At 63.0% G+C, this 56,205-nt stretch carries 58 protein-coding genes (2 of these 58 running past the window's edge); 29 read left to right on the top strand and 29 right to left on the bottom strand.

Annotated elements, in window-relative coordinates; genetic code table 11:
- The 3 genes from glgA to QCE79_RS28525 form a co-directional block, all read left to right on the top strand.
- Positions 1–132 carry the 3' portion of a glycogen synthase GlgA gene (glgA, locus tag QCE79_RS28535; protein WP_250509959.1) on the top strand. Its footprint begins 1,332 nt before the window's first position, so the window shows 132 of its 1,464 coding nt (coding positions 1,333–1,464); its start codon lies beyond the left edge, outside the window; it ends in the stop codon at positions 130–132.
- A 58-nt stretch (positions 133–190) separates the two neighbouring features.
- Positions 191–991, top strand: coding sequence for an SDR family oxidoreductase (locus QCE79_RS28530; protein WP_244828381.1), 801 nt, complete (start codon positions 191–193; stop codon positions 989–991).
- A 64-nt stretch (positions 992–1,055) separates the two neighbouring features.
- Entirely contained in the window at positions 1,056–2,492 is a 1,437-nt protein-coding gene (locus QCE79_RS28525) for a dihydrolipoyl dehydrogenase (RefSeq protein WP_309849627.1), read from the top strand.
- Positions 2,493–2,562: 70 nt separating this feature from the next.
- On the opposite strand, the gene QCE79_RS28520 is transcribed toward QCE79_RS28525, so the two are convergent.
- The 3 genes from QCE79_RS28520 to QCE79_RS28510 form a co-directional block, all read right to left on the bottom strand.
- Positions 2,563–2,895: a hypothetical protein gene (locus QCE79_RS28520; RefSeq protein WP_309849624.1), complete on the bottom strand. Its 333-nt coding sequence runs from the start codon at positions 2,893–2,895 to the stop codon at positions 2,563–2,565.
- Between the two features lie 290 nt (positions 2,896–3,185).
- Entirely contained in the window at positions 3,186–4,079 is an 894-nt protein-coding gene (gene mmsB, locus QCE79_RS28515) for a 3-hydroxyisobutyrate dehydrogenase (RefSeq protein ID WP_309849621.1), read from the bottom strand.
- A gap of 13 nt (positions 4,080–4,092) precedes the next feature.
- Complete coding sequence (locus tag QCE79_RS28510) at positions 4,093–5,640, bottom strand: CoA-acylating methylmalonate-semialdehyde dehydrogenase (protein ID WP_309849619.1); 1,548 nt, start codon at positions 5,638–5,640, stop codon at positions 4,093–4,095.
- Between the two features lie 192 nt (positions 5,641–5,832).
- On the opposite strand from QCE79_RS28510, the gene QCE79_RS28505 reads away from it, so the two are divergent.
- The 6 genes from QCE79_RS28505 (at position 5,833) to infA (ending at position 10,794) form a co-directional block, all read left to right on the top strand.
- On the top strand, positions 5,833–6,795 hold the full coding sequence (locus QCE79_RS28505) for a LysR family transcriptional regulator (protein ID WP_309849616.1): 963 nt from the start codon (positions 5,833–5,835) through the stop codon (positions 6,793–6,795).
- A gap of 207 nt (positions 6,796–7,002) precedes the next feature.
- Positions 7,003–7,986, top strand: a complete 984-nt coding sequence (locus QCE79_RS28500) for a M23 family metallopeptidase (protein ID WP_309849614.1) — start codon at positions 7,003–7,005, stop codon at positions 7,984–7,986.
- Positions 7,973–8,329, top strand: a complete 357-nt coding sequence (locus tag QCE79_RS28495; RefSeq protein ID WP_244828388.1) for a hypothetical protein — start codon at positions 7,973–7,975, stop codon at positions 8,327–8,329. The genes QCE79_RS28500 and QCE79_RS28495 overlap by 14 nt, the downstream gene beginning before the upstream one ends.
- A 63-nt stretch (positions 8,330–8,392) precedes the next feature.
- Complete coding sequence (locus QCE79_RS28490) at positions 8,393–8,833, top strand: polymer-forming cytoskeletal protein (RefSeq protein ID WP_309849611.1); 441 nt, start codon at positions 8,393–8,395, stop codon at positions 8,831–8,833.
- Between the two features lie 174 nt (positions 8,834–9,007).
- On the top strand, positions 9,008–9,985 hold the full coding sequence (gene corA / locus QCE79_RS28485; protein ID WP_244829707.1) for a magnesium/cobalt transporter CorA: 978 nt from the start codon (positions 9,008–9,010) through the stop codon (positions 9,983–9,985).
- 542 nt (positions 9,986–10,527) lie between these two features.
- Positions 10,528–10,794 (top strand): translation initiation factor IF-1, encoded by a 267-nt coding sequence (gene infA / locus QCE79_RS28480; RefSeq protein WP_244828391.1) that lies wholly within the window; start codon positions 10,528–10,530, stop codon positions 10,792–10,794.
- 180 nt (positions 10,795–10,974) lie between these two features.
- On the opposite strand, the gene QCE79_RS28475 is transcribed toward infA, so the two are convergent.
- From QCE79_RS28475 to zwf, 3 genes are read right to left on the bottom strand one after another with little or no spacing between them, the layout of a single operon-like run.
- Positions 10,975–11,862 carry an HAD family hydrolase gene (locus tag QCE79_RS28475; RefSeq protein ID WP_309849607.1) on the bottom strand — a complete coding sequence of 296 codons (888 nt, stop codon included), beginning with the start codon at positions 11,860–11,862 and terminating at the stop codon, positions 10,975–10,977.
- On the bottom strand, positions 11,859–12,704 hold the full coding sequence (locus QCE79_RS28470) for an ROK family protein (RefSeq protein ID WP_250526624.1): 846 nt from the start codon (positions 12,702–12,704) through the stop codon (positions 11,859–11,861). Before QCE79_RS28470 ends, QCE79_RS28475 begins: the two co-directional genes overlap by 4 nt.
- A gap of 17 nt (positions 12,705–12,721) precedes the next feature.
- Positions 12,722–14,302, bottom strand: coding sequence for a glucose-6-phosphate dehydrogenase (gene zwf / locus QCE79_RS28465; protein WP_309849604.1), 1,581 nt, complete (start codon positions 14,300–14,302; stop codon positions 12,722–12,724).
- Positions 14,303–14,523: 221 nt separating this feature from the next.
- On the opposite strand from zwf, the gene QCE79_RS28460 reads away from it, so the two are divergent.
- The 6 genes from QCE79_RS28460 to QCE79_RS28435 all read left to right on the top strand — a co-directional run bounded on the left by QCE79_RS28460 (position 14,524) and on the right by QCE79_RS28435 (position 18,972).
- Positions 14,524–15,366 carry an arylamine N-acetyltransferase gene (locus tag QCE79_RS28460; RefSeq protein WP_250466790.1) on the top strand — a complete coding sequence of 281 codons (843 nt, stop codon included), beginning with the start codon at positions 14,524–14,526 and terminating at the stop codon, positions 15,364–15,366.
- 50 nt (positions 15,367–15,416) lie between these two features.
- Positions 15,417–17,120: a penicillin-binding protein 2 gene (locus tag QCE79_RS28455; RefSeq protein ID WP_250466788.1), complete on the top strand. Its 1,704-nt coding sequence runs from the start codon at positions 15,417–15,419 to the stop codon at positions 17,118–17,120.
- Between the two features lie 124 nt (positions 17,121–17,244).
- A complete protein-coding gene (locus QCE79_RS28450) occupies positions 17,245–17,577 on the top strand; it encodes a hypothetical protein (RefSeq protein ID WP_250493267.1) in 333 nt (110 codons plus the stop codon).
- Between the two features lie 6 nt (positions 17,578–17,583).
- Positions 17,584–17,853, top strand: coding sequence for a hypothetical protein (locus QCE79_RS28445; RefSeq protein ID WP_309849596.1), 270 nt, complete (start codon positions 17,584–17,586; stop codon positions 17,851–17,853).
- 336 nt (positions 17,854–18,189) lie between these two features.
- Complete coding sequence (locus QCE79_RS28440; RefSeq protein ID WP_244828399.1) at positions 18,190–18,498, top strand: hypothetical protein; 309 nt, start codon at positions 18,190–18,192, stop codon at positions 18,496–18,498.
- Between the two features lie 162 nt (positions 18,499–18,660).
- Positions 18,661–18,972 carry a beta-xylosidase gene (locus tag QCE79_RS28435; protein WP_309849593.1) on the top strand — a complete coding sequence of 104 codons (312 nt, stop codon included), beginning with the start codon at positions 18,661–18,663 and terminating at the stop codon, positions 18,970–18,972.
- 62 nt (positions 18,973–19,034) lie between these two features.
- Here the strand turns inward: QCE79_RS28435 and QCE79_RS28430 are convergent, their stop codons facing one another.
- Together QCE79_RS28430 and QCE79_RS28425 are read right to left on the bottom strand one after the other, a co-directional pair.
- A complete protein-coding gene (locus QCE79_RS28430; protein ID WP_309849590.1) occupies positions 19,035–19,943 on the bottom strand; it encodes a formate/nitrite transporter family protein in 909 nt (302 codons plus the stop codon).
- A 98-nt stretch (positions 19,944–20,041) separates the two neighbouring features.
- Positions 20,042–21,073 carry a HoxN/HupN/NixA family nickel/cobalt transporter gene (locus QCE79_RS28425; RefSeq protein WP_309850643.1) on the bottom strand — a complete coding sequence of 344 codons (1,032 nt, stop codon included), beginning with the start codon at positions 21,071–21,073 and terminating at the stop codon, positions 20,042–20,044.
- A gap of 303 nt (positions 21,074–21,376) precedes the next feature.
- On the opposite strand from QCE79_RS28425, the gene QCE79_RS28420 reads away from it, so the two are divergent.
- The 7 genes from QCE79_RS28420 (at position 21,377) to QCE79_RS28390 (ending at position 27,360) form a co-directional block, all read left to right on the top strand.
- Positions 21,377–22,471, top strand: a complete 1,095-nt coding sequence (locus QCE79_RS28420; protein ID WP_309849587.1) for a fatty acid desaturase — start codon at positions 21,377–21,379, stop codon at positions 22,469–22,471.
- 62 nt (positions 22,472–22,533) lie between these two features.
- On the top strand, positions 22,534–23,349 hold the full coding sequence (locus tag QCE79_RS28415) for a PhnD/SsuA/transferrin family substrate-binding protein (RefSeq protein ID WP_309849585.1): 816 nt from the start codon (positions 22,534–22,536) through the stop codon (positions 23,347–23,349).
- 134 nt (positions 23,350–23,483) lie between these two features.
- Positions 23,484–24,479, top strand: a complete 996-nt coding sequence (locus QCE79_RS28410) for a luciferase-like monooxygenase (RefSeq protein ID WP_250493262.1) — start codon at positions 23,484–23,486, stop codon at positions 24,477–24,479.
- Positions 24,480–24,691: 212 nt separating this feature from the next.
- Complete coding sequence (locus QCE79_RS28405; RefSeq protein WP_370652151.1) at positions 24,692–24,943, top strand: hypothetical protein; 252 nt, start codon at positions 24,692–24,694, stop codon at positions 24,941–24,943.
- A gap of 401 nt (positions 24,944–25,344) precedes the next feature.
- Positions 25,345–25,674 carry an H-NS family nucleoid-associated regulatory protein gene (locus QCE79_RS28400; RefSeq protein WP_309849582.1) on the top strand — a complete coding sequence of 110 codons (330 nt, stop codon included), beginning with the start codon at positions 25,345–25,347 and terminating at the stop codon, positions 25,672–25,674.
- A gap of 647 nt (positions 25,675–26,321) precedes the next feature.
- A complete protein-coding gene (locus QCE79_RS28395; protein ID WP_244828407.1) occupies positions 26,322–26,726 on the top strand; it encodes a helix-turn-helix domain-containing protein in 405 nt (134 codons plus the stop codon).
- Positions 26,727–26,760: 34 nt separating this feature from the next.
- The gene (locus QCE79_RS28390) at positions 26,761–27,360 is read left to right on the top strand and encodes a hypothetical protein (RefSeq protein WP_309849579.1); all 600 of its coding nucleotides are present in this window, start codon (positions 26,761–26,763) and stop codon (positions 27,358–27,360) included.
- A 191-nt stretch (positions 27,361–27,551) separates the two neighbouring features.
- Here QCE79_RS28390 and rhaS read toward each other — a convergent pair whose 3' ends face one another.
- The 6 genes from rhaS to QCE79_RS28360 all read right to left on the bottom strand — a co-directional run bounded on the left by rhaS (position 27,552) and on the right by QCE79_RS28360 (position 33,611).
- Entirely contained in the window at positions 27,552–28,565 is a 1,014-nt protein-coding gene (gene rhaS / locus QCE79_RS28385) for a rhamnose ABC transporter substrate-binding protein (protein ID WP_244828410.1), read from the bottom strand.
- Positions 28,566–28,662: 97 nt separating this feature from the next.
- Positions 28,663–29,667, bottom strand: a complete 1,005-nt coding sequence (locus QCE79_RS28380; protein WP_309849576.1) for an ABC transporter permease — start codon at positions 29,665–29,667, stop codon at positions 28,663–28,665.
- A complete protein-coding gene (locus QCE79_RS28375; protein ID WP_404989444.1) occupies positions 29,660–30,700 on the bottom strand; it encodes an ABC transporter permease in 1,041 nt (346 codons plus the stop codon). Before QCE79_RS28375 ends, QCE79_RS28380 begins: the two co-directional genes overlap by 8 nt.
- On the bottom strand, positions 30,700–32,223 hold the full coding sequence (locus QCE79_RS28370; protein WP_309849574.1) for a sugar ABC transporter ATP-binding protein: 1,524 nt from the start codon (positions 32,221–32,223) through the stop codon (positions 30,700–30,702). Before QCE79_RS28370 ends, QCE79_RS28375 begins: the two co-directional genes overlap by 1 nt.
- A 149-nt stretch (positions 32,224–32,372) precedes the next feature.
- Complete coding sequence (locus QCE79_RS28365; RefSeq protein ID WP_309849572.1) at positions 32,373–33,263, bottom strand: amidohydrolase family protein; 891 nt, start codon at positions 33,261–33,263, stop codon at positions 32,373–32,375.
- A gap of 33 nt (positions 33,264–33,296) precedes the next feature.
- A complete protein-coding gene (locus QCE79_RS28360; RefSeq protein WP_250466771.1) occupies positions 33,297–33,611 on the bottom strand; it encodes an L-rhamnose mutarotase in 315 nt (104 codons plus the stop codon).
- A gap of 161 nt (positions 33,612–33,772) precedes the next feature.
- Between QCE79_RS28360 and QCE79_RS28355 the strand changes: the two genes are divergently transcribed.
- Positions 33,773–34,729, top strand: coding sequence for a LysR family transcriptional regulator (locus tag QCE79_RS28355; protein ID WP_250509943.1), 957 nt, complete (start codon positions 33,773–33,775; stop codon positions 34,727–34,729).
- Here QCE79_RS28355 and QCE79_RS28350 read toward each other — a convergent pair.
- Genes QCE79_RS28350 through QCE79_RS28335 form a run of 4 tightly spaced genes read right to left on the bottom strand, consistent with a single transcriptional unit; the run spans position 34,716 to position 38,865 of the window.
- Positions 34,716–35,498, bottom strand: a complete 783-nt coding sequence (locus QCE79_RS28350) for an SDR family NAD(P)-dependent oxidoreductase (protein ID WP_244828419.1) — start codon at positions 35,496–35,498, stop codon at positions 34,716–34,718. The two genes, QCE79_RS28355 and QCE79_RS28350, sit on opposite strands and share 14 nt — an antisense overlap.
- Positions 35,499–35,509: 11 nt before the next feature.
- A complete protein-coding gene (gene rhmD / locus QCE79_RS28345; RefSeq protein ID WP_250466768.1) occupies positions 35,510–36,688 on the bottom strand; it encodes an L-rhamnonate dehydratase in 1,179 nt (392 codons plus the stop codon).
- 32 nt (positions 36,689–36,720) lie between these two features.
- Entirely contained in the window at positions 36,721–38,046 is a 1,326-nt protein-coding gene (locus QCE79_RS28340) for an MFS transporter (protein ID WP_250466766.1), read from the bottom strand.
- 57 nt (positions 38,047–38,103) lie between these two features.
- Positions 38,104–38,865, bottom strand: coding sequence for an SDR family NAD(P)-dependent oxidoreductase (locus tag QCE79_RS28335; RefSeq protein WP_244828423.1), 762 nt, complete (start codon positions 38,863–38,865; stop codon positions 38,104–38,106).
- Between the two features lie 548 nt (positions 38,866–39,413).
- Here QCE79_RS28335 and QCE79_RS28330 point away from each other — a divergent pair.
- The gene (locus tag QCE79_RS28330) at positions 39,414–39,683 is read left to right on the top strand and encodes a hypothetical protein (protein ID WP_244828424.1); all 270 of its coding nucleotides are present in this window, start codon (positions 39,414–39,416) and stop codon (positions 39,681–39,683) included.
- Positions 39,684–39,975: 292 nt separating this feature from the next.
- Positions 39,976–40,830, top strand: coding sequence for a helix-turn-helix domain-containing protein (locus tag QCE79_RS28325; protein WP_244828425.1), 855 nt, complete (start codon positions 39,976–39,978; stop codon positions 40,828–40,830).
- Positions 40,831–40,836: 6 nt separating this feature from the next.
- Here QCE79_RS28325 and QCE79_RS28320 read toward each other — a convergent pair whose 3' ends face one another.
- From QCE79_RS28320 to QCE79_RS28310, 3 genes are all read right to left on the bottom strand, one after another.
- Positions 40,837–42,681, bottom strand: a complete 1,845-nt coding sequence (locus tag QCE79_RS28320; protein ID WP_309849560.1) for an ATP-binding protein — start codon at positions 42,679–42,681, stop codon at positions 40,837–40,839.
- A 4-nt stretch (positions 42,682–42,685) separates the two neighbouring features.
- Positions 42,686–44,323, bottom strand: a complete 1,638-nt coding sequence (locus tag QCE79_RS28315; protein WP_309849558.1) for an ATP-binding domain-containing protein — start codon at positions 44,321–44,323, stop codon at positions 42,686–42,688.
- Between the two features lie 89 nt (positions 44,324–44,412).
- Positions 44,413–45,084: a glutathione S-transferase gene (locus QCE79_RS28310; RefSeq protein WP_250466759.1), complete on the bottom strand. Its 672-nt coding sequence runs from the start codon at positions 45,082–45,084 to the stop codon at positions 44,413–44,415.
- A 139-nt stretch (positions 45,085–45,223) separates the two neighbouring features.
- Between QCE79_RS28310 and QCE79_RS28305 the strand changes: the two genes are divergently transcribed.
- Positions 45,224–45,394 carry a hypothetical protein gene (locus tag QCE79_RS28305; protein WP_244828429.1) on the top strand — a complete coding sequence of 57 codons (171 nt, stop codon included), beginning with the start codon at positions 45,224–45,226 and terminating at the stop codon, positions 45,392–45,394.
- 72 nt (positions 45,395–45,466) lie between these two features.
- Here QCE79_RS28305 and QCE79_RS28300 read toward each other — a convergent pair whose 3' ends face one another.
- The 7 genes from QCE79_RS28300 to QCE79_RS28270 all read right to left on the bottom strand — a co-directional run bounded on the left by QCE79_RS28300 (position 45,467) and on the right by QCE79_RS28270 (position 51,092).
- Positions 45,467–45,877: a response regulator gene (locus QCE79_RS28300; RefSeq protein WP_244828431.1), complete on the bottom strand. Its 411-nt coding sequence runs from the start codon at positions 45,875–45,877 to the stop codon at positions 45,467–45,469.
- Positions 45,878–46,254: 377 nt separating this feature from the next.
- Complete coding sequence (locus QCE79_RS28295; RefSeq protein ID WP_250493253.1) at positions 46,255–47,094, bottom strand: AraC family transcriptional regulator; 840 nt, start codon at positions 47,092–47,094, stop codon at positions 46,255–46,257.
- A gap of 40 nt (positions 47,095–47,134) precedes the next feature.
- Entirely contained in the window at positions 47,135–47,338 is a 204-nt protein-coding gene (locus QCE79_RS28290; protein WP_309849551.1) for a hypothetical protein, read from the bottom strand.
- Between the two features lie 4 nt (positions 47,339–47,342).
- On the bottom strand, positions 47,343–48,605 hold the full coding sequence (locus QCE79_RS28285) for an FAD/NAD(P)-binding oxidoreductase (protein WP_309849549.1): 1,263 nt from the start codon (positions 48,603–48,605) through the stop codon (positions 47,343–47,345).
- On the bottom strand, positions 48,602–48,859 hold the full coding sequence (locus tag QCE79_RS28280) for a 2Fe-2S iron-sulfur cluster-binding protein (RefSeq protein WP_309850637.1): 258 nt from the start codon (positions 48,857–48,859) through the stop codon (positions 48,602–48,604). The genes QCE79_RS28285 and QCE79_RS28280 overlap by 4 nt, the downstream gene beginning before the upstream one ends.
- 137 nt (positions 48,860–48,996) lie before the next feature.
- Entirely contained in the window at positions 48,997–50,136 is a 1,140-nt protein-coding gene (locus tag QCE79_RS28275; protein WP_309850635.1) for an FAD-dependent oxidoreductase, read from the bottom strand.
- A 5-nt stretch (positions 50,137–50,141) separates the two neighbouring features.
- Positions 50,142–51,092, bottom strand: coding sequence for a 4-hydroxyproline epimerase (locus tag QCE79_RS28270; protein WP_404989426.1), 951 nt, complete (start codon positions 51,090–51,092; stop codon positions 50,142–50,144).
- A 213-nt stretch (positions 51,093–51,305) separates the two neighbouring features.
- Here QCE79_RS28270 and QCE79_RS28265 point away from each other — a divergent pair, with 213 nt between their 5' ends.
- A complete protein-coding gene (locus QCE79_RS28265) occupies positions 51,306–52,211 on the top strand; it encodes a dihydrodipicolinate synthase family protein (RefSeq protein WP_309849546.1) in 906 nt (301 codons plus the stop codon).
- Positions 52,212–52,324: 113 nt separating this feature from the next.
- On the opposite strand, the gene QCE79_RS28260 is transcribed toward QCE79_RS28265, so the two are convergent.
- Positions 52,325–53,068: a response regulator transcription factor gene (locus QCE79_RS28260; protein ID WP_250466750.1), complete on the bottom strand. Its 744-nt coding sequence runs from the start codon at positions 53,066–53,068 to the stop codon at positions 52,325–52,327.
- 501 nt (positions 53,069–53,569) lie between these two features.
- Here QCE79_RS28260 and QCE79_RS28255 point away from each other — a divergent pair.
- Positions 53,570–54,880 carry an MFS transporter gene (locus QCE79_RS28255; protein ID WP_309849544.1) on the top strand — a complete coding sequence of 437 codons (1,311 nt, stop codon included), beginning with the start codon at positions 53,570–53,572 and terminating at the stop codon, positions 54,878–54,880.
- 122 nt (positions 54,881–55,002) lie between these two features.
- Positions 55,003–56,205: the 5' portion of an MFS transporter gene (locus QCE79_RS28250; protein WP_309849542.1), read on the top strand. 255 nt of this gene lie beyond the right edge of the window; the window shows 1,203 of its 1,458 coding nt (coding positions 1–1,203); its start codon is at positions 55,003–55,005; its stop codon lies beyond the right edge, outside the window.

Raw genomic sequence — 56,205 nt, 5'->3', positions numbered from 1 at the left:
CGCGCGTTCGCGTTGAAAGCGCGTCGCACGGAGTGGAAGACCGTCGTCAAACGCGCAATGACGCAGAACTTCGGCTGGGAGACGGCGGCATTGCGCTACGCGGAGGTCTATCAGGGCGTGCTCGGCGCGTGAACGTGCCGGGCGCGCACCTTGCTTGCCGCCACGTGACGCAAATCACACGGAAACGCTCATGCAACGATCCCTCGAAGGCCAGATCGCGCTCGTCACGGGCGCGAGTTCCGGCATCGGCGCGGGTGTCGCCCAGTCGCTCGCCGATGCCGGCGCGAAAGTCGCCATCAACTATCACTCGCACGCGGAACCCGCCGAAAAGCTCGCCGCCGAGATTACGGCGAATGGCGGCGATGCCTTCGCCGTCGCCGCCGACGTCTCCGACGAACACGAAACCGACGCCATGTTCGATGCCGTCGTCAAGCGCTATGGCACGGTGGATATCGTCGTGGCGAACTCCGGCCTGCAAAAGGACGCGAGGTTCACCGAACTCACGCTCGACGACTGGCGCCGGGTTATCGACACGAACCTGACCGGGCAATTTCTCACCGCGCAGCGCGCGGTACGCGAGTTTCAGCGGCGCGGGCCGCGGCCGGTGTCGAAGGCGCTCGGCAAGATCATTTGCATGAGTTCGGTTCACGAGATCATTCCGTGGGCAGGGCACGTGAACTACGCATCGTCGAAAGGCGGCATTCAGATGATGATGAAGTCGCTCGCGCAGGAAGTCGCGCCGCTGCGCATCCGCGTCAATTCCATCGCGCCCGGTGCCATCCGCACGCCGATCAACAAGGACGCGTGGGACACGCAGGAAGCGCTCGACCGGCTGCTCACGCTCGTGCCTTATGGGCGCGTCGGCGAAGTGGAAGACATCGGGCGCGCGGCGGTCTGGCTCGCCTCCGACGACAGCGATTACGTCATCGGCACGACGCTCTTCGTCGACGGCGGCATGACGCTTTACCCCGGTTTCGCCGACAACGGATGATCTGTTCGTCCCGACAACAAACGAAGGCCAGCGGGCCGCAACCACATAACCAACGGGACATACGATGAAGACAATCACAGTAGACGTCGCCGTGATCGGGGCGGGCACGGCCGGTCTCGCCGCGTTTCGCGCGGCAAGCGAGGCTGGCGCGAAGGCCGTCGCGATCGAAAGCGGCGAACTGGGAACGACGTGCGCGCGCATCGGCTGCATGCCGTCGAAGCTCTTGCTCGCCGCCGCGAATGGCCTGCACGACGCGCACGCGCTGGCTCCGCGCGGTATCGAAGGCACGCATGCGCTCGATGCCAATTTCGCGCACGTGCTCGACTATGTGCGGCACGAGCGCGATCACTTCGTGAATAGCGTGATCGAGGAAACGAAGCCGTTTCCCGACGGGTCGATCCTGCGCGGCCACGCCCGCTTCGACGGGCCGACGACGCTCGTCGTCAGCGACGAGACGCGCATCGAGGCGAAAACTATCGTGATCGCGACGGGCGCGGCGCCCGTGATTCCCGACGAGTTGAAAGTTTTCGAGGACAAACTCATCACGAGCGACGATCTGTTCGAACTGCACACGTTCCCAAAGCGCATGGCCATCTTCGGCGCGGGACCTATCGCGCTGGAACTCGGACAGGCGCTGTCGCGGCTGGGCGTCGAAATATTCATGTTCGCGAAAGGCGGCGGCGTCGGCGCGATCAGCGACACGCCCGTGCGCGATGCGCTCGCCGCCGCGCTCGCCGACGAGTTCTATCTGGATGCGGATGCGAAGATCGACGAAATGTCGCTCATGGACGGGCAACCGACGCTGCGCTTCAAGACGCCCCAAGGCGACGAGCGCATCGAGCGCTTCGATCTCGTGCTCGCCGCGACCGGACGCGCGCCGAATCTGCAGCCGCTCGACCTCGGCAAAACGGGCATCGAGCTGAACGACAAGGGCGCTCCGCTCTTCGACGAAAACACCATGCAATGCGGCAAGAGCGCGATTTTCATTGCAGGCGATTGCGACGGCACCCGTCCCTGGCTACAGGATGCCGCCGACGAAGGCAAGCTCGCAGGCGACAATGCCGCGCGCTTCCCGGACGTGAAGCCGGTCAAGCGCAAGGTGCCCTTTTCCATCGTGTTCTGCGAGCCGCAGGTGGCGATCGTCGGCGCAGCCTACGACGATCTCGACAAGCAGATGACGGTGACGGGCGAAGTATCGTTCGAGACGCAAGGACGCAGTCGGGTAATGCGGCAGAATCGCGGCCTTCTCCATATTTACGCCGATGCCAAAACCGGCAAGCTGCGCGGCGCGCAAGGCTGCGGCCCGGCGATGGAACATCTCGGGCATTTACTCGCCTGGGCAATGCAACTCGACTTGACGCTGGACGAAACGCTGAAGCTGCCTTTCTATCACCCGGTTGTCGAAGAAGGATTGCGCACCGCGTTAAAAGATGCGAATAGAAAGTGCTATGAAGAACGCTCGGAGACGCCACCGGGATTGCCCAGCGCCGCAGGTTATTGAACGCCTGAAACGAGAAAGGCCGGCTGCAAAAGCAGCCGGCCCTTTTTTACTTAGAGCAAGAATGCGTGATTTAGCTTTGGCTCAAGCCATATTGCAGTGCAAGGTCAAAACCGAGCACGACGAGCGAACAAAACAGCCCCAGCGACAAATTCGCAAGGCGATGCCCCACGTCCTTATGCTTCGTCAACACCGCGCCCGCCAGGAAAGCAATTTCAACGATGACCTGCATGGCGAACACGGCGACCATCAGCGCGAACTCATAACCCATCGCGTTGAAGTTCATGAAATTAAAGCCGTTGACCGCAACGTAAGACCCTACTCGCCAGATTTCGTATGCCAATAATAGCAACGGGAAAAAGTAGCTGGCTACATAAGTCGGCAGCGTGGCGTGCCGCAGTTCCATGTTTAAGTGTCGTGTTACTTGCATCGCGTACTCCTCGTCTGAGCGCCCGACAGGCCGGGCTAATCGCCTGCATCCAGTAACGCCATTGCAGCCGTGTTTTAACAGTACAAGGGCGTCGTGCTTTCAGAATAGGACAATTTTCGAGAAAGCGAATCATCGTTATCCCGATGATTCCACCCAGTAAGGGGTTTAAAGCGACATGGTGCAGTGCAGCTTAATAAAGCGATTATTACGTTAAGACGAATTAGGCACGCACGTGCGTGCCTAATTAACCTATTGCTTAATCTGCGTTACCGCTCTTGGGTTTTTCCGTATAACTTGATAATGCCCGAAAAGTCGAGTCCGCCTAACCCCTGCTGGCTCATCGACTGATACAACTGTTGTGCCAGAGCGCCCATGAAGACGGGCTGTCTCGCGCCGCGCGCGGCATCGACTGCAAGGCCGAGATCTTTGAGCATGAGATCCGCGCCGAAGCCGCCGCTATATCCGCGCGAAGCCGGCGCGGTTTCGACAATACCCGGATAGGGATTACACGTATCCGAACTCCAGCAACGCCCCGTCGATGTATTGACGATACTCGCCAGTTTCGAAGGATCGATACCGAGCGTTTCTCCGAGTTTCATTGCTTCGGCTACGCCGATCATCGAAATACCAAGCAGCAGGTTATTGCAGATCTTCGCAATCTGGCCCGTTCCGGTTTCGCCGCAACGCACAATGTTTTTACCCATGCCCGCCAACACGGGACACAAGGTTTCGAAAAGCGCTTCTTCCGCGCCGACCATGAAGGTGAGCGTGCCAGCCTGCGCGCCGACCACGCCGCCCGACACCGGCGCGTCCGCGAACGGATTGCCGTGCTCCGCCGCCGCCGCGCCGATGAACTTCGCGGTCGCCGGGTCGATCGTGCTGCTGTCCACGAGCGGAACGCCTGCCTTGACGCCCGCGAGCACGCCGTCATCGCCGAGATAGACCGCCTTCACGTGCGCGGCGGCGGGCAGCATGGTGATGACCACTTCCGCGTCCCGCACCGCGTCGCTCGGGCGCGCGGCGAGCGTCGCGCCTGCCGCTTTCGCCGCATCGAGCGCGGGCGCGGAAAGATCGAACGCCGTCACCGCGTGACCGGCCTTGAGGAGATTCGCCGCCATCGGGCCACCCATGTGCCCGAGTCCGATAAAGCCGATATGCATCGCTGTCTCCTGTTTAACGCAACGCGATGGTCGTGTTGACGCCGTCGTTGACGGTGGCGTCGTCGAACCAGCGCGCGGTCACGGTTTTAGTCTGCGTATAGAACTGCACGACCTGCTTGCCGTACGGACCGAGATCGCCGAGCTTCGAGCCGCGCGATCCCGTGAAGCTGAACGCGGGCACCGGCACCGGAATCGGAATGTTGATGCCGACTTGACCGATATCGATCTCGCTCTGGAACTTGCGCGCCGCCGCGCCGCTTTGCGTGAAGAGGCCGACGCCGTTGCCCATCGGATTGCGGTTCACGAGTTCGATCGCGTCTTCGAGCGTCGCCGCTTCCAGCACGCATAGCACCGGCCCGAATATCTCCTGCTTATAGATGGTCATCTCGGTGGTGACGCCCGTGAAAATAGTCGGCGCGATGAAGTTACCGCTCTCGTAGCCTTCGACCGACACGTCGCGTCCGTCGAGCGCGAGCGTCGCGCCCTCTTCCACGCCTTGGCCGATCAGCCCGAGAATGCGTTCCTTCGCTGCCTTCGATACAACCGGCCCGACATCCGTATTCGGCTCCGTCCCGCCGTTGACTTTGAGCGAGCGCGCGCGTTCGACGAGTTCCGGCACCCAGTCCTTGGCCGCGCCCACGAACACCGCGACCGATGTCGCCATGCAGCGTTGTCCCGCCGCGCCGAAGCCCGCGCCCGCGAGCGCGTTGAGCGTCTGCTCCTTGTTGGCGTCGGGCAGGACGACGGCGTGATTCTTGGCGCCCATCATCGACTGGACGCGCTTGCCGTGCTGGCTTGCGAGGTTGTACACGTGCGTGCCGACCGCCGTCGAGCCGACGAAGGAAATCGCGCGGATCAGCGGATGCGTGCAGATGGCATCCACCACTTCCTTGCCGCCGTGCACGACGTTGAGCACGCCCGCCGGAATGCCCGCTTCGACCGCGAGTTCGACCAGTTCCATGGTCGAAAGCGGATCTTGTTCCGATGGCTTCAGCACGAAAGTGTTGCCGCAGACGATCGCCATCGGGAACATCCAGAGCGGGATCATGGCCGGGAAGTTGAAAGGCGTGATGCCCGCGCAGACGCCAATCGGCTGGCGCAGCGTGTAGGTATCCACGCCGCCCGCGACGTTCTCCGAAAACTCGCCCTGTTGCAGCGTGCTGATGGAACACGCATGTTCGACGACTTCGAGGCCGCGGAAGATATCGCCTTCGGCATCGGCCAGCGTCTTGCCTTGCTCGGCGGTCAGCGTCTGCGCCACGCGTTTCAGGTTCTGCCGCACCAAATCCTGAAAGCGCAGCATGAGGCGCATGCGCACGCCGAGCGGTGTGGTGCGCCAAGTCTGAAACGCCTTGTGCGCGGCAGTGACGGCGGCATCGACTTCTTCCTTGGTTGCGAACGGCACGCGGCCGACGACTTCCTGCGTCGCCGGATTGACGATATCGCGCCAATCCGCAGTCTTCGAGTCGATGAATTTGCCGTCGATCAGCAATTTGGCCGTGCGAGTCGACGTGTCTGCGCGAGCCGCGCCTTGAGCCGGATGTTCAGCAGCAATATTCACGAATGTCTCCTTGTTGGAATGTCATGCAGAAAGGACGAACGGAAGCGACGGGACGCGCCAGAAGGCCAGCGGCAAGGGAATGAGCATGTCGTCTCCGGAATCGTTATCGGCGCGCCGTCATGCAGCGCAGTCATACCCTTGAGTATAGTTATGCAAAAGTCCATCGACGCGCCATAAAAACACCCGATCGATATGCAAAAACACACGAACTTCGATCTAAGCAAACTCAACTGGGACGACCTGCGCTATTTCCTCGAAGTTGCCCGCACGCAGCGCGCGAGCCACGCCGCCAAGCGGCTGGGCGTGGATTACACGACGGTCGCGCGGCGCATTCGCGTGCTGGAAGACGCACTCGGCGCGCTGCTCTTCGATAAATCTCGCAGTGGCGGTTTCGTCCTCACGGCGGAGGGACAACATCTGCTCGGTTTCGTCGATTCGATCGAGACCACGGTACAGTCCGCCACCGAGCAGATCGCCAACACGGGCCACGCGCTGTCCGGCCACGTGCGTGTCGGCTCGACGGAAGGTTTCGGCTGCTTCTTTCTCGCGCCGCAACTCGCGCGCTTTCAAGATGCGCATCCGAACATCTCCATCGATCTGCTGCCCGTGCCGCATTTCGTGAGTCTCTCGAAACGCGAAGCGGATATCGCCGTCACGCTCGAACGCCCGGAGCAAGGCCAGTACGTCTACACGAAGCTCTGCGATTACCGGCTCAAGCTCTACGCCACCGCCGAATATCTCGACGCGCATCCGCGCATCCAGACGAAGGACGATCTGCCGCGTCATCGTTTCGCGAGTTATATCGACGATCTCGCCTTCAGCTACGAGCTGCTCTATCTGGAGCGCGCGGTGCCGGGCGCGGTTTCGCGCTTTCGCAGCACGAGCGTGATCGGGCAGTACTTCGCCGCGTTGCAGGGCCGCGCGCTCGCCATTCTGCCGTGCTTCATGGCCGCGCCGGATGCGCGACTCGTGGCGGTGTTGCCGGAGCAAGTCGAAGTGACGCGGGCGTTCTATCTTTCTTGCCGCGAGGACTTGCGCAAGCTCAGACGCATCACGACAGTGTGGGATTACTTGCGCGAAGCAGCGGACGCCAATCGCGCGTTTCTCATGGGCAGCGACTCGAACATGACGTGGGTCGACGTCAAGACATCCTGATTAATTCCGAGAGAAATAAGGCAAAATACGGAATTCGTAGCATTTTGATTCGAGACCTCAAATACGCGCATTCGTGCGGCATAATCGCCGGCCGGTTTCCATGTTCGATCCGCGCCGCGATCCTCCTATCCTCATGCTTTCGCCTAGTTTCATCCTGCTTCAATCCGCACGGGCTCACGACGCCCGTTCTGCTCGCGCGTCTCGCTAATGGCTTTCGTCATCTGGTCACGGCGATCGGTATCGAGCAAGCGCATTCGCTTCGTCGAAGCGCGTACCGCGCGTGCAATCGCCGTCGTCGCGCTGATCGCGCTGCTCATCGCGGCGTTCGCGCTCGGCATTGCCATCGGCACGATCTTCGGGCGCAGTCATCTCGGCGAGGAACACGCGCTCGTCTCGCGCAATTCCTACGAGATCGAACAACTCGGCCGTCTCAATGCCTCGCTGATCGAACTCGCGCCGCGCGTGGAAAGTCTTGCCGCGCAAGTCGGCGAACTGCACGATTTCGACGCTCACCTCAAGGCCGCGAACGGCGGCGAGGGCGGAGCACCCGGTGTCCACGACGTCCCGCCGCTGCCCGATAGCGACGAAGGCGGCCCCGCACTCGATGGCGCGGGCGGCCCTGAATTGCCGCCGCATCTTTGCGATACGAACAGCAGCGCGACCGGCTCGCCCCGGCAGCGCATGAAGCGCGCCGAGCAGATCATCGACTGTATCGGCGACAAACTCTCGCTGCTCCAGGACAAGACCTTTGCACACTACGCCGCCTACATGGCCTACCCCGGCCGCGATCCCGCGCCGGGCTCGCACTTCGGCTCGCCTTACGGCAATCGCTTCGACCCGTTCACCGGCAGGCTCAGTTTCCATCCCGGCATGGATCTGGTCGCGCCCACGGGCACACCCATTCTCGCGAGTGCGGGCGGTCGCGTGGTCCAGGCCGGCGAGCATTCCGGCTATGGCAATGCGGTGGATATCCGTCACAGCAACGGCGTCGTCACGCGTTACGGCCATGCATCGAAACTGCTCGTGCATCAGGGCGAGTACGTGATGCCGGGACAAGAGATCGCCGAAGTCGGTTCCACGGGGCGTTCGACCGGACCGCATCTGCACTTCGAGGTGATCCTCGATGGCGCGCAGATCAATCCGAAGCCCTATCTCATGCTTTTCAGGGGCATCGCTCATGCGCAAGGCTGATTCCAAACGGGCGTCGATGCAACTCGCGCGCCACACCTACTCGCTCACGCCCAAGCGCAGTCTCGCGTTCGTACCGGGCGTCATCGCCGCGGTCTGCGCCATCGCCGCGCTCGGCGCTGCCGGCTATTCGCTCAAGACTTCGCACGAACAGGCGCGCAAGCTCGACGTGCTGTGCGCGCCGCCCGCCCCCGAACAGACGTTGCGCGATCAACTTCAGCATGCGCAATTCGCGCTCGAACAGGAAGCCGCAACGCGCACGGCGCTCGAACAACGCGCGGCGCAGGCCACCGCGCAGATCGAGAAATTACAGACCGATCTCGCCTTCCTCAAGAAACAGCGTTGATGCGCTTCTCGCAGCGCCGCCGGCGTCGCTCGTCACATCCAAACAGCATTGCAAGGACTCGATATGTTTTCATCGAAGAAAGACACTCAAGGCGTGAAGCAAGCCAAGCTCGCCACGCTCATCGCGCATAACGTTCATATCTCGGGCGACCTCGAATTCAGCGAGGGCCTGCGTATGGACGGTCAGGTCACTGGCAACGTGACGGGCCGCATGGGCGACGAGTCGCTGCTCGTCGTGAGCGATCAGGGCGCGATTCACGGCAACGTCGTCGCGCACGATGTGATCATCAACGGACGCGTGGTCGGCGACGTCACCGTCGCGAATTTCGTCGAGCTTCAGTCCAACGCTCACGTGCACGGCAACATCTACTATCAAAAGTTGCGCATGGATGTCGGCGCGACCGTAGAAGGCAAGCTGACTCGGCTCGATTCGATGCAAGGCGGCCTCGTCCCCACGCTGCCCGCGCCCGAACCCATTCCCGTACTCGATTACTCGGCGAAATAAGGCGTCGCGTTCTTGCAGCAAGGGAAACAGCGAGCATGCAAGGCGAGGCATTTCCGCTAAGATTCGAGAGATGAAGAGGCCACGCGCTCGCGCCCTCGCATGTCGCTCGTACATGACGCGGCCCGAGCGCCCATCGACGCGTGGCCCGTGACATCGACACAACAAGGGCGCCCCATGCTGGTCAATTGCGCGGCTTATCAAAACGGCCGGAAGCTCGCGGACGTGCATATCGACGATATCAACGCTTATCGCGATCTGCCCGATTCTTTCATCTGGGTTGCATTGAAGGAACCTGGTCCCGGCGAACTCGCCCACATGACGCATCAGTTCGGCTTGCACGAACTCGCGGTTGAAGACGCGCAAAACGGCCATCAACGTCCGAAGATCGAGGAATACGGCGATTCGCTATTCGCCGTGTTCCACACTGTCGAGTTCGATGAAGAAGGCGAAGTGCTCGTTGGCGAGATGAACGTATTCGTCGGCAAGAACTATGTGCTCTCGGTGCGTAACCGGACAACGCAAGGCTTTCAGGAAGTCAGAAAGCGCTGCGAGCGCGAGCCGCATTTGCTCAAGCACGGTCCGGCGTTCGTGATGTACGCGCTGCTCGACGCGGTGGTCGATCGTTACTTTCCCGTGCTGGAATCGCTCGGCTCGGAACTCGATGAAGTCGAGGAGCGCATCTTCGAACAGAACGGCTCGACGGCTTCGCGCGAGATCATCGAAGATCTCTATTCGCTCAAGCGCCGCATGACGATCTTGCAACATCACACGGCGCCGTTGCTCGAAGCAGTCAGCAAACTGTATGGCGGACGCTCTCCGGGGGTGTGCGCGGGCATGCAGGAATATTTCCGCGATGTGTACGATCACTTGTTGCGAATCGTGAAGACCATCGAAGGACGTCGCGAAATGATCGTCACCGCGATACAGGTGAATCTCGGCCTGATCGCGCTCTCGGAAAGCGAAGTAACCAAGCGTCTCGGTTCGTTCGCCGCGCTCTTTGCCGTACCGACCATGATCGCCGGCATCTACGGGATGAACTTCCATCGCATACCCGAGCTGGACTGGGCTTACGGCTATCCTGCGTGTCTTGCTGTCATGCTAGCGGTGGATTTAGTACTATATTGGCGCTTCAAGAAGGCAGGTTGGCTATAATGCTGTCTTGCAGAGCTCGCGCCTGGCGCCAAAACGGAACCAAAGCGCGATTTCATTTGTCTAACAGAACATGTCGGCGCGAGGCGCTCCAGGGTCTGTCGGCAGGCTCACCGGTTCTGAGCTGGTAGCTTGAATTGACGCGAAACGGCCTCATATTTCCTCCAGACTGTTGCCAGCGCGCATTCGACACGTTCACTCTAAGCTTCACCTGTACCGCACCAACCGCACGTCGGCAAATTTCAAGGTCCTGCACGGCCTTGGCCACGCCGATGTCGCCGTCCCGGTCATGCCGGCCAGGCGCTCACTTCCGAGCCGCCATGTCGTTCCGGCCTCTGTCCGTCAAGCTCTCGGGCCTGAATTGAGACGCGGCGCGCTCATCGTCAGGGGCGCGTCGGGCACCGCTTTCGCGCTTTGTTTGCGATGCACGCCGCCCTGCAGCGACCACGCCCGTGCAGCGCCGCCCGCCTTTTTGGCGACTTCCGCGGCGAGGCACTGTGGCAATGGCGCGGCACCCATGATTACTACTTCAACAGGAGCTCCATATGGCGAAAGAAGAACTACTCGAACTCGACGGTATCGTTGATGAAGTGCTTCCCGACAGTCGCTACCGCGTGACGCTGGACAATGGCGTCGTCGTGGGCGCATACGCCTCGGGCCGCATGCGCAAAAACCACATTCGTATTCTCGCGGGCGACCGCGTGACGCTGGAATTGTCGGTGTACGACCTGACCAAGGGCCGTATCAACTTCCGGCACAAGGACGAACGCGCAGGCAGCGGCGGCCCGCGTGCGCCGATGCGCCGTCGTTAAGCAGGAACGTCGTACATGCGGTAACGGTTTGATCAGGAACGCGCCCGCCCGATCCGCGGCAAACGCGTGCATTACCTTGAGCGGATCTTCACAACTTCGACGCGGCCGCTAGCCAGCCCGGTCGGGCAAACCGCCACGGCTGCGCCACGCGTCGATGTCTGTACATTTCGCTTAATCGAGCTATCGAGCGGCCCGCATCGCCAATATGGCGTCGAGGCCGATAGCGAAACCGTCTTCGTCATTGCTTGCCGAAACCAGGCTCGCGCGCCGTTGCACGGCCTCCGACGCTTGCCCCATGGCAATCGACACACCCGCGATCTCGAACATGGCGACATCGTTGCCCATGTCGCCGAGCACGGCCACACGATCCAGCGGCACATTCGCGCGCTTCGCCAGCTCGCGCACGGCGTCGCCCTTATTAGCTTCGAGGCTCGTGACATCGAGGTAATAGGTTTGCGAACGCGCCGCGTGTGCGCGATCCTTCAGCCGCTCCTCCAACCGTTTCTCGACCTGTTCGATCAGCGTCGCATTCGAAGTCGAACCGACGATCTTGTCCACCGCCGACAGATCGAGTTCGTCGAAGCGCTGTACGCGCACGCCTTCGTAGCCCACGGTGCGCGTTTCGAGCGGCACGTATTCGCCATCGGGATTGGTCAAGTACCAGTTATCGTCGATGAACACCCAGGCATCCACGCCCGTTTCGGCAAGCGTGTCCAGCGCGGTCTGCACGGCATCGCGCGGCAGTTTGTGCGCGGCGAACGTTTCCCACGTTCCCGGCTGAACCAGACTGCCGCCGTTGTAGGACCCAAACGGCAAATCCACGCCGAGCGTCTTCACGATATGACGCATGCCCTTGCCCGGCCGGCTGCTCGCCACCGTGAACTGCACGCCCGCTTCGCGCAGGCGCCGCACGGCGTCGACGGCTTTGTCGCCGAGCGTCTTGTCGGTGTAGAGCAGCGTGCCGTCGCAATCGGTGACGACGAGTTCGACCTTCGCGAGCGCCTCGAACGCGGCGGCGCCGTCGCCGGTTGCGCTATGGAGGCCGTAGCGGATATCGGCGGCGCTCATGCTTGCGCTCCCTTTTCCTTGTCCGCGTGCTGCGCATTGAAATGCGGCAACTGACGCGTTTCCCGCACGGAACGCGGATGCCAGAGCTTCGCGCCGCCTTCGATGCCCGCCGCGTTCGACACCACCGCCACGTTCGGCGGTAACTCGAACTTCAGATTCGCGGCATTGCCGCCGCCGATCCACAGCTTGTCGTAATTCACGAGCGACGACAGAATGCCGATGACCTTCTGAACGCGCTTGTTCCAGCGTTTATTGCCCGCCTTCTCGCGCGCCGCCGCGCCGATGTATTGGTCATACGCGTCGCCCTTCTTCGACACTGGATGATGCGCGAGTTCCAGATGCGGCATGAGTTCGCCGTCGCGAAAGAGCGCGGTGCCGGCGCCGGTGCCAAGCGTCAGCACGAACTCCAGGCCGCGCCCTTCGATAGCCGCGAGCCCCTGCATTTCGGCATCGTTGATCATGCGCACGGGCACGCCGCCGACGCGCTGCGAGATCAAATCCGCGAGCGGGATGCCGTTCCAGTATTCGTTGCCGAGATTGGGCGCGGTCAGGACGACGTTGTTGCGCACCACGCCCGGAAAGCCGATGGAAATATGCGTCGGCGGTTCGGCAACGAGCGGCTCGACCAGCTTGATGAGCGTATCGACGAGCACTTCGGGCGTCGCCGGATGCGGCGTGGCCACGCGCAGGCGATCGCTCTTCATTTCGCCTTCTTCCGAGATGATTGCGGCTTTCAAGCCCGTGCCGCCCACGTCGATGGCGAGAATGCGCTCGGCGCGCGCGGCGCCTTTGTCGATGGTCGTGCGGCTCTTGGTTTTTTTCGCTACGGATGTCGTGCTCACGCTTTTCGTCCCCTTGATCAGTCGGTTTTCTTGATGGTGTCGGTAAGCGAGCGCCACGCGCGGCCATCGGCTGCGAGCAGCTTGTCGGATGCCTCGGGCCCCGCGCTACCGGCCGGATACCCGTGCACCTCGACCTCGCCGTCATGCGGATGCAGTACGTCGTCCACCGCGGCCCATGCCGTCTCGATGCTGTCCGCGCGCTGAAACAGCGTCTCGTCGCCGAGCATGCAGTCGTAGAGCAGCGTTTCGTAACCGACGTTGGCGCGCTCCGCGAAGAAATCGCCGTAATTGAACGCCGAGCGCACCGCGCCGATCTGCATGATCGGTCCCGGCACCTTCACGTTGAAGTCGAAACTCGTGCCGTGCGCCGGATCGATACGCAGCGTGAAGACGTTGGGCGTGAGTTCATCGACGGGCGTGTCGCGGAACAGGCGAAACGGCACGGCCTTGAGATAGATCGAAATCTCCGTGCGGCGCTCGGTCAAACGCTTGCCAGTGCGCAAGTAAAACGGCACGCCCGCCCAGCGCCAGTTGTCCACATAGACGCGCGCCGCGGCATAGGTTTCGGTGCGGCTGTCTTTCGCGACGCCGTCTTCTTCCTTGTAACCCTTGCCCGCTGGACCGGCCTCGTACTGGCCGAATACGACGTCTTTAGGATGCAGCGGCACGATTGCATCGAACACCTCGGCTTTCTTGTCGCGCACGGTTTCGGCGTCGAAGGAATTGGGCGGCTCCATCGCCACCATGCCGAGCAACTGGAACAGATGGTTCGGCAGCATGTCGCGAAATGCGCCGGTCTGTTCGTAGAAGCTGCCGCGCCCTTCCACGCCGATGGTTTCCGCCGCCGTGATCTGCACGTGATCGATGTACTCGCGCCGCCACATCGGCTCGAACATGGCGTTGGCGAAGCGCACGGCGAGAATGCTCTGCACCGTGTCCTTGCCGAGAAAATGGTCGATGCGATAAACCTGCGACTCCGACGCATACGAAAGAATGCAGCGATTGAGCTCCTGCGCCGTGGCCAGGTCGGTACCGAACGGCTTCTCGATGACGAGGCGGCGGAAGCTGCCGTCCTTCTCTTCCAGCAGGCCCGCGCTGCCGAGATGCTCGACGATAGGCCCGAAGAACCGCGAGCTCACCGCCAGATAGAACACGACGTTGCCGCCCTTGGCCTTTGCGAGCCGGCTTTTGAGGCGCTCGAAGGTTTCGTCTTCGGTGAATTCGCCCGCGAAGTATTCGAGCCGCTCGGTGACCCAGCTCCACGCTTTTTCGTTGAGTTGCGACGTGTGGAACGTGCTCGCTTTGTCGGCGGCGAACTTGCGTAGCGACTGCGTCAGCTCATCGCGCCAGTCGGCGGTTTCGCGCTCGCCATGATTGACGCCGATGATCTGCATGCCGTCGTCGAGCAAGCCATCCGATGCGAGGTTGTAGAGCGCGGGCATCAGGAGCCGCTTGGTGAGATCGCCGCCCGCGCCGAAGATGACCAGCGTGCAAGGCGGCGCGGGATGCTTGCCGGCAAGCGGCGTGGCCTGTTCCGGCTTTTGCCCGCTCAATTGCGTTGGATTCGATTGCTGTGCTTCGTTGTTCTCGTTCGGCATGACTCGTTCGCCCCTTGATCGTTTTGTGCAGTACTCAGGACAGACCCCGAGCGACGCGGCACAGTTCAAAAGCTTGCAGTGCTTTGCGGTAGAAGCAATAAAAACGTATGGTTTTTGTAATTCGCAACCTTACGTGTCGTAAAATATGCGCGCCAGCGGCGTGGGTACGGGCGGTGCGGGGCATGCGTCATCATCAACCATCAATACGACACGGACCTCACATGAATGCCGACGATACCAAGATCGACCTGCCCGCCTATTACAAACGCATCGGCTACGAACAAACGCAGCATACGGCGGCCACGCTCGAAACACTGCGCGCCTTGCATGCGCTGCACCCGCAAGCCATCCCGTTCGAAAATCTCGATGTCCTGCTCGGCCGTCCCGTTCGCCTAGATCTTGCCTCGGTTCAGCGCAAGCTCGTGACCAATGCGCGCGGCGGCTATTGCTACGAACACAATCTGCTGTTCCGCAGGGTACTAGAAGCGCTCGGTTTTCGCGCGCGAGGTTACGCGGGACGTGTGCTGTGGGGCCGCGACGATCCCGCCATGCCGCCGCGTGCCCACATGCTGCTGATCGTCGATCTCGACGAAGGTCCCTTCCTCACGGATGTCGGTTTCGGCGGCATGACGCTCTCCGCGCCGCTCGCGCTCAAGTCCGGGCTTGAACAGATCACGCCGCATGGCGCGTTCCGGCTCGACGGCATCGAAACCGGAACCATGCTGCCGGGCTACATTTTGAACGCCTATATCGACGGCGACTGGAAGCCGGTCTATCGCTTCGACCTCGATCCGCAATATGACGTCGACTACGAGATGTCGAACCATTTCGTGTCGACTTACCCGAGTTCCGTCTTCGTGAACAACCTGCTCGCGGCACGTCTTGCGCCCGGCAAGCGTTACGGGCTTTTCAACCGGCGCCTGAGCGTGCACGACGACCGCGAAGGCACGAGTCATCGCGAACTGAAGACGATAGAAGAACTAAGGCGTGTGCTGTCGGACGAGTTCGCCATTCGTCTGCCGGACGCCGCCGATCTCGATGGCGCGCTCGCGCGGCTTCCGTAACGCATCGAGCGCAACGCCGATCCCACTCCCAGCACACGCACGAGACCACGATGCTCAAGAAAAAGACGCGCGGCGGCAGCGATTTTCAGACTCATCATCGCAGTACGATGCTCGCGCGGCAGTTGCCCGCGTGGCGTTCGCAACTCGTGGTGATCGGCCTTGCCGCGGCTTTTTTCGCGCTCGCCGGACGAGCGGCGTGGGTGCAGGTGGTCGACCGCGAGTTCTATATCGGCGAAGGTCAGAAGCGCTATCAGCGCACGCTCTCCTTGCAGGCGACGCGCGGAAAGATAGTGGACCGTCACGGCGCCATGCTCGCCGTCAGCCTGTCGACGTATGAAGTCTGGGCAAGCCCGAAACTCTTCGACGGCACGCGCGGCGACGACATTGCCCAACTGCTCGGCATGCCCGCGCGCGATTTGCAAAGACGCGTCGAAACCGGCCGCAGCTTTGTATTGCTCAGGCGGCAAGTGGAGGCCGAGACAGCGGAGAAGATCGCGCAGATTGGGCGCGCGGGCATCACGCTCGTGCCGGACACCAAGCGCTTTTATCCGGAAGGCGAATCGGCGGCGCATATCGTCGGCTTCACCGACAACGAGGACAACGGTCAGGAAGGCGTCGAACTCGCGGCGAACGCGCGTCTGACAGGCGAAGCGGGTCAGCGCGAAGTGATTCGCGACCGGCTCGGGCGCGTGATCTCGCAGATCGGCGAGCCCGACTTGCCGCAAAACGGCGAGACCATTGCGCTCACCATCGACCGGCGCATTCAGCAGCTTGCGCATACGCATCTGAAGGCGGCGATTGCGAAGCATCGGGCACGCGCGGGCAGTGTCGTCGTGCTCGACGCCAAGACCGGCGAAGTGCTCGCGCTCGCCAACTATCCGACCTTCGACCCGAACGACCGCAGCCATTTGACCGGAGAGCAACTGCGCAATCGCGCGCTCACCGATACCTTCGAGCCCGGCTCCACCATCAAGCCGCTGGTCGCCGCGTTGTCCATCGACCTCGGCAAGACGCGGCCGGAGACGCGCATCGATACGTCGCCCGGCACGCTCAAGATCGGCCCGAACGTGATCCACGATACGTCGAATCACGGCGTCATCACCGTGTCGGAGGCGGTGCAGATGTCGAGCAACGTCGCGCTCACGAAGCTCGCGCTGCAGATTCCCGCGCAGACCATCTGGGACAAGTACCGCGATTACGGCATCGGCCGCGCGCCGGAGCTGACTTTTCCGGGCGCGGCGGTCGGCAGGTTGCGCGCGCCCGAGCGCTGGAAGCCGATCGAGCAGGCGACCATGGCTTATGGCTACGGCATGTCGCTGTCGCTCGTGCAGATTGCGCAGATCTATACGGCCTATGCTGGCGACGGGCGCTTTCACGCAGCCACGCTGATTCAGGGCGAAACGCGCCGCGACCCGTTGCAGGTCACGAAGCCCGCCACCGCGAAGGCCGTGCGCAACATGCTGGAAATGGCGATGGGCCCGAACGGCACCGGCCGCGCCGCCGCGGTCGAAGGCTATCGCGTGGGCGGCAAGACCGGCACGGCGAGGAAGCAGATCGGGCGGTCGTATGCGGCGAACAAGTATCGCGCGTCGTTCGTCGGCATCGCGCCGATGAGCGATCCACGCGTGATCGTCGCGGTAATGATCGACGAGCCGTCGGGCACGACGTATTACGGCGGGACAGTGGCGGGGCCGGTGTTCTCTGGCATCGTCGGCGCGACGTTGCCATTGCTGGGCGTGCCGCCGGATGCTTGAGCGGGCGCGCACTTTGCTGCCAAATCATCGAGCGCGAACCTTGCCGCATGTCCGCCTTATCGAACTGTAAAGGCCCTGTGCTCTAATGCGGGTTCGCAGAGAACAACGGTCATTCGGGAGACTCATGAAGAAATATGTCGCGGCGCTAGCGCTGCCTTTGCTCATTACCGCGTGCGGCCGTTTCCATAATGCCGATGCCGGGCAACCCGAAGTCGAAGCCGCATCCACGGATAACCGGGTCGGCGAAATCGTCCAGTGCATCACCGACGAAGCAAAGAAGCACGACACCAAATACAAGTCGACGCCAATCCCGCAGGGCACCATGCTCGAATTCGGTGATTCTAACGTCGTCAAGGTCCGCTACGACAACGGCGAAACCACGTACCGCTTTTATCCCGGCGAGCGCCACGCATCGAATCTTTGGATCGAAGGCGCTGGCAAGAAGTGCGCGCCCTGAATTCAAATGCGCTCGACCAAAGCCATCAACGCCGTCGAACGGCTTAAAACGCGTAGCGGCAACGTGCACTATGCGGCCGTCTCCATGCCCGGCGGCTACTTCTATCTAATCGAACGATCGGCGGAAGGCTCGCGCAAGATCTCCGAGCCAATGCCAATGGACGATTTCGTCACCTTCGTCAACGCGCGCGAGCCCGGCAAGCCGCGCAAGGTCAGCAAGCTCGACGAGGCGCTCGAAGCGCAGATCAGCCGCAGCGGCAAGCGCGCGTCCGAGTAGCAGTTTCGTCTTCGCGGGTAGTCCCGCATCCTTCCGAATCTCATCAGCCCTTTGCGCGGCGCAGCGCACATAGCGCCGCACCGCGCCTGCTTGAATGTGCGATGCCAGACGGAGCGCCGCCTCGCCGTTTGCGACTATTTTTTCAACGATTCGCAAGGCGTTGACATGGGGATGTCGTCGCCGCGCGAGTCGTGAAAACAAAGACGAGTAAGGGGCGCTCACGACGGTTCGACCAGAGCCGGCGTGGGTGATCGGGGTACGGGGTGAAGCGGCTACGGCGTAGCGCGACGATGAGCGATTTCATCGCGCGCTTGCCTGCCGAGAGGAAGACCACAAATGAAAAAAAAGAAAAGTGAGACCAAGGGCAGTCTCTTGCCCTCGGCCATGGCGGATCTCGAACTTCAGCATATCGAGCGCGCAGTCGCGCAGCTTCGCACGATGAACAACCAGTCTTCCGGCACGCTCAACGTCGACTATTGGCGCGAGCGGCTTGCGGCGGTATCGGCGGGATTCGCGCTCGTGCCGGCGCAGAAGCAGCGCATCGAAGCGCTTTCGACGGCGCTCGATTCCGTGAGCAGCAAAGGGCCGAGCGGCCCGGGAAGCCGCAAGAAATCCACGAACAGGCTGTGGGCGAAAGCGGCCTAAAAACCGCTTTCGCCACTCGCGCCGGGCGGCGCGAAATTCCGCGCTGCGGCGCGCGCTATTGTCATATCCGTTCACGCGAAAGCTGCGCGAGGGGTTTCCGGTGCTCACTGCCGGGCATCGTTCCTGCTCGATGAAAGGTCATCGATTCATACAGGGAACGCCATGTCCATCACATCACACCGCACCTCGAAGAAGGTCGCTGCTATTGTTGCCATCGGCACGACGGTGTTCAGCACTTACGGCTTTGCGCAGATCGTCCAGGGCTCCGGCTCCGACTCGCAAGACAGTCGCGCCTCGGATTCGACTTCGCGTGCGAATCCGGCGGGCGTGACGGTGCATGAGTCGCAAAAGCCGCAATCGAAGGATGCGGCGGGCGCGGCGCGAGGCCCCAGCGCCGGCAAGGATCACAAGACCGATGGCGCGGGCGGGTTCAACAACGGTCTATACGGCACGGGAGCTGGCAACAATAAATAAGGCGTGTGGTCGGATAGCGACCAGGGCGTTGCCGGTACCCGACGCCCTGCGACGCCTATCCGCTACTTCTCGCCTTGCGGCGTTCCCTCGATTTCCGGCGCAATGGCCGCGTGATTCACGATCGCCACGAGCGATATCCCGCCGAGCATATTGCCGATCACGGTCGGAATCATAAAGACCAGAAAGTAATCGCCGATACTCGCCGCGCCGATCATCACCGCATAGGCCGCTTCCACCGATCCCGCGATCACGTGCGTCAGCTTGCTCACGGCAACCGTATAAGTCACGATCAAAATGGTCAGCAGCCGCGCCGAGCGCGCGCTCGGCAGCAGCCAGACCATCAACGCGATCAGCCAACCTGAAAACACACCACGCACGAGCGTCACGCCGAAGTCGGCGGAAAACGGCATCTCGGCGACGTGGGCAAGCGCTTCGGTGACTTCCGGCGAGAAGACGCCCTTGATCTGCAGAATGCCCGCGAAAATTGCCGTGCCGACAAGGTTGAAGACGAGCACGATCGCCCAAAGCCGCAGTGTCTTGAACAGCGTCTTCATATCGCGGCGCGTGAGCACCGGCAACACAGCGGTCAGCGTGCTCTCGGTGAACAACTGCTGGCGTCCGAGCACGACGAACACGAAACCGATCGTATAGCCGAAGCTCGATATGAGCGAACGCCAATTCGTCTCCGGTAAAGAGCTTTCGAGAATTGCCTGGACGAGAAACGAGAAACCCATCGAAAGGCCAGCGGCAAGCGCCGACCACATCAGCGCGCCGAAGGTCCGCTCCATCGCCGCCTCGCCTTCTTCGCGGACGATTTCATGGACGACGAGCGCGTGCGGCGTCGAATGCTCGGCCGCCTGTTCACGCTCGGCGTTATCGAGGTTGGGCGACTGTGCGCCAGCGGAACTTTCCTTGGGAGAAGCTTCGGTGGATGTTTCTTCTTGCTGCGCGCCGGGTTGCGGCTGTGACATGTTTTTCTCCCTGAAAGCCGCTCGATGCAGGGATCGGATGAGCGGCGGCGAAGCTTTCAAGCAGAAAGAATGCCCGACGAGTCAGTTTGAAGACATTTCTAGCGGACGATGCCGCCATCGAGCGAATCATAGCCGCGCCACTTGTAGATCAGCGCTGAGATAAGCCAGCACGCGGCGAAGAGACCGACGATTGCATAACCGAGCGCGCCGAAGTGTTCGGAAAGCACGGCGACCGCGTCCCACAGTCCGCCCTTCAGTTGCAACCGGTCCGCGATCAACCCGAGCGCTTCGATGCCGCCTATCAGCACCGCGATCAGCACCGAGACCAGCGTGACCGTGAGGTTGTAGTAGAGCTTGCGGATCGGCTTCATGAAAGCCCAGCCATAGGCGCCGACCATGAGCATGCTGTCGGCGGTATCGATGAGCGACATGCCCGCGGTGAAAAGCACCGGAAACACGAGGATCGACCACACCGGCATGCCGCGCGCGGCTTCCGCGGCGGCGATACCCATGAGGCCGATCTCGGTCGCCGTATCGAAACCGAGTCCGAAGAGAAAGCCGAGCGGATACATATGCCAGCTTCGGCTGATGAGGCGGAAAAGCGGCCGGGCGATGCGCGCGATCGGTCCGCCGCCCGCCATCAGCAGATCGGCGTCGTCGTCGCGCCATGCTTCGCCGCGACGCACGCGCCTGAATGCGCGCCAGACGCCGCGCAGCACGAACAGATTCATCGCCGCGATGGCGAAGAGAAAAAGCGCGGAGACGGACGTCCCGATCACCGCGCCGATCTCACGATACTGCGCAAAGCGGCCCTGCACGGCGAACGCGGTCGCGGCAATGAGCGCGCTCGCCACCACGACGACCGTCGAATGGCCGAGCGAGAAGAAGATGCCGACGCCAAGCGGACGCTTACCCTGCTGCATCATCTTGCGCGTGACGTTATCGATAGCGGCGATGTGATCGGCATCCACGGCATGGCGCAGTCCGAGCGAATACGCCAGCAGCGACGTGCCGAGCAGCACCGGATAGTGCCGGAACGCGACGAGCGCCCAGAGCCACGCGAGCACATTGAAGACGATGAGCCCGGCAAACATGCGCGTCGACTTGCGTCGCAGACTGAAAGCGCCCATTCGCCCGGCAGTCTCGATGACCGCGCCGTAGCTCGGGTTGGCGTCTCTGTCGTGAAATCGGGACATGTCGGTGGATTTGGGGCCACAAAGGGTCAAAGGATACCGCGCTTCGATGGGCGGCCAATAATCGGCGCGGCCACTCCCGCGCGTTCGGCGCGTTCACCGGGCAATCACGTGACCTGCCGCATATATGACTTTTTGCCTATTCCTATTCGCTGAGCGGGGAAAACATAGGCGGATTCATTGGTTGGGCGCATCGAAGCGCGCAGCTAGGATGGCACTTCGCTTATCCCGACTTTCGCCATGCCCCGCTATCTCGACGACGTGCAACGCGAGCAACTCCAGGAACAACGCGCGACGTGGCGCTGGCGCAGCGCGTGGCCGACGTGGCTCGTGATCGTCGCGGTGTACAGCGGCTGGTTCGGCGTGGCGCTCCATGCGCGCACGCTCGGCTTGCCGGTCACGCTCACGCTGCTCGCGGTGCTCTCGTGCTGGTACATGTCGCTGCAGCACGAACTGCTGCATGGACATCCCACGCGCTGGCCGCTCGTCAACATGCTTTTCGGCCTGGCGCCGCTCGCCGTGTGGTTTCCGTATGCGGTGTATCGCGACTCGCATCTGCGTCATCACGACGACGCGCATCTGACCGAGCCCGGCCGCGACCCGGAAAGCTATTACGTCACGCCGGAGCAGTGGGCCAATGCGGGCGTCGTATTGCGCGCGGCTCTCGCTGCCCGCAATACGTTCTTGGGCCGCGTGCTGATCGGTCCATGGTTCTCGATCGCCGCCTCGTGGCGCGAAGCCGCGCAGGCGGTCGCGCTGGGTCAATGGCGGATCGTCGCGAGCTGGCTCGTGCACGCAGCGTCGCTTGCCGCGCTTGCATGGTGGCTCGATGCCCGTTGCGGCATTCCGTGGCGCGCGTTTCTGTTCGGCGTCGGCTATGCATCGCTGGCGCTGGCTTCGGTGCGATCGTTTCAGGAGCATCGGGCGGAAGGCGATGCCCGCGAACGCACCGTTCTGAACGAGGCCGCGTGGCCCTGGCGACTGCTGTTTCTGAACAACAATTATCATTCGGTGCATCACGACTTGCCCGGCGTGCCGTGGTTTGCGCTGGGCGCGGTGTATCGGCAGCGGCGCGAAGCATACGGCGCGAGCAATGGCGGATTTGTCGTGCGCGGGTACGGCGAGTGGATCAAAAAGCATGCGTTCGCGCGCGCGGTTTCACCGGTGCATCCGTTCGCGGGCGGGACGCGCGCGCCGGTGGAATGGATCGCCGATACCGCCGTCACGACGCGCACGAACGCGATGCAACGCGGCGCGGCCAAGCGCTTCGGGCAGCCGGTGCTCGTCAGGGCTGCGGCGTCCACGCGTGATTCGCGCTCGGCGAAGGTTTCGTAGATCGGCTTGCGGCCGAGCCGCCCTGTACGATAGAGCGCTCTCGCTTCTCGCAAAGCTCGCCCATGCAATGGATCACCGCCCTTCCGATGTACAACGTCACGCCCGCGCTGGCTGCCGACTGGCGCGCGCTGCTGACGGACGTGAAAGCGCGGGTGACAGACTGGCTGGACGAACGCGCTGATACGCTCGACATCGTCGATCCGGGCGCGGATCTCACCACTTTCTGGCAACGCGACGATCTGCTCTTGTCGCAAACCTGCGGTTATCCGCTCGTTCACGCGCTCGAAGGCCGCGTGCAACTCGTCGCCACGCCCAATTTCGATGTCCCCGGCTGCGCGAACGGCAGCTATCGCAGCGTGATCGTCGCCGGAAAGCACACGCAGGCGACGACGCTCGCCGACTGTCGCGGTCTCAGAGCCATCTACAACAGCGACGACTCCAACAGCGGCATGAACTTACTGCGTCACGCGGTCGCGCCGCTGGCCCGCGAAGGCCGCTTCTTCGCATCGGTCGAGCGAAGTGGTGGGCATCTGGCTTCGCTTCAAGCGCTCGCGACGGACCGAAGCGCGGATGTCGCCGCCATCGACTGCGTGACCTTTGCTTACGTGCGCGAACATGTGCCGGAACTAGCCGAAGGCGTCAGGGAAATCGGCGTGACGGCGAGTTCGCCCGCGCTGCCTTTCATCGCCTCGAAGCGGGTTCCGCAAGACGGCATCGAGCGGCTCGCCGCCGCGCTCGCGGATTCCGTACGCGACCATCCCGCGCGTGCGCAACGGCTGCGGCTCGACGGCTTCGTGCGCCCCACGCGCGCCGACTACGCGCCGATTCTCGACCTCGAACGCGATGCCATCGCGCAAGGCTATCCGCGGCTCGCCTGATCGCTTCGGCAAGAATCCCGCACATTCGGCACAATCGACTTTTAAACGCGAGGCACCGGCGCGGCTTGTCCGCCAGCCGGGCCTGAACGCTGGCGGCCACGCTTCTCGCCGTCCCACGCATCCGGAACGTCGCAATGATCCCCTTCTCGCTTCTCGACCTCTCACCGATTCCGCTCGGCTCGACCGCCTCCGACGCCTTCGCGCATTCGCTCGACCTCGCCCGTCACGCGGAAAGCTGGGGCTATAACCGCTACTGGCTCGCCGAGCATCACAACATGACGGGCATTGCCAGCGCGGCGACGGCGGTCGTGATCGGCCATATCGCGGCGGGCACCAAGACCATTCGCGTCGGCTCGGGCGGCATCATGCTGCCGAATCACGCGCCGCTCGTCATCGCCGAACAGTTCGGCACGCTCGCGTCGCTGTTTCCGGGACGTATCGACTTGGGCCTCGGACGCGCGCCCGGCACCGACCAGACCACGGCTCGCGCGCTGCGTCGCGACTTGCAAGGCAGCGCCGATTCCTTCCCTGACGATGTCGTCGAACTGCAGCGTTTTTTCGCCGATCCCGTCGAGGGACAACGCGTGCGCGCAGTGCCCGGCGCCGGTCTTCATGTGCCCATCTGGCTGCTCGGCTCGTCGCTCTTCAGCGCGCAACTGGCGGCGGCGCTCGGGCTGCCGTTCGCGTTCGCGTCGCATTTCGCGCCGGATTATCTGCTGACCGCGCTGGAGGTGTATCGCACGCAGTTCCGGCCATCGGCGACGCTCAAGAAGCCTCACGCGATGGTCGGCGTGAACGTCTTCGCCGCCGATACCGTCGATGAAGCCCTCTTTCTATTTACCTCGCTGCAGCAGCAGTTCATCAATTTGCGGCGCGGCACGCCCGGCCAATTGCCGCCGCCCGTCGACCAGATCGCGTGGAGCGAGGGCGAGCGCGCAGGCGTCGAGCGGTCGCTCGCGTGTTCGGTGGTCGGCGCGCGCGCGGATGTCGAAGCGGGTTTGCGCTCGGTGATCGAGCAGACTCAGGCCGACGAGTTGATCGTCACGGCGCAGATCTTCGATCATCGGGCGCGTCTGCGCTCGTTCGAGATCACGGCGGAAGTACGCGATTCGATTGCCGCCGGCGGTTAAATCGGCGCAACGACGAAGGCCGCACGACATTCGGGAAAGCCCCTACGCTTTACGCGCGCGCTTTTGACAGGCAATAATGAGACAGGCGGGGCGCGTGCGCGCTTTGCATCTGCTTATCCGCCGTGTCTGCCTTCGTCGTGCGCCCGAAATTCGTGCATGCGAGAGGAGGCGCGGCAAGACAACAACAAATACGTCGCAAGACGGGAGGAAGAATGTCGATGCCGAAAAGCGCCGCCACGGGCGCCATGACGCTCCTGACGGAATACGATGAATCGAGCGGCCAGGAAGTGCGTTCGCTGCGGCTCGAACCCGCATCCGACGGCAAGGCTGTTCTGTTGATCGAGATCGACGAGCGCAAGCCGGGTATTCATCGTGAAGTTCGTTATGAAATTACGCCCGCCGAACTGATTGCGGCAATTCGCGCGCACGGTGCGGAATTGCCGGGTGAACAACATAGTCGTTAAAACAATTTAATAGTTGGCGCAAGCAGCATACAATAGCGTTCAGGCGACGCATCAGCCGTTCGGGAAACCGGGCGGTTCGAGTGTCGCTTTCCCGCAGTTCGTAGCCTCCCGACGTGACCTCCCGCGCGCACTATAGTCGTGCGTCCGTCATGGCGATTCCCGCACGAGCCAATGTCCGAAGCCGGTATTACTGTTATATAGCCGACACAGCGGGGACATTAATCGGTGTGGGCGGCGCGTGTGATGGGATAAGCGCGGTCTGCGGTAAATACACTAATTGACGCACGTTTCACTGTGCGTCACGCTGGATAAAACATATCAAACCTAGTCATCGAGCCGCCCCGGTCCGCGCGGGGCATCGGTTCGTCTTTCGCAAATCAAAAAGCTGAATCAGGAAAGCCGTGGACGAAAGAAAGCGAGACAGCATCATCGCGTATTTACGCAGCCGGATGGTCGAGTTCGGCATTACGGAAGGCGCGCTGGCCGAAGCATTGGCCGACGCGCCAGCGGCCGAACCGCCGCCTACCTTTACCAGGACCAACGGCGCCAACGGTACGGCGAAGCCAGCTCGGGCCATGCCGCAATTGCCGTCACTGCCGCAATCCGGAGACGGCGCAGCGCCGATTTTCCGTAACGCCAGCGGCGATACGTGGGACGGCCTGGGCGACATGCCCGAATGGCTGAAGCGCGCCGTGCATGCCGGTCAGGATATCGAGTTTTATCGCGTGTAACGCCCTTCCTCGTTTCCCCGCCTTTCGGATACGCATGCACGGTGGCCAATAAACGCCATCATTATGCGTAGTCATTAAGCGCGATTCGTAAGGCATGGGCGTTTCGCCTTCGTCATTCTCACCTCAGGCCATGCAAGCGGAATGCTCCGCGTGCTTCTGCGCGCGCCGGTTTTTCGCAAAGACGGCGTGGTTAATCGCGCCCGCATTTGCCGACCGGCCGTGCACATTCGAAACGCACACGCATGCAATTGCGCGGCTCGGCGCGTGCGAAGCCTCGCGCATAGGCAATTCATCGCGAATAATCAAGCCTAAAAAATTTCGACGATGGTTCCCTTTCGCGGCGGAAAACGTTTATTGGTGGTGACCAGTACCCGGCTTTCCTGAAAGCGCCGCCGTTTCGCGAACACTTCATCGTTACATCCAGCACACCGTTAGTACACCGCAAGTACGCCGAACAGGTCCCGCAGTCTTTGCTCGACAGGGGGAACGCATGAACGCTTACCGACGCCTCGCGCGCCACGATACCGAAACCGAAACTGATTGGCAGCTGCATCGACAGACGAGGAAGCGGAGCACGCGCTCAGACCTCGCCTTGCATCGCGGCTGACGTATAGCGTCCGCGAAACGCGTATCGAACGAGGAGCGCCATGTTGCCCCGGCCCACTACCCTGCCGAGCGTCGAGCGGCGCATGACAGCCGGGCGCATGTTGCTCGAAGGGGCATCGGTGCAGGCCGTGGCGGAGCATCTGCATCTGTCCTTGCAGACGGTGAAGCGTTACAAGGCAATCGTGTCCGATGGCGGGCTCGACGAGCTCGCGAAAATGGGCGTGGGCGGACGGGTATCGGTGCTGGACCGCGAGGCGCTCGAATGGATCGCGGCCGCCTTGCAGGGCCCGGCGCGCGTGCATGGTTTTGCGAGCGACGCGTGGACCAACTCGCGTCTGCGCGAACTGATCGAGCGGCGCTTCGGCGTGCGTTATTCGCGCGTCTATGTGTGGCAGATCGCGACCAATCTCGGGCTTGGGCATCTGCTGTCGAAGTCGCGACGCTGATGCCGGTGATGTTCACATATCAAAGGAGATGACCATGCTTCGAACTTCGCGTCGTGCAGGCAGTTCATGGATCGGATGCGCACTCGTCGCGCTTGCTTGTGGCTCGGCTTTGCCGGTTGCGGCGCAGGATGCCGCGTCGGAACCGCAAGCGCGAGCCGGGGCGGCGGTGGCGCAAGTGCAGGCGCATGTGGTTGGCATCGACCCGGTGACGAACAGCGTCGCGCTAAAAGGGCCGGCGGGGCGCGTCGTGGAAGTTGCCGTCAATCCGCAGGTCGCCGATGTCAAGAAGCTCAAGATAGGCGACACGGTGAACATCGAGTATCGCAACGCCGTGCTGATGCGCGCGGTCAAGGCGAAGCCGGGTGCGATTCGTGAGCGCGTCGACACGCAAGCGACTGTTCCGGCGACGAACGGCGTGACGGCGCAGGCGCGAACGGTAGAGATACTGGCGACGATTCAGCACATCGACAAGAAAAAGCGCGAGATCACGCTACGCGGCCCGACCCACACGGTGACGCTTGCGGTCGCGCCGGACTTATCGCTTGACGGCTTGAAGTCCGGAGATATGGTGCATGCGCAATTCGAATCGGCGACGGCCATTCAAGTGCTCAGGGACGGGCAGCCCTTACGCTGATCTTGACGCGCAATCGCCACGCTCCGGAAAGTCTTTGCGGAACAATGCGTTGGAAGGGTCACGCAGCGGCTATCCACAGAGCTTTCAACAGAAACTGTCGATAGTTTCGTGGATGACCCATTTGCATACGCGAATAAAAAAGCCCCGCGACCGCGGGGCCAACCTCTCAGATTCCCACCACCCTTTCGACCTCAGAAATTGAAGTTATCGATATTCGCCGAATCGAACGTCGTAGGCGGCCCGAGAATCACTTCCCCGCTCTTTCCCACGGTCCGCTTGCCCAGCTTGCCGGCTTCGAACGAATCGCCTTCCTTGCCCGTGATCGTGCCCGAGGCAAGACTGGCCGCCGCGTACGCCGCGAGATAACCCAACTGACCCGGGTCCCACAACTGGAACGCCTTGACCGTGCCGTTCTTCACGAACGCGCGCATCTGGTTCGGCGTGCCGAGACCCGTCACCGTGACCTTGCCCTTGGCCGGCGAACTCGAGATATAACGCGCCGCCGCCGCGATGCCCACCGATGTCGGCGCCACGATTCCCTTCAGGTTCGGATAAGCCTGCAGCAGGCCCTGCGTCTCCACGAATGATTTTTGATCGTCATCGTTGCCGTAGGCGATCTTCACGAGTTTGATCTTCGAATACTCCGGCTTCTTCAGTTCGTCCTGCATCCATTTGATCCAGGTGTTTTGATTGGTCGCGTTGGGCGTCGCGGAGAGAATCGCGAATTCGCCTTCACCGCCAATCAGCTTCGACAGCAACTGGATCTGTCCACGTCCGATCGCTTCCGATTCGGCCTGATTCACGAAAATCTGCCGTCCGTCGGGCGCGGTGTCCGAGTCGAAAGTCACGACCTTGATGCCCTGCGACATCGCTTTTTTCAGATACGGCACGACCGCGTTGGCGTCGTTGGCGGCGATCACGATGGCGTTCTGCCGCTGCGTGATCAACGTGTTGATATAGCTCACCTGTGACGACGCGCCCGCATCCGACGGGCCGACGACCTTGCCATCGCCCTTGAACTCCTTGATCGCGGCCATGCCGCCGTCATCGGCAATGACTTCGTACGGGTTGTTGATCTGCTTGGGCAGGAAAGCGATCTTCAACCCGCTCTTCAGCTCGGCGGCGCTTGCAGCAAGTGCCACGGTGGCGGCCAGCAAAGCCGCCGCGAGCACCGGCCCGCGTGAGAATCGATACGGTTTTTTCATGTATGTCTCCTGTCATTGCGCGCAAGTTTTGCCCTTGGACAAACCGTTGCGCTGGTTATCAACGTTCTTCAATTCACCCTCGACCAGCCTTCAACACCTACGACGTCTGCGCCGTGAAGCGTCTTTCACGCGCGGCCCGCCAGCGCGCGACCAGATTGGGAATCAGCACCGAGGACAGCAGCAGCGCCCCGGTCACGATGGTCAGTGTTTCGCTCGATACATCCGCGAGCGTCAGCGCATTGCGCAGCACGCCGATGATGACGAGCGACAGCAGCACGCCGATCATCGACCCGCGTCCGCCGAAGATGCTCACGCCGCCGAACAGCACCGCCGCGATCACCGACAACTCGAAGCCTTCGCCGTTGTCGCCGCGCGCACTGGTGAAACGCAGCGTATAGACGATGCCCGCGAGCGCCGCCATCGCGCCGGACAGCATGAAGAGCCTGATCTTGGTCTTCGTCACGTCGATACCCGAAAACTGCGCGGCCGTGGGGTTCGCGCCGATGGCAAAGAGGCTGCGGCCGAACGGCGTCGCCTGCAACAGCACCGTGAAGACGAGCGCGCCCGCGATCACGAGAACGAAGGGCATCGGCAGGAAGGTATCCGCGATGGTATCGATGCCAAACGACGTGTACGACGCCGGAAAGTCCGCGATGGCCTGATCGCCGAGCAACACGTAAGCGAGACCCCGAAACAGCGCTAGCGTGCCGATGGTGACAGCAAGCGATGGCAGATTGAAGCGCACGATCACGAGCCCGTTGAGCAGCCCGGCCATCGTGCCCGCGACGAGCACGATGGCGATGACGAGCGGCATCGACAAGCCCATGTGCCAAAGCACGCCCATCAACGCGCTCGACACGCCCAGCACCGACGCCACCGACAAATCGATTTCCGCCGCGACGATGATGAGCGTCATCGGCAAGGCGATCAGCGCGATCTCGGTGAAATCGGCGAGCATGTTCGAGAGGTTCGCGCCGGAAAGGAACATCGGCGAAAGCACGCGTCCGCCGATCAGCGAGTCGACCAGCACGATGGCGAGCATCGCCTCCCATTGCAGATGACGGCGTTTTGCCGTGGAAAGAGCCGAGTCGGGTTTAGCCATGATCGCGTTTCCTCATCATGCGGCGCGCGACCGAGCGCGCGAGCAACGTATCCAGCGCGATCGCCGCGACGATCAGCGCGCCTTGAATGGCCTGCTGCCAGAACGGCGACACGCGCAACACCACGAGCGCGATGTTGATGACGCCCAGCACCAGCGCGCCAAGCGTCGCGCCCGCCACCGTGCCGACGCCGCCCGTGATCGCAACGCTGCCGACCACCGCCGCCGCGACCACCTGCAGCTCGATGCCCTTCGCCGTGCTGGCATCGACGGTGCCGAAACGCGCAAGCCACAGCACGCCCGCAAGGCCGGCGATCGCGCCGGACAGCAGGAAGCCGATCATCACGCGGCGGTCCACGCGAATGCCCGCGAGACGCGCGGCTTCGGGGTTCGAGCCGATGGCGTAATGCTCGCGGCCGCCGCGATACTGCTTCAGATACACCGACAACGCGATCAGCACGACGAGCGCGATCAACACGAGATTCGGCACGCCGAGCAGCGATCCGGTTGCGATCGTGGCGAAGCTATCCGGCAGACTCGTCGCGTTGATCTGGCCGCCGTGGACCCACGCGTAGTCCGCGCCGCGCACGATATACAGCGTCGAGAGCGTGGCGACGAGCGACGGCACGCGTCCGAAGGTGACGAGCGCGCCGTTCACCGCACCGATCACGAGCCCGACGCCCATGCCCGCGCACATCGCGACGATCACCGGCATGTGCGGGTTCATCACGAAGAGGCTGCCGACCGCATAGGCGCTCACGCCGACGATCGACGCCACCGAAAGATCGATATGCCGCATCAGCATGACGATCGTCATGCCCGCCGTCAGCAAGCCGATGATCGACACATTCAGCAGCACGTCACGCAGATTCTGCAGATTCAGGAAGTCCGGCTTCACCGCAGCGGTCGCGCCAATCAGCACGAGCAGCACGATGAAGAGCGTGAGCTCGCGACTCTTCGCGATCGAACCCGCGAGACTCTCGCGTTTCGTTTCGGCGGCAGGCAGCGCGGGCATGGTGGGAGAGTGTCGTGTCATCATGCGGCGCGTCCCAGGGTTTGCGGCGATGCGCCCAACGCGGCGCTCATCACTCGTTCTTCGTTTGCATCGGCGCGAGCAATGTCGGCGCTGATACGGCCTTCGTGCATGACGAGCACGCGGTCCGCCATGCCGAGCACTTCGGGCAGCTCGCTTGAAATCATCAGCACGGCCATGCCCTCTTTCACGAGTTCGGCGAGCGTGCGATACACCTCGGCTTTCGCGCCCACGTCGATGCCGCGCGTCGGTTCATCGATGATGAGCACCTTCGGATTCGTCGCGAGCCACTTGCCGAGCACGACCTTCTGCTGATTGCCGCCCGACAGCGTGCCGACGGGCGCATCGAGATCGCCGGCCTTGAGGCGCAGGCGCTTGCCCCAGTCGGCGGCGAGCGTCGATTCGCTTTTCGCGGAGATGAGCCCGTGCCGCATCAAGCGGCCGAGCACGGTGAGCGATGCATTGCGCGCGATGCTCAGTTCCAGCGCGAGCCCTTGCGCGCGGCGATCCTCCGGCACGAGTGCGAGGCCCGCGCGCACGGCTGCCGCCGGATGGCCGAGGGCGAGCGCCTTCCCCGCGATCTTCACTTCACCGCCATCGACCGGATCGATGCCGAAGATGGCGCGCGCGACTTCGCTGCGTCCCGCGCCGACGAGGCCCGCGAGCGCGACGATCTCGCCTGCGCGGACATCGAAGGAAATGTTCTTGAATACGCCTTCGCGCGTCAGGTTGCGGACCGAGAGACGCACGTCGCCGGGCTGCACGTCCGCCTTCGGATAGAACGTGTCCAGATCGCGGCCGACCATCTTGCTCACGATGGCATCGATGGTCATGTCGCTGGTGAGCGCGTCGTAGACCTTTATGCCGTCGCGCATGATGGTCATGCGCTGCGTCAGCGCGAAGACTTCGTCGAGCCTGTGCGTGATGAAGAGGATCGCGACATCGCGCTCACGCAGCGCACGCACGATGGCGAAGAGCCGCTCCACTTCCGTTAGCGAGAGCGCGGCGGTGGGCTCGTCCATGATGAGCACGTTGGCGTCGAGCGAAAGCGCCTTGGCGATCTCGACCACTTGCTGGTCCGCGATCGACAAGCCTCGCACGAGCCGTTGCGCGCGCAGGTTCACGCCGAGCGACGCGAGCAACGCATCGACTTCGCGATGCATTTCGTCGTAGCGTATGCGTCCGAGCCGGTCGCGCGGCTGCCGGCCCATGTAGATGTTCTCCGCGATGGAAAGGTCCGCGAACAGCGTCGGCTCCTGATAGATGACGGCGAGACCGGCATCGCGTGCCTCGGCGGGATTGGCGAAGCGGCGCGGTTCGCCATCGACCAGAATCTCGCCTGCATCCGGCTGATACACGCCGGCGAGCAGTTTGACGAGCGTGGATTTACCCGCGCCGTTTTCGCCGAGCAACGCGTGGACTTCGCCCGCGAAGAGTTGCAGGCTGCCGTCGCCCAATGCGCGCACGCGGCCGAACGCCTTGCTCGCGTGCCGCAATTCGAGTCTTGGCGGCTTGTTGATTGTCATGCGCTGTCTCCTGTTTATCGGCCGAAGCTGGCGCTTGCTCCGGCCTGTGCAACGCCGTGGACCTTGGCGTTGCGCCTGAGCGCTTACGCGAGTTTCACGCGACGCCTTCGATCAAGTCCGACGCCAGTTCCGGTCTTCGAACGTTGTTATCAAATGCGGTAAATCCGCTCCGCATTACGCACGAATAGTGCTTGCTTTTCGCTATCGCTCGCGTCGCTCACGATCTGCGCGTAGGCGTTCCACAGCTGTTTGTAAGTACCGAAAAGCCTGTCGACCGGGAAATTCGATGCGAACATCGCGCGGCCGACGCCGAAGGTATCGATGGTTTCGAGCACATACGGCCGGAAGCTCTCCACTGTCCATTCGTGATCGAGCATGGCGAAGCCGCTCAGCTTCACCGCGACGTTCGGACAAGCCGCGAGCGCACGCATGCCGTCGCGCCACGCGCGATATCCTTCGACCGAAGACCGGTCCACGAACATCCCCGCATGATTGACGATGAACTGCGTGTTTGCATGTTCGCGCGCGAGTTGCGCGGCATCGTTCATCTGCGACGGATAAAGCTGCAAGTCGAACGACATGCCGAAGCGCTCGAGCAACGCGAAGTTCCGGCGCCACCGAGGCTCGTGCATGAAGTGCCGCCCGACGTAGTCATACAACGGATTTTCATGCACGTTGAGAATCTGCCGGATGCCGCGCGTGTTGGCGAAGGCCGCGTGCGCTTCGAGCACGGCGGGTGCATCGTCGGCCGATAAATCCGCGCCCGCCACGATGCCGTTCGGCATGCCGCGGCCGTTGTCGTCGGCGAGTCCTTGCAGCCAGCGCGTTTCCTCGACAGGATCGGCGGGATCGTGGTTCGCATCGACGTGCACGATCTTCAGCACTTCGATGTCGCCGGCATCGCGCAACAGATCGGCGAGCAGATAGTCATGCTTCAAATCGCGCGCGTCGCCGACGAACGATGTCTGCGGATTCGCCAGCCACGGATAGTGATGTGTGGACAAATCCCACAAGTGGATATGCGGATCGACGACCTGCATGATGGTGTTCCTCACGAGCTTGGAAATGCGCGATTACGGAAGATGAAAGACGGGCGCAAGCGGCACGGCAACAGGCGCGTTGTCCGCATGCGTTTCCATCAGCTCGGCCATGTAGTCCCACCACTTGCGCATGATGGGCAAGTGCGGCAACGCGTCGGTCGAATGCGTGCCGGTGCGCTTGTAGGTCGCGAACAGATGTCCGGTCGCTTCGTCGAGAAAAATCCAGTAGTCGCGGATGCCCGCTGCAACGAGCGCATCGGCCAGTTCGGGCCATATCTCGCGATGGCGCTTCTCGTATTCCTCGCGCATGCCCGGCTTCAGGGTCATGCGAAATGCCATTGTCTCCATGGCGGACCGCCTGATTTTGTTTAGTGAGCCCGAATGTTCGCGCCTCGTTGTGCTGCGACTATAATTCGCCGACCGATAACACGACAATCCGAAAGAAGGATTGGCCGATCGCAAATGCGTATCGGTTTGAAGCTACTGCGTTGCATCACCGCGGACCGACAATGAATCAGAACGTCTCACAGGTGGCGCTCGTCAATCGCCTGAAATTCAAGCATCTGGCGCTGCTCGTCGCGCTCGACGACGCGCGCAATCTGCACCAGGCCGCCGACGCCATCAACGTCGCGCAGCCGAGCGCGAGCCGCATGCTGGCCGATATCGAGGAAGCGTTCGGCTTCCTGCTCTTCGAGCGCAACGCGCGCGGCATGCAGCCAACGCCGCTCGGCATGTCCGCGCTCGCCTACGCGCGCCGCTCGCTCGCCGACCTCACCCGCTTCGCCGACGACCTCGACAACAAACGCCGTGGCGGACATGGCCAACTCACGGTCGGCGCGATCATGGGCGCCGCGCCCGACGTGCTCGCCATGGCCGTAACCGAACTCAAGTCGGAGCGGCCGCTGCTCAACGTGCGCATCCTCGGCGAAACCAGCGACCAGGTCGTGCAACTGCTGCATCGCCGCGAAGTCGATCTCGCGCTCGGCCGTCTCACCACGCCTTTGCAGCACAACGACTTCGATTTCGAACCGCTTGCGCGCGAAGCCATGCGGCTCGTCGTGCGCGCCAGACATCCACTCGTTTCGAAGACGACGCTCGCGCTCGATACACTCGTCGGCTGGCCGTGGATCCTCCAGCCGATCACGAGTCCCGCGCGTCATCTCTTCGAGGATGAACTCGCGCGCGCCGGGCTCACCACGCCTGCCGATATCGTGGAATGCGCGTCCATCTTCGCGACGCTGCAACTGCTGCAAAACAGCGACGCCGTCGCAATGCTGCCGGAATCCGTCGTGCGAGATTATCTGCGCGCGCAATTGCTGGTGGAACTGCCCATTGAAATCGGCAAGAGTCTGTCGGGCTTCGGCTTGCTGCGCCGCAAGTTCGAGACGCTCTCCGAACCCGCCGAATACTTCATCGCGCTGTTGCGCAAGTATTCGGCGTCGTCGCTCGCGGTCACTGCAGGTTGACGAAGAGACCGCCATCCACGAGCAGCGACGCGCCCGTCACGTAACGCGCGCGATCCGATGCCAGAAACACGACGCACTGCGCCACATCGTCCGGTTCACCGAGTCTTCCAAGCGGAATGCGCTTTTCCATATAGGCGCGCTTTTCCGTATCGGACAAGTCTTCGGCGTTGAGGTCGGTGGCGATGGTGCCCGGCATCACCGAATTGCAGCGGATGCCGTAAGGGCCGAGCGCGATGGCGCACGACTGCATCAGCGAATGCACGCCCGCCTTGGTCGGCGTGTAATGCGTTTGCATGCCGCCGCCGACGAGCGCGCTGATCGAACTCGTCGCGATGATCGCGCCGCCCGTGCCTTGATCCTTCATCTGATTCGCCGCGGCCTGCGTCACGTAGAACGCGCCGTTCAGGTTCACCGCGACCGTGGTTTCATAGACCGATGGCGGCATGTCGAGAAACGCATGGAACGGACAGATGCCCGCGTTGCTCGACAGCACGTCGACGCGCCCGAAGGCGTCCACCGTGCGGCGCACGAGTTCGCGGCCGGTCTCGTGTTCGGCGACATTGCCTTCGACCGCAATCGCGCGACGGCCGAGCGCCTCGATCTCGCGCAGGATCGACTCGACCGCGTAGCCCTTGCCGTACGACTTGTCGTTGTCGCCCCAATAGTTGATCGCGACGTTCGCGCCTTCGCGCGCGCTCGCCAGCGCGATCGCCCGGCCGATGCCGCGCGAGCCGCCCGTCACGATCACCACTTTGTCTTTCAACAGCATGAACGTTTCCTTCAATGAGTGTACGGACGCGTCAACGCGCATTCGGGATTCAGCCGCACGCCGAAGCCCGGCGTCTCCGGCACCTTCATGCGGCCGTTCACCGGAACGGGTTCGTCGAGCAGCAAGGGCGTGAACATCGGCACGACCTGATCGGCTTTCTCGGCCATCATGAGGAACTCGGCGAACGGCGAGTTGTGACGCGTCACCACGAAGTGATAGCTATACACCGACGAACCGTGCGGCACCACGAGCACGTTATGCGCATCCGCGAGCGCCGATATCTTGATGAGCTCCGTGATGCCGCCGCACCAGCCGACATCCGGCTGCACGAGGTCCGCGCAGCCCATCTCGAAGAGCATGCGAAAACCCCAGCGCGTGGCTTCGTGTTCGCCCGTCGTCACCATCATGCCGCCTGGCACCGCGCGGCGCAGTTCGGCATAGCCCCAGTAATCGTCGGGCGGCAGCGCCTCTTCGATCCATTTCAGGCCATGCTCGCGCGCCGCGTTCGCGAGGCGCTTCGCGTAGTTGAGGTCGAGGCTCATCCAGCAGTCGAACATGAGCCAGAAGTCGTCACCGACTTTCGAGCGCATGTCGGCCAGTTTGGCGATGTTCTTCGCGAGCCCTTCCTCGCCTTCGGCCGGTCCATGCTGCAAAGGCATCTTGCCGCCGATGAAACCCATCTCCTTGGCAAGATCCGGCCGCGCGCCGGTTGCATAGAACTGGAGTTCATCCCGCACCGGTCCGCCGAGCAACTGGAACACGGGTTCCTGGCGCACCTTCGCGAGCAGATCCCACAACGCCAGATCGACACCCGATATCGCGTTGAGCACGATACCCTTGCGCCCGTAGTACAGCGTCGCGAAATACATCTGATCCCACATCTTTTCGATATCCGTCACGCGCTGCCCTTCGAGGAAGCGCGCCAGATGCTTCTCGACGATGAATGCGCCGATCTCGCCGCCCGTCGTCACCGCGAAGCCGACCGTGCCGTCGCTTGCCTCGATTTCCACGACGAGCGAGCCGAGCACGTTCAGTCCGAACGACTGACGGCTCTGGCGATACTCGGGATAACGCGCCATCGGCGTCGAGATGTGATCGTCGATCCAGTGGTTAGCGCCCTGATCGTGATAATCGGCGCCGCCGCCGCGAACGGTGAAAGCGCGCACTTGGCGAATGGTGGGCATGGACATGAGTGTCTGTCTCCGTTTGAAGGCGTTGTTGTTCAGGATGCGCTGGCGGGTTTGGCGCGGGCATCGCGCGAGGCGTCGCGCTGCGGCACGCGCACGAAGGCGACGATCACGAGCGCGGCCAGGACGCTCGCCGCGCCGAGCACCATGAGTCCGGCGCTGGTCGAATGGAATGCGGCTTCGGCGGCGGTGCGGGCCATCGGTGCAAAGAATCCGCCGAGGCCGCCCAACGAGTTGATGAGCGCGATGCCGGCCGCCGCGGCCGCGCCAGTGAGATAACGCGTCGGGAACGTCCAGAAGAGCGGCTGGGCGGCGATGAATCCGCTCGCGGCGCAACACAGCGCGATAAGCGATACCACCGGCGTTCCCGCAATGCCCGACACGACGATCGCGACGCCCGACATCACGAGCAACGCGATAGCGCACACGCGATGCTTGCCGGTGCGATCCGCATAACGCGGCACGATCCACGTGACGATGACGGCCGCCACCCACGGCAACGCGGTCACGAGTCCGACACGAAAGCCGACCTTGGTTCCGAGCAGCGCGGACACTTGTTGCGGCAGATAAAACACCACGCCATAGACGGCTGCCTGGATCAGGAAATACGCGCAGCACAAGACCAGCACGCGCGGATCGATGAGCGCCGCCAGCACGCCACGCGGTCCGTGCGATGACGCGTTGCGGGCGTCGTCATCGAGACGCGCGACGAGCAGCGCGCGTTGATCCTGAGTGAGCCAGCGTGCGCGGGCGGGGTCGTCGTCGAGATACCAGAACGCCCAGACACCGACGATCGACGCGAGCAAGCCTTCGACCAGAAAGAGCCATTGCCAGCCCGAAAAGCCGAGCGCGCCGTGCAAGTCCAGCAGCAATCCGGACAAAGGCGCACCGAAGATGAACGCGAGCGGCGCGCCGAAGTAAAACACGCCGAGCGCACGCGCCCGAGCGCTTTGCGGGAACCAGCGCGTCAAGTAATAGACGATGCCGGGAAAGAATCCGGCTTCCGCCACGCCGAGCAGAAAGCGCAACGTGTAGAAGGTCGTGGCGTTGTGCGCGAAGGACATCGCCGCCGAAACAAGACCCCACGTCACCATGATGCGGCACATCCACAGCTTCGCGCCCACGCGATGCAAGAGCAGATTGCTCGGCACCTCGAAGATTGCGTAGCCGACGAAGAACACGCCCGCGCCGAACGCGAACGCGGCATTGGTGAGGCCGGTGTCCTGCTGCAGCGCCTTCTGCGCGAAACCGATGTTCGCGCGGTCCAGAAACGCGAGCACATACATGAGCAGCAGAAACGGCAGCAGCCGGCGCATCACGCGGGACGTGACGGCGCCTTCCGCGCTAACGGAGTCATTCATGTCTCTCTCCAGGTCGCCTTGCTTTTTTATGATGGCGATCGAGCAATCACGGCGATATCAATAAGTCGCGCGTCCGCCCGACAGATCGAACACCGAGCCCGTGCTGAACGCGCAGTCTTCCGACGAGAGCCAGAGGATCAGCGACGCGGCTTCCTGCGGCTGAAGAAAGCGGTTCATCGGAATTTTGGACAGCATGTAGTCGATGTGCTGCTGCGACATCGAATCGAAGATTTCGGTTTTGGCGGCGGCCGGCGTGACCGCGTTGACGAGAATGCCCTTGCCCGCGAGTTCCTTGCCGAGCGACTTGGTGAGCCCGATCAGCCCGGCCTTCGACGCGCTGTAGTGCGAGGCGTTCGGGTTGCCTTCCTTGCCCGCGATGGACGACACGTTGACGATGCGCCCGTAACCCGCCTTCAGCATGTGCGGAACGACGGCGCGGCAAGTGAGATACGGCCCGATCAGATTGACATCGACGACGCGGCGCCAAACATCGGGAGCGAGTTCCCAGGTCGTGCCGTTGCCGCCGGTGATGCCTGCGTTGTTCACGAGGACATCGATATGGCCGTGCGCGGCGAGCGCTTTCTGGACGGCCGCCTCGATGGAGGCTTCATCGGTGAGTTCGACGACTGCGTCGCTCACCTTGCGGTCTTCGTGCTTGGCGGAGAGTTCCGCAGTCGTGCGCTGCAGCCGTTCGCCGTCGACGTCCCACAGCACGACATCCGCGCCCGATTCGAGTGCCCGTTCCGCTACCGCGAGGCCAATGCCGCGCGCGCCGCCTGTTACAACCACCGTGCGGCCCGCCAGATCGATCCGGTTCATCCTTTCGTCTCCTTGTTGTTGCGTCATTCATGCAAGAAATGAATGCCGTGAGACGCACTATAGTCCCACGGCAATAGCGCAACAATTCGAAAGGGCAATCGTTCGATAGCGAAAGCGGATCGGCTGGCTTATCGACGAGCAGGGTTTGCGTCGCGTGAGCGAAGTTTGAACATGCGCCGAGGTGTCTCGGGGTGGACCGCAGTCCCAGACCTTTCCACGTGCTGGTCGTGAAAGGCGCGGTCGGCGAACATGGCAAAGGCGAATAAAGCGGCGATACCGATTGGGCTAAAGAGAAGAATGGCGACAAACACGAGAACCTCCTTAAACTGGCTACGTCGCAGTATAAAGCGATAATCTCGGTCAACTTATCGCCAACTTCGCAAAACGCCGTTTAACTATCGAAGCGACTTTTTAAGATGGAGCCGATTCCGAATGTTTAAGTAGCGTTCGCAGCCATCGTCGGGAACGCGCATTGCTTTAGCTCTTCACGGTCGCATTGACCAGACGATAAATCGGGCCGCGCCCGAACATTACTCACATAAGAAAGCATGTTCACACCGAAAGCCTGCACTGCCACTTGCGTACTCGACGGAATGCCCGTCACGCTCACGTACTTCCCCGACACCACGCTACTGCGCATCACAGACGCAACCGGACACTGTGTCCGCGAGACGCGCTGGCCCGCGCCGTGGCGCACGCTGCTTGCCACCTTGCGCGAATTCAGTGGACGCGACGCCGAAAGCCAGCTTTCCACGCTGCTCGATGAAATGCCCGTTGCACAAAAATCCGCGCGCCAAACCGCGCCCGCCTTCGCCTGAAACCGCCGCAACCGATGCCTGTTGCGCAATCGAGCGTCGCGGCTCGCGACGCCGATCCGACGTCCCTGGCGGGTCGATCTGCAACACTTACGCACGCCTCGTAAACCACGATCTTCAATGAGCGCCAACGAACGACGGCAGCAATCGCACGAAAGTAAAATGCAAGCTCATTGTCGATCGTCCGCCGGTCCGTTTTGAGTTCGCTTAGCCGCGCCCTTTACAATGTGGCACTCAGGCGTCTTGCCTCGCGCGAACCGCTTCCTTGTCGACACCCCTCTACGCATTTGGCTGTATGGTCACTGAAACGTCTTCATCGGAATCGCTCGCCGTCGCTGAGCGCGTGCGTGAGCTCATGGCCCGCCACGGTATTGGCAAGCGGCAGCAAACCGCGGAACTGTGCCGCATCCTCGACCTGAGTTTTTCGCAAGGGCACCGCAAACTGCGCGGTAACAGCCCATGGACGCTCGCGCAAATTCGCAAGGTCGCGGACGCGTTCGACGAAGCCGCGCTCAAGCTCTTCGAACCCATCGACACGCGCGCCGACGAGAGTGAAGGCACGGCGCACGACGCGGTGCTCAAGATCGGCTCGCTGGAAATTCCCTGCATGACGTGGGTCGGAAATGCGCTGGACGCGGGCAGCCGGCCCGACTTCATCGCGCAGAAGCTGAATAACCGCTGGATCGTCTCGCGTCACGAAGGCGTGCTGCTTCACGAAGCGTTCGACGTCCACAAGATCGAGATCCTGCCGCGCCGCGCGGATATCGAGAAGCCGATCATCGCCGTGGTCGACGACGATCACGCTTCCGCCGACAATCTGCACGACTATCTGGAATTCAGCGGCTTCACGGCGATGGCTTACTACGGGCTCGACGCGTTCCACGAAGCGCTGCAAGTGCAGGTGTTCGATGCCGTGGTGATCGACTGGCTGTTCGGCGTACACACGTCAGCCGGCGCTATCCGCGACGTACGCGAGTCGGACAATCCGGATGCGCCCATCTTCGTGCTGACAGGCGAATTAACCACCGGCAAGGCGAGCGAGTCCGAAATCAGCCAGGTGATTCGCGACTACAACGTGACGTGTTTCGAAAAACCGGCGCGGCTCGGCATTCTCGTCGCGGATCTTTCCAAGCGGCTTTTGCGTAGTTGAGTCCGCTCACGCCGCGCGCCGCCGCACCGTCACGGCGCGGTGCACGGCGCCTTTCAGCACGTCATAGCGCACGGGCTTCAGCAAATAATCGAAGAAGAGAATCGCTGCGCGCGGGTCGACGAGTTCCGGCGCGTAGGCGCTCACCGCGATGATCGGCACGCTCGCGCCCGGCGAAAGGCGCGCGCGATATTCGTTGGCGAACGAGTAGCCGTCCTTGCCCGGCATGTGCAGGTCGGCGAGGATCACATCGGCGTCGTTGGCGCGCAGCCATGCGAGCGCGCTGTCCACATCGGGCATTGCGACTGTCCAATAACCCAGGTGCGTGAGCATTTCCGTCAATGAATCGCGGATCGCTTCGTGGTCGTCGATCACGAGGACGCGCGATCTGCCGCTGGCGGGCGTTTCCATCGCTTCATCGCGCGGCTCCGGCAAGTAGTCCACCGATACCGCCGGCAGACTTACGCGAAACGCCGCGCCCTGCCCGACTTCGCTCGATACCTCGATCGTCCCGCCCAGCAAATTCACCAGGCCGCGCACGACCGCGAGGCCCATGCCCGCGCCGTCGAAGCGCCGCGTGCTGGATGAATCCAGTTGCGTGAACTCCTGAAAGATGAGCGGCAATTGTTCGCGCGAGATGCCGGGTCCGGTATCCACCACGGAGATGTCGAGGCGCTTGTCGGCGCGCACGAAATGCACGTCGATGGAACCTGCCTCCGTGTATTTGACGGCATTGGTCACGAGGTTGGTCACGATCTGCCGCACGCGATGCGGGTCCGATTCGAGCGGCCCGCGCGCGCCTTCGAATCCGCCGCGTAACGCAAGACCTTTCGCGTTGGCCGCGGGCGTGTTGGCATCGACGATCGAATCGAGCAGTTCGGCGGGATCGAACACGGCCATGCGCAGTTCGAGCTTGCCCGCGCCGAGACGCGCGTAGTCGGTGAGATCGCGCATCTGCGCTTCGAGATGGCGCGCGCCTGCTTCGAGCCGCTGAATGATCTTGCGATCCGCCTCGGCGCGCAGATTCAGCCCGAGAAGCTCGACCGACGAGACGATGGCGTGCAGCGGCGTGCGCAGTTCGTGGCTGATCATGCCGAGGAACGTGTCTTTCGCGACGCCCGCCTCGCGCGCGGCGCGGGTCGCCTGATGCTCGGCGCTGAGCGCGGCGCGTTGCTGCTCGATGAGACGCGTGCGCCGGTAGCCGTTGAACAGCAATAGCGCCGTGGCCGCCGCCGATAAAAGCCCAAGCAGAATGCCACCGTAGATCAGATACGTGCGCTTCTTTTCGAAGTCGCGCACCACGGAATCGCGCCCGACGATTTCCATCAGACGCCGGCCGCTCGCGAGTTCCGCGACGGCGGGTGCGTTCTGCCGCAACACGCCGATGGTGCGCAGCGTGCGTTGATGGTCGGCGCGCAATGCCTCTACATCGGTTTCGACGGAGCCGAGCGCGGTGTCGATCTGCCGGAGAATTTCCTGCTGACGATTGCGCAGCGTGTCGTGTCCGGCGAGCAGATCGTTCGATTCCGCGACCTGCTTCAGCCGCGCGCGTAGCTGCCGGTAGCTTGCGCGCACGGCATCGGCGTCTTCATCGATTCCGCCACGGAACAGCAGCACCTGGCTCTCGAAACGCTCGTAGTCGATCTGAAATTGCGCCGCGTCCCAATAGAGACCGTCGTAAGGCAGCGCGAAGCGATGGGAATCGCGCGCCAACAGCCCCGAATACAGCATGTAGCCGACCGCGCCGATAGGCGGTGCCACCGCGAACACGATCAGCGCCGCGTACCAGAAACGGCGAAACCACGGCCTTCCGGGCATGCCGGGCGCGGCAGGTTTGGCGGCTATGACGGACATTGCTTTATGGCAGCGTTTCGATGGCGGCTGCCGCCCGCTCCGACGCGACCACGATCAGCTTCATGGTCGCGCGCGTCGCGCCGACGAAGACTTTGCGCGCGGCTTGTTCATCGAGCACGTCGAAGTCGACTTCGGTGAGGATCACGCACGGCGCGGATTGTCCCTTGAAGCGATAGATCGATTCGAGCAGCACGTCGCCCTCGCGATACTCCGGATTGCCGAACAGATCGTACGTGCCGGTGAACGCGCGCAACCGATGCGGCCCGAGATGATCGACGGGCGTGAGCGCCGAACCCTCGCGCCCGCGAAACGACAGCACCGCGATGTCCTGCTTGCGAAAGCCGAGCGAGAGCGCCTGCGTGATGGCGCGCTTGGTCGCCTCGATCACTTCGTCGGAATGGCCGTTCTCGTAGGTGGCGATAGTCACGTCCGAGCCATCGAACGGACTGCCCGCATCCAGCCGCGCGCCCGGACCGACGATCTTGCGGATGAAGCCCAGAAGATCGCGCGGACTGCGGTAATTGGTCGTCTCGCGCAGAATGGTCCAGCCGGGCAGCGGCACGGGCTCGCGCAGATACAGGTTCTGCATCGGATCTTCGAGCCACCACCACGCGCCGTCCGGATTCAGCAACCGTTCCAGCGGTTCGACCCATCCCGGCTGAAAATCCTGTCCCTCGTCAACGATCAACACATCCGTCTTCCAGTGCTCGGGCACGGGCACGGCGGCGAAGCGTTCTTCGAGCGTCGCGAAGACATCGGGCTGGGAGAAGTCGGGCGGACTGCCGGCATCGCACGCCACCGAGGCGCTCAGCTGATGATAATTCGCGATCCTCGCCTCTTTCGGCGCGATCGCGCGGATATGATCCGCGAGCGGCCGGTTGAAGCATACGTACAGCACGCTCTTGCCCGCCGCGAGCGAGTCGCGCATGACGCGCACGGCGAGTTGCGTCTTGCCCGCGCCGGCGGTTGCGATCACGCGCAAGCGAAACGGCGAAAACTCCAGCCGGCGCGCCCATGTCGCCAAACCGCCTGAAAGGCGCGTGACGAGCGTGTTGGCTGCGCCGACGAGCGCGTTGGTATCGGGCGTGAGCGAGAGTTCATCGGCGAGAAAGTGATGGATGCGCGCGGCCGACTCGAAGCGCGGCTCGTCGGGCGGCAGAATCTCCAGCACGACTTTCGGCAGTTGCGCCTTGCGGCTTGCATCGACGATACGTCCGGGCGGCACGCCGGCAATGGCCGCGTCCTTCACCGTGTAGTCGGGGCAATACAGCAGTTCCTCGATGCGATACGTTCCCGCGCCGAACGCCGCCGTAAAGCGCCGATGCAGATTTTCCAGCGTGCGCGCGAGTTGAATGGCGACGTTGCGTTCCTTCTGCAAGTAGACCTTCACGAGCCCCGCGCTGGTCTCGCGCAGGAAACCGGCTTTCTGCTCGATCATCAGCACGCGGCCCGATGGCGCGACCACCACGAAATCCGCTTCGCCGAAGACGGAGAAGCCTTCGTTGACGCGCGTCCAGTGCACGCCGTGATACACCGTATAGTCCTCGGGCAGCTTTTCCAGCAGCGCGAGCGTTTCGAGCTCGCGGGCCGCTGCGCCGGTTGCTTCCAGGTTCTTCCAGTCGTCGGGAACGATTCGAGCCATGCTTGCCTTGGAGCTTGGTTGCATCTGCGATGAAGTCGCGCTTCATTGTACGCAACGGCGCGCGCCGAAGCGTCGGGCGCTATCCGACGCTATCCCGCGAGATCGTAACGGCCGCCGCGCTCGAGCGCACGCTGATATGCAGGCCGCGCGTGAATGCGTTCCAGAAACGCACGCACATGCGGCAAGCTCTTCGCGCCCGCGCGCTGACTGCCGGCTTCGAGTGGAAAGCTCATTTGCACGTCGGCGGCGCTAAAAGTGTCGCCCGCGAACCATTCGGACTTCGCGAGTTCGCTTTCGATATAACCGAAATGCAGCTTCAATTGCGGATCGATGAAACTGGTCTGCATGGTCTGCGCGATCCGGCGGCCGATCGGCTTCACGAAGAACGGCATCTTCGCGCTGCCGATGCGCAAGGCCACGAGTTTGAGCAGCAACGGCGGCATGGCCGAGCCTTCGGCGTAATGCATCCAGTAGTTGAAGCGCACGCGTTCCGGCGATGCGCCATGCGGCGGCGAGAAACGCCCTTCGCCGTAGCGATCGACGAGATACTCGAGAATGGCGCCCGATTCCGCAATGGTCTGCGCGCCATCCGTGATGACCGGCGACTTGCCGAGCGGATGCACGGCGCGTAGTTCGGGCGGCGCGAGCATTGTGTTGCGATCGCGCTCGTAACGCTTCAGCTCGTACGGGACGCCGAGTTCTTCGAGCATCCAGAGGACGCGTTGCGAGCGGGAATTATTGAGGTGATGGACGGTGAGCACGCTGTTGCCTCGTATTTTTATCGTGAGCGTTGGTATGCGACTTGCAAGCCGACACCACGCGAGCATACGTCGAAGGATAATGTCCGCGCGCCCAAGGGCGCATCTCTTTCACACGCACACAGGGACAACAGGAGAAACCGTGACGCTGATCATTTATCTGGTGGGCTGGCTGATTTTCATCGGCGGCGTAGCGTGGGGGCTCGTTGCCATGCACGTGTCGCAACATACGATCGCCATCGTAGCCGTCATCCTGCTCGGCATCGCCGTCATTACCGGCGCAACGCGCGCCCGCAATCGCGACCGCTCATAGCCGCTTATCGCCTGCCTTTTCCCGCTGTCTTGCGCTTGCAGCCGACGCCGCTCGCGCAAGACAAACGCGAATTCAAGTCACCACACGTGCCGACAGCGCGTCTTGAATCAGCGCCACCAGTTCATCGGGATGCGCGGGCTTCGTCATGAAATGCTGGAATCCTTCGCCGATACTTCGTAATCGGTATTCGTCGCCGTCGTGTCCCGTCAGCGCGATGGCCACGGAAGGCGGGAGATTGCCCCGTATTTCGTGGTCGCGCAAACGTTGCACGAGGTAGAAACCGTCCATTCCGGGAAGGTCGAGATCGCATATCACCGCATCGGGAAGATTCCGGATCGCGGCTTCCGCGCCGTCTTCGGCGTCGGCTACGGCGATCACATCGGCGCCTTCTTCTTCAAGCAAAATTTGCAGTGATGCCCTGCTTTCGGGATCGTCTTCGACCAGCACGATCCGCGTGTGCCCCAGTCTTGCTACTTCGTTCATGATGTTCTTTTCGACTGCCTAAAACGGAATTCTCGCGCACGGTCTCCACGGCTCGCCGCTCCTGACTGCCTGGGCAACCTTGCGTCGACTGCGCGCACCAAGCATACGTTGACAAGAAAACGCGGCGGGAATTCCGAACGCACCGTGTTCTATGCTGCGCGTGCACCGGTGCGGAATGCCGCGCAGTATGTCTCGCGCCGGGACAACGGGGGTAATGCCGGTCTCGGCGCACCGAAATCGAGCAAGAACCGGACCGGTCTGCGGCGTCGCCCGCAGACCCTTGACTGGTGGCGGTTTCAGCGTTTTTCTAGTGGCGCACCGGCCGGTAAAGCCGCACGACCGTGTAATTAAAACCGCAGCCATGCCCCGATTTCTCGTCAGACATTTAGGTTCGCGGCGGAATCGGGGCGCGTGGACAACGGCTGCGGCGCCTGCGATGTCTGCAACAGCGCGCGATATTCCGTCGGCGTAATTCCGACCGTCGCCTTGAACTGCCGCGTAAAGGCGCTGTGATCGGTGTAGCCGCATAACGCTGCCACGTCCGTCACCTTGTTGTCGTTTGAGACGAGCAGTGCGGTGGCGGCATCGAGCCGCGTCTTCAGCAATACCTGGCGCGGTGTCAGGTGAAAGACCTTGTGAAAATATCGTTCGAGCTGCGCGATCGACATGTTTGCCATCTGCGCGAGTTGCCGCATGTTGAGCGGCTGCACGAAATTTTCCTGGATGTGCTGCACGACCGCCGCGAGCCGGCTGTAGGCCGGATGCGTGCCTTCGGCCGCTTGCAGATCGCGCGAAATACCCGCGAGACCCACGATTTTGCCCGTCGCATCGTGCAGCGGCTGTTTGCAGGTCATGCACCAGCCGGGCTCGCGGCCGGGATACAGATGCAGTTCGAGTTGATCGATAAGCTGAGTGCCCTGCGCGATGATCGCCTGATCCTGCGCCGTATAGATGCGCCCGAAGCGGCTCGGAAAAACGTCCTCGGCGGTTCGGCCGAGCAGCGCGGACTTGTCGTCCTTGTGGCCGCAGCGGCGCGCGAGCGTGCGGTTGACCATCGCGTAGCGCGCGTGGCGATCTTTCACGAAGAACACGATGTCGGGCATCGCGTCGAACACCGGCGCGAGCAGCGCGAAGTGCGCGAGCATGGCGCCGAGCGTCGATGCAGGCGAGGCATCGGCTGCGGGTTCTTCGTCGGGAAGGCCGGGCGAGGTTGGCATGCGTTTTCGGTTGGGCTGACTTTGAACGCGATGCGGGTGATTATAGGAGCGAGTGCATCAGGACAAAATTGAGCGTGGCGTCTGCCTTGCATGGCGGCTCATGCGTGAGCGGGCGTCGGTTCTTGAAGTTGGCGTTGGCGTTGGCGTTGGCGTTGGCGTTGGCGTTGGCGTTGGCGTTGGCGTTGGCGTGAAGCGTATCGCGGCACGGCTTCATCACGCTAGTACGCGGTTCATCGGCCGCCAAGACCTCAATCCACCGCGCCTTCGTCGAGTTCCGCCATCAATGTATCGATGCGAACTGGCGCGAACGGTGGACGCGTCATCGGGCGTTCCCAGCCGAAATACACCGACGCCGCCTCGCCGCAAATGCGTCCCTGGCACGCGCCCATGCCGCAGCGCGTCTGCAGCTTCGCATCGCGCCAATTGGCATGCGCCGCGACGTCGCCAAAGCGCACGTCCTCGCAGCGGCATATGAGCGTGTCGGCGGATGGCGGCGTGCGTGCGGCAACACCCAGCTCGAAAGCGCGCTCGACGCGCCCGGCAAACGCACGCCAGCGCCCGCGTTCGCGCACGAGACGCATGTCGATGGCGAGCCCCAGCGCCGCGCGCGCCGCAATCAATCCTTCGACGCGCGCCAGTTCCATGCCGCCGATGCCCGTGCATTCTCCGGCGGCGAACACCGCATCGAGCGAAGTGCGCTGAGTGTCGTCGATGCAAAGGGCGGCGGTATCGGCGAATGCGCAGCCTAGCGCCTGCGCGAGCGTCGTATTCGGCACGAGCCCGTAACCGCACGCGATGCGATCGGCTTCGATGATTCGCTCCCGACTGCCAGTGCGGATCGTGACGGCTTCGACGCGCTCACGCCCGTGCGCCTTCACGACGACACCGCCCGTCCGATAGCCAGCCGTTCCAAGCGCCATGGCCTGCGCGAGCTTCGCGGGCGTCGCCGCAAGTGACGCGACAAAACGCGCGATGCGCCCAAAACGCGCCTGCTCGATGACCGCGAGAACTTCGGCGCCGTGACGACGCGCGGTATCGGCGGCGGCGAGCAGTAGCGGACCGCTTCCCGCCACCACGACGCGCTGCCCGCGCACCGGCATCCCGCTCTTGATGAGCGACTGCAAGCCGCCCGCGCCCGTGACGCCGGGCAACGTCCAGCCCTCGAACGGCAACAGACGCTCGCGCGCGCCGGTCGCGAGAATCAGCTTCGACCAGGCGATTTCGAGCGATGCCGTCTGCTGCTCCAGCAGGAGCCGCTTGTCGCCGGAGACGGCGGCCACTTTGGTCGAGCTCAAGCGTGTGAGATTCGGGCGCGTGGCGGTATCGGCGAGCCAGTGACGAAGTGGATCGGCGAGCGCTGCCTGCGGACCCTGCCGCCAGATCTGACCGCCGGGACGCGGGTTATCGTCGATGAGCGCGACTCGCGCGCCCGCGCGCGCGGCTTCCTGCGCCGCCGCGAGCCCCGCCGGCCCCGCGCCGACGATCGCGATATCGAACATTTCGGGCGTCATCGCGGCGTCGCCATCGTCTGGATGACGAGGCCTTCGTCACACAACGTCTGACAGCCGAGCACATGCGCGCGGCCCGCCACGACGACGCGGCACTCCTCGCAGACGCCCATTCCGCAGAGCGCGGCGCGCGGCTCGCCCGAAACGGAGCGGCGCGTGCCTCCGATCGAGCGCATCGCGAGCGCGGCGGCGATGGTGGTGAAAGCGGCGACGTCGAGCGCTTCACCGTCGATGAAGATGCGGACGGTTTCAGCCATCTGGACGATCTTGTAAGAGCGCGAGCGGACCCGGCGCTTCGCCGTCGATTGCGCCACGCCCGGCAGCAATCGTCGAGGCATTCCTGCTTGCAAGCTTGGAAAGCCAAAGCGGCCACGCGAGCGGCAAGCGCGCAATCTCAACCATCGACCGGCTCCCGCGCAAACCGCTGCGGCGAAAACGCAGCCGCGTAAGGCGCTTGCATCGCGCCGAGAATCTGATCCGCCAGCAACGCGGCAGTGCCGAGCGAAGTCGTGACGCCCAGCCCTTCATGCCCGGCCGCAAGCCACAACCGATCGCCCGCATACCGCGCCGGGCCGATCAGCGGCATGCCGTCCGGCGTCGCCGCGCGCAAACCGGTCCACGCGCGAATCGCGTTGAGCGCGCCGATGCCCGGCAAAAACCGCGACGCGCGTCTGAGCATGAGCGCGAGCACGCGGGCATCGATGGCCGGATCGACTTTGCCGAACTGCCGCGAAGAGCCGATCAAAATCTGTCCCGTCGGCCGCGGCTGCGCGTTGAACGCCACCGACACGCCGCGCGCGTGATGCGCGCTCTTGATATACCCGAGTTCCGCCACCTGATGCCCGATCGTGCCCGGATAACGATCCGTGATCAGCAGATGTCCCTTCTTGGCTTCGAGTGACACGCCATCGACCAACTCCGCCGCCGCGATCCCGTTGGCGACGACCACATGCGCCGCGTGACGCCGTTCGCCGCCGCGAAGCGTGATGCTCGCGGCGCTGTCGGTCGCGGCGACGCCAGCGACCGCGCAGCCGGTGACGACGCGAATGCGCGCGGCGCCTTCGGAGCGCGTCAGCAGCCATTGCGCGGCTGCAGGCGCATAGACGATGGCGTCGTCATCGACGAGAACGCCGCCTCGCAGCGCGTGACTCAGCGATGGCTCCGCCTCGCGCAAGCCGGTCGCATCGAGCAAATGCGCGCGCACGCCGCCTGCCGCGAAGGCATCGCGCATGGTTTGCGCCGCGTCGAGTTCCTCGTCGTCTTCGGCGGCCCAGACGGTGCCGCATCGCACGAAGGCGTCGCGTTCGCGCAAGTGCGGCGCGAGCGCCAGCCACAAGTCGCGCGACGCGCGGGTCAGCGCGAATTCGGCGGCGGAATCGTTCATCACGACGATATGCCCCATGCCCGCCGCCGTCGCGCCGCCGCCGATACCCCGCGCATCCACGACATCGACCACAAGCCCGCGCGCAGCCAGTTCCGCCGCGCACGCCGCGCCGACGATGCCCGCGCCGACGACGATCACATCCGCCGACATGTGCGTCACGCGGCAACGCTCGCCGGAATGCCGCGCGCGAACGGATCGCGCTCGTCGAACACGAGCCGCCCTTCGCCCATGACGTGCGCAAAGCCGGTGATCGTCGGCACGATCTCGCCTTGCGCGTGCTCGTAACTCGCCTCGAACACGCTGCCGATGATGCTTTCCTGCCGCCAAATTTCGCCCGGCGCGAGCAATCCGTCCGCCGCGAGACACGCGAGCTTCGCGCTCGTGCCGGTGCCGCACGGCGACCGGTCGTACGCGCTGCCTGGGCACAGCACGAAGCTGCGGCTGTCGATGCCCGTCGAAGGCGAATCCGCGAACAGTTCGATATGGTCGATGTACGCTCCCGCCGCGCCCGTTATGCCCTGCGCCTGCAGCGCTTCGCGAATCGCATCGGAAAATGCCGTCAACTCCGCGATACGCGCGCCGTCGAGCGTGCGTCCGTGGTCCGCGACGAGGAAAAACCAGTTGCCGCCCCACGCGACATCGCCCGTGAGCGGACCGTAGCCGGGCACATCCACCGTCACCGCGCGCCGATGCCGGTATGCCGGCACATTGCGCACGCTGACGCTGCCGTTCGGATTGAGCGTGGCATCGACGGGACCGACGGGCGTATCGATGCGATGCCGCCCCGCCGCTATCCGTCCCGCATGTACCAGCGACGCCACGAGCCCGATGGTCCCGTGCCCGCACATGCCGAGATAGCCGACGTTGTTGAAGAAGACGACGCCCGCAGTCGCGGTGGGGTCGTCGGGCGCGCAGAGAAGCGCGCCGACCATGACGTCGGAGCCGCGCGGCTCGGTGACGATGGCGCGGCGCCAGTCGTCGAAACGCGTGCGAAACGTCTCCAGCCGTTGCGCGAGTGTGCCGTCGCCCAAGTCCGGACCACCCGCGGTGACGAGGCGGGTCGGCTCGCCGCCCGTATGCGAATCGATGATGTCGATGGTTTTCATGCCGCCTATCCTAAAAATGCGCGCGGCAGGCGTCTTGGAGCGGCTACGCGATTTCGATGACGATATCGGCATAACCCGCCCTCGCCCGATGACGCTCGCCGGAGCCCGCGCGCGCTGTGCCGAAATCGGCACGCGCCGCGCGCGAAACGCGCAAGACGCCTTGTTTTGCCGTGCTTAAACTGCACAGCGTTCAAACATTTTCGGAGAGCCGCCATGTCGCATATCTGGGAAGGCGTGATGCCCGCCGTCACCACCAAGTTCAACGCCGATTTCAGCATAGACAGCGCGTGGACGAAGAAGAACATCGAAGCGCAGATCGAGGCTGGCGTGGACGGCATCATCGTGTGCGGCTCGCTCGGCGAAGCTTCGACGCTTTCGCTCGACGAAAAGCTCGACGTGCTCGATATCGCCGTGGACGCGGCGCGCGAACGCGTGCCGGTACTGCTGACCATCGCGGAAAACAGCACGCTCGACGGCTGCCGCCAGGCGGCGCGCGCGGCGAGCCGGGGCGCGAAGGGCTACATGGTGCTGCCGGGTCTGCGCTATATGTCGGATCGGCGCGAGACGCTCAACCATTTCCGCATGGTCGCGGATGCAAGTCCGCTGCCGATCATGGTCTACAACAATCCGCTCGCGTATGGCGTCGATGTCACGCCGCGCATGTTCGCGGAACTGGCCGAAGACAGCAAATTCGCGGCGATCAAGGAATCCAGCGGCGACGTACGGCGCATCACCGACCTGATCAACGAAGTCGGCGACCGCTATGCGCTCTTTTGCGGCGTCGACAATCTGGCGATGGAAGCCATGCTGATGGGCGCGCACGGTTGGGTGGCTGGCCTCGTGTGCGCTTTTCCGCGCGAGACCGTGGCGATCTACAAGCTTTTGCAGGCGGGACGCATGGAGGAAGCGCGCGCGATTTACCGCTGGTTCGCGCCACTGCTCGCGCTCGACGTGTCGCACAAGCTCGTGCAGAACATCAAGCTCGCGGAAACGATCGTCGGCCTTGGCACGGAGCCGGTACGCCCGCCGCGACTTCCGCTTGCCGGCGACGAACGCAAGGAGATCGAAGCGCTGATCCGGCGAAGTATCGAAACGCGGCCTGAATTGCCGCGGTTCTAATTTCGCCGATCACAGCGATGCCGTCTCGCGACGGAATCCATTATGTGAAAGCGTGAGTCTTTCAAGGCAAACGCAAAAATGCCGTCTCGCGACGGCATTTTTACTTGGTGCTCTTAAGCAGCAATACGGGCATGCTCGGGTTCGACGCGCTCGTCGCCGGTTTCCTCGCCATCGCCATACAGATGCAACAGGCGATAACCGCTCTTGTACACCGGCTGCAGGCGGAAGTGATTGACCGGCTCGATTTCCAGCGCCAGACGCAGACGCGACACGTGACTGTCGATAGTGCGCGTGGTTTCGCGGAACTCGCGACCCCAGACCATCGCGAAAATATGATCGCGCGACAGCACGCGACCGATATTCGAGAAGAACAACTGGGCGAGGCGGAATTGCGTGCCGCTCAACTGCACCGGACGGCCGCGCACCGTGACGGCTTGCTGACGCGAGTCGAAGCGATACGGCCCGACTTCGAGGCAAGCGCTCGACGTGGTTGGATACGCCCGGCGGATCAGCGCTTCGATGCGCGCGCCGAATTCGCCCGGGCGCACCGGATAAACGACGTAATCGTCCGCGCCTGCCGTCAACGCGCAAACGACGTTGTGTTCGGCGCCGTCGGGCGTGGCGAACATGACCGGCACGCGCTCGCCGAAACTGGAGCGCACGGATTTGAGCAGGTCGAGACCGCACAGACCGGATGAATTCCAATCGAGAATGAGCAGATCGACCGTGGAACGCGAGAGCGCCTTGGACAACTGAAGGCCGTCGCCAAAGGTCACGCACGCGTGACCAAGCCGCTTGACGACGTCGCTGATGAGATTTCTATAACTTGGGTCGGTTTGCAAAACGGCGACGCGCATAGGGTCTGGCCTGATGAGTCTGAGGGGCAATAAGCAGATGCCTTGTCGAACGGGCACCGCAGGACGTCTCGTTACAGACTGAGACGGTTAAATACAGGCGGCATTCTGGGCAGACCTGTTTCCCTTTCCCATCGGACTCATCCGAATTTGTCAACGCATGTGACGATTTCGACACCGTGTCGCATGCACAACCATCTCGAAAATAGATCGGCCGTTCTGCCGGAGGTGGCCTTTCATCCTGTAACATCGCGCGTCTGGCTTGAACGTCCCCGTTTGCGAGCTCTTACCGATGCCTCGCAAAGGAACGCTGCCGCGCGACTCCGAGTCGTTCGCGCAGCGCGGCCGCCGGGCGCGATACGACAACGCGTCCGTCGGGCTCATCATCCGGTCCTTGATTCGCGCTCACCCGGCGCGTCTTGAAAAGCCGCAGGACAACGCCTCTTCTTGCGCGGCACGTCCCGACACGTGCGCGGCTCTTTTCATTTACGGGTTCTTTTTTCGATGCACGCAACACCTCTGCCCGGCGCCTCGGACACCACGAGCGCCGCGGGCCGCCGTCTCACGCGCGGCGACTATAAAACGCTCACCCTCGCCGCACTTGGCGGTGCTCTCGAGTTCTACGACTTCATCATTTTCGTGTTCTTCGCGCCCGTGATCGGCCAGCTGTTCTTTCCCGCCACGATTCCTGACTGGCTGCGGCAACTGCAGACTTTCGGCATCTTCGCGGCGGGTTATCTTGCCCGGCCGCTGGGCGGTATCGTCATGGCGCATTTCGGCGATCTGCTCGGCCGCAAGCGCATGTTCACGCTCTCCGTGCTGCTGATGTCGGTGCCGACGCTCCTGATGGGCCTGCTGCCCACTTACGCTTCGATTGGCATGATGGCGCCCGTTCTGCTGCTCCTCTTTCGCGTGATGCAAGGCGCGGCCGTCGGCGGCGAAGTGCCTGGCGCGTGGGTTTTCGTGTCGGAGCACGTGCCGAGTCGTCATGTCGGCTACGCGTGCGGCACGCTCACGGCGGGACTGACGGCCGGGATTCTGCTCGGTTCGCTGGTCGCGACCGCGATCAACAAGAGCTTCGTGCCGGCGCAAGTCGCGGACTTCGCGTGGCGTCTGCCGTTCCTGCTCGGCGGATTGTTCGGGCTGTGCTCGGTGTATCTGCGACGCTGGCTGCATGAAACGCCCGTGTTCGCCGAACTGCAAAAGCGCAAGTCGCTTGCCGCCGAGATTCCGCTCAAAGCCGTGCTGCGCGATCATGGCCGCGCCGTGATCGTGTCGATGCTGCTCACGTGGATGCTTTCCGCGGCTATCGTCGTGGTCATTCTGATGACGCCGACGCTTCTGCAGAAGCAATTCCACATCGCGCCGGCGACCGTGCTCGCGGCCAATTGCGTGGCGACGCTGTTCTTGACCATCGGTTGCGTGCTGGCGGGCGCGATTGCGGGGCGCATCGGCGCGGGCAGGACGATTTTGATCGGCGCGATTGCGCTCGGCGTGTCGTATTACCTGCTGTTCCGGCAAATTTCGCTCGATACTTCCGTGCTCTTGCCGTGGTACGCGTGCGCGGGCTTCACGGTTGGCGTGATCGGCGCAATTCCGTTCGTCATGGTGAAAGCGTTTCCGCCCGCCATTCGCTTTTCGGGCATTTCGTTTTCGTATAACGTCGCATATGCCGTTTTCGGCGGACTCACGCCGATCGTCGTTTCGCTGATGATGAAATCCAGTCCGATGGCACCCGTGATCTACGTCTGCGCGCTGTGCGCGGTGGGCGCGGTGACTACGCTGTTTATCCGGGAAGCGGCGGTCGAGGCCTGAACGGCGGGCCTGATCCGATCACGCAACGCGCACTCCCCGTGAGTGCGCTTTTTGCGACCTGAACCGCCACGTTTCACCCGTGCCTGAAACATCGAGCGCGCGCCGCGTCTAGCATTGAGGGCATGAACTCGAACCTCGATCTCGATCCCAAAACGGCGCGCCTGAGCGCGCGTCAGGTGCTCATCGTTGCCGCCACCAGCGTCGGCTTCGTCGTCTCGCAACTCGATGTATCCATCGTCAATGTGGCGCTGGCGAGCATCGGTCACGACCTGCACGCGAACGTCGCGAGTCTGCAATGGACCATCGATAGCTACGCGCTCGCCTTTTCCGCGCTGATGCTTTCCGCCGGCTCGCTCGGCGATCGCATCGGCGCGCGGCGGCTGTTTGCGGGCGGGCTCGCCTTGTTCGCGCTGGCGTCGCTCGCGTGCGCGTTCTCGCGCGATGCCCCGCAGTTGATCGCGGCCCGCGCGCTGCAAGGAATCGGCGCGGCGGCGATGCTGCCCAATTCGCTCGCGCTGCTCAACGCAGCCTGCGGTCACGATCCGCGTTTGCGGGCGCGCGCGGTGGGTCTGTGGACGGCTGCGGGCTCGATTTCGATCGCGGCCGGGCCGATCGTCGGCGGTGTGCTGATCGCGGCGTTCGGCTGGCGCAGCATCTTCTGGGTGAACGTGCCGATCTGCGCGGCGGGCATAGCGGCGACGTTCGCGTGGGTGCTCGAAACACCCGCGCAACCTGGAAGCGGTCGCGGCGCGCGCGGTATCGACCTGCCCGGTCAGGCGCTTGCCGTGATCGCGCTCACGGCGCTCGTCGGCGCGGTCATCGAGATGCGGCCGCTCGGACTCACGCATCCGCTCGTGCTCGGCGGGGTTGCGCTGGCGTTGCTGGCGGGCGCGTCGTTCGTCGTGATCGAAGGCCGCACACGTTCGCCGATGCTGCCGCTCGCGCTCTTCAAGGATCGCACCTTCAGCGCGGCGGTGGTGTTCGGTATCGGCGTGAATCTTACCTACTATGGGATGGTGTTCGTGCTGAGTCTGTATTTGCAGCGCGTGCTCGGACATACGCCCTTGCAGACCGGTCTCGCTTTTCTGCCGCTGACGGGCGGCTTTCTGCTGTCGAATCTGGCGAGCGGACCGGTCGTCGCGCGTTTCGGCTCGCGTGCGCCGATGATCGCCGGCGCGCTCATCGACGCCGCCGGTTTCGCGGCGCTCGTTTTCGTCGATGCCCACACGCCCACGCTCGCGCTCATCGTGCCGTTCCTCCTGATTCCAACCGGCATGGGCGTCGCGGTTCCGGCAATGACCACCGCGCTTCTCGGCACGGTCGGT

Source organism: Caballeronia sp. LZ003 (assembly GCF_031451465.1).
Lineage (GTDB): Bacteria > Pseudomonadota > Gammaproteobacteria > Burkholderiales > Burkholderiaceae > Caballeronia.
The sequence above is the reverse complement of the archived record's forward strand: the minus strand, read 5'-3'. Positions and strand labels throughout refer to the sequence as shown.

Excerpts from the sequence above, each read along its gene's own strand:
- QCE79_RS28530 (WP_244828381.1), top strand. The coding sequence starts at position 191 with ATGCAACGATCCCTCGAAGGCCAGATCGCGCTCGTCACGGGCGCGAGT.
- QCE79_RS28525 (WP_309849627.1), top strand. The coding sequence starts at position 1,056 with ATGAAGACAATCACAGTAGACGTCGCCGTGATCGGGGCGGGCACGGCC.
- QCE79_RS28520 (WP_309849624.1), bottom strand. The coding sequence starts at position 2,895 with ATGGAACTGCGGCACGCCACGCTGCCGACTTATGTAGCCAGCTACTTT.
- mmsB (WP_309849621.1), bottom strand. The coding sequence starts at position 4,079 with ATGCATATCGGCTTTATCGGACTCGGGCACATGGGTGGCCCGATGGCG.
- QCE79_RS28505 (WP_309849616.1), top strand. The coding sequence starts at position 5,833 with ATGCAAAAACACACGAACTTCGATCTAAGCAAACTCAACTGGGACGAC.
- QCE79_RS28500 (WP_309849614.1), top strand. The coding sequence starts at position 7,003 with ATGGCTTTCGTCATCTGGTCACGGCGATCGGTATCGAGCAAGCGCATT.
- QCE79_RS28495 (WP_244828388.1), top strand. The coding sequence starts at position 7,973 with ATGCGCAAGGCTGATTCCAAACGGGCGTCGATGCAACTCGCGCGCCAC.
- QCE79_RS28490 (WP_309849611.1), top strand. The coding sequence starts at position 8,393 with ATGTTTTCATCGAAGAAAGACACTCAAGGCGTGAAGCAAGCCAAGCTC.
- corA (WP_244829707.1), top strand. The coding sequence starts at position 9,008 with ATGCTGGTCAATTGCGCGGCTTATCAAAACGGCCGGAAGCTCGCGGAC.
- infA (WP_244828391.1), top strand. The coding sequence starts at position 10,528 with ATGGCGAAAGAAGAACTACTCGAACTCGACGGTATCGTTGATGAAGTG.
- QCE79_RS28475 (WP_309849607.1), bottom strand. The coding sequence starts at position 11,862 with ATGAGCGCCGCCGATATCCGCTACGGCCTCCATAGCGCAACCGGCGAC.
- zwf (WP_309849604.1), bottom strand. The coding sequence starts at position 14,302 with ATGCCGAACGAGAACAACGAAGCACAGCAATCGAATCCAACGCAATTG.
- QCE79_RS28460 (WP_250466790.1), top strand. The coding sequence starts at position 14,524 with ATGAATGCCGACGATACCAAGATCGACCTGCCCGCCTATTACAAACGC.
- QCE79_RS28455 (WP_250466788.1), top strand. The coding sequence starts at position 15,417 with ATGCTCAAGAAAAAGACGCGCGGCGGCAGCGATTTTCAGACTCATCAT.
- QCE79_RS28450 (WP_250493267.1), top strand. The coding sequence starts at position 17,245 with ATGAAGAAATATGTCGCGGCGCTAGCGCTGCCTTTGCTCATTACCGCG.
- QCE79_RS28445 (WP_309849596.1), top strand. The coding sequence starts at position 17,584 with ATGCGCTCGACCAAAGCCATCAACGCCGTCGAACGGCTTAAAACGCGT.
- QCE79_RS28440 (WP_244828399.1), top strand. The coding sequence starts at position 18,190 with ATGAAAAAAAAGAAAAGTGAGACCAAGGGCAGTCTCTTGCCCTCGGCC.
- QCE79_RS28435 (WP_309849593.1), top strand. The coding sequence starts at position 18,661 with ATGTCCATCACATCACACCGCACCTCGAAGAAGGTCGCTGCTATTGTT.
- QCE79_RS28430 (WP_309849590.1), bottom strand. The coding sequence starts at position 19,943 with ATGTCACAGCCGCAACCCGGCGCGCAGCAAGAAGAAACATCCACCGAA.
- QCE79_RS28425 (WP_309850643.1), bottom strand. The coding sequence starts at position 21,073 with ATGGGCGCTTTCAGTCTGCGACGCAAGTCGACGCGCATGTTTGCCGGG.
- QCE79_RS28420 (WP_309849587.1), top strand. The coding sequence starts at position 21,377 with ATGCCCCGCTATCTCGACGACGTGCAACGCGAGCAACTCCAGGAACAA.
- QCE79_RS28415 (WP_309849585.1), top strand. The coding sequence starts at position 22,534 with ATGCAATGGATCACCGCCCTTCCGATGTACAACGTCACGCCCGCGCTG.
- QCE79_RS28410 (WP_250493262.1), top strand. The coding sequence starts at position 23,484 with ATGATCCCCTTCTCGCTTCTCGACCTCTCACCGATTCCGCTCGGCTCG.
- QCE79_RS28405 (WP_370652151.1), top strand. The coding sequence starts at position 24,692 with ATGTCGATGCCGAAAAGCGCCGCCACGGGCGCCATGACGCTCCTGACG.
- QCE79_RS28395 (WP_244828407.1), top strand. The coding sequence starts at position 26,322 with ATGTTGCCCCGGCCCACTACCCTGCCGAGCGTCGAGCGGCGCATGACA.
- QCE79_RS28390 (WP_309849579.1), top strand. The coding sequence starts at position 26,761 with ATGCTTCGAACTTCGCGTCGTGCAGGCAGTTCATGGATCGGATGCGCA.
- rhaS (WP_244828410.1), bottom strand. The coding sequence starts at position 28,565 with ATGAAAAAACCGTATCGATTCTCACGCGGGCCGGTGCTCGCGGCGGCT.
- QCE79_RS28380 (WP_309849576.1), bottom strand. The coding sequence starts at position 29,667 with ATGGCTAAACCCGACTCGGCTCTTTCCACGGCAAAACGCCGTCATCTG.
- QCE79_RS28375 (WP_404989444.1), bottom strand. The coding sequence starts at position 30,700 with ATGACACGACACTCTCCCACCATGCCCGCGCTGCCTGCCGCCGAAACG.
- QCE79_RS28370 (WP_309849574.1), bottom strand. The coding sequence starts at position 32,223 with ATGACAATCAACAAGCCGCCAAGACTCGAATTGCGGCACGCGAGCAAG.
- QCE79_RS28365 (WP_309849572.1), bottom strand. The coding sequence starts at position 33,263 with ATGCAGGTCGTCGATCCGCATATCCACTTGTGGGATTTGTCCACACAT.
- QCE79_RS28360 (WP_250466771.1), bottom strand. The coding sequence starts at position 33,611 with ATGGAGACAATGGCATTTCGCATGACCCTGAAGCCGGGCATGCGCGAG.
- QCE79_RS28355 (WP_250509943.1), top strand. The coding sequence starts at position 33,773 with ATGAATCAGAACGTCTCACAGGTGGCGCTCGTCAATCGCCTGAAATTC.
- QCE79_RS28350 (WP_244828419.1), bottom strand. The coding sequence starts at position 35,498 with ATGCTGTTGAAAGACAAAGTGGTGATCGTGACGGGCGGCTCGCGCGGC.
- rhmD (WP_250466768.1), bottom strand. The coding sequence starts at position 36,688 with ATGTCCATGCCCACCATTCGCCAAGTGCGCGCTTTCACCGTTCGCGGC.
- QCE79_RS28340 (WP_250466766.1), bottom strand. The coding sequence starts at position 38,046 with ATGAATGACTCCGTTAGCGCGGAAGGCGCCGTCACGTCCCGCGTGATG.
- QCE79_RS28335 (WP_244828423.1), bottom strand. The coding sequence starts at position 38,865 with ATGAACCGGATCGATCTGGCGGGCCGCACGGTGGTTGTAACAGGCGGC.
- QCE79_RS28330 (WP_244828424.1), top strand. The coding sequence starts at position 39,414 with ATGTTCACACCGAAAGCCTGCACTGCCACTTGCGTACTCGACGGAATG.
- QCE79_RS28325 (WP_244828425.1), top strand. The coding sequence starts at position 39,976 with ATGGTCACTGAAACGTCTTCATCGGAATCGCTCGCCGTCGCTGAGCGC.
- QCE79_RS28320 (WP_309849560.1), bottom strand. The coding sequence starts at position 42,681 with ATGTCCGTCATAGCCGCCAAACCTGCCGCGCCCGGCATGCCCGGAAGG.
- QCE79_RS28315 (WP_309849558.1), bottom strand. The coding sequence starts at position 44,323 with ATGGCTCGAATCGTTCCCGACGACTGGAAGAACCTGGAAGCAACCGGC.
- QCE79_RS28300 (WP_244828431.1), bottom strand. The coding sequence starts at position 45,877 with ATGAACGAAGTAGCAAGACTGGGGCACACGCGGATCGTGCTGGTCGAA.
- QCE79_RS28295 (WP_250493253.1), bottom strand. The coding sequence starts at position 47,094 with ATGCCAACCTCGCCCGGCCTTCCCGACGAAGAACCCGCAGCCGATGCC.
- QCE79_RS28285 (WP_309849549.1), bottom strand. The coding sequence starts at position 48,605 with ATGACGCCCGAAATGTTCGATATCGCGATCGTCGGCGCGGGGCCGGCG.
- QCE79_RS28280 (WP_309850637.1), bottom strand. The coding sequence starts at position 48,859 with ATGGCTGAAACCGTCCGCATCTTCATCGACGGTGAAGCGCTCGACGTC.
- QCE79_RS28275 (WP_309850635.1), bottom strand. The coding sequence starts at position 50,136 with ATGTCGGCGGATGTGATCGTCGTCGGCGCGGGCATCGTCGGCGCGGCG.
- QCE79_RS28270 (WP_404989426.1), bottom strand. The coding sequence starts at position 51,092 with ATGAAAACCATCGACATCATCGATTCGCATACGGGCGGCGAGCCGACC.
- QCE79_RS28265 (WP_309849546.1), top strand. The coding sequence starts at position 51,306 with ATGTCGCATATCTGGGAAGGCGTGATGCCCGCCGTCACCACCAAGTTC.
- QCE79_RS28260 (WP_250466750.1), bottom strand. The coding sequence starts at position 53,068 with ATGCGCGTCGCCGTTTTGCAAACCGACCCAAGTTATAGAAATCTCATC.
- QCE79_RS28255 (WP_309849544.1), top strand. The coding sequence starts at position 53,570 with ATGCACGCAACACCTCTGCCCGGCGCCTCGGACACCACGAGCGCCGCG.